A 57,671-nucleotide genomic window follows, 5' to 3' on the forward strand; every position below is an offset into this window, starting at 1 on the left:
CCTTTGACACGAATGTTACAGATGAAGATATTGAAGCAGAATTAAAGACTATGCAAGAGCGTCAGGCTGAGCTTGTTGTGAAAGAAGAAGGCACAGCTGAAAACGGCGATACTGTTGTACTTGATTTTGAAGGCTTTGTTGATGGTGAAGCGTTCGAAGGCGGACAAGCTGAGAACCATACACTTGAGCTTGGATCTGGGTCATTCATTCCTGGCTTTGAAGAGCAGTTAGTTGGAACAGCTGCTGGAGAAGAGAAGGAAGTAGAAGTAACTTTCCCTGAAGAATACCATGCAGCTGAGCTAGCTGGTAAACCTGCTGTATTCAAAGTGAAACTTCATGAAATAAAAACAAAACAACTTCCAGAGCTTGATGATGAGTTTGCAAAAGACGTTGAGGAAGATGTAGAAACTCTTGACGCACTTAAAGAGAAAATCAAGACTCGTCTTGTGGAAAGCAAGAATCAAGAAGCTGAACATCATGTACGTGATACTGTTGTTGAAAAAGCAGCAGAGAATGCTGAAATCGACGTTCCTTCCGCTATGGTAGATACAGAAATTGACCGCATGATGAGTGAATTCGAACAGCGTCTTCAAATGCAGGGCATGAATCTTGACCTTTACTTCCAGTTCTCTGGACAAGATCAAAATGCACTTCGCGAACAAATGAAAGAAGATGCGGAGAAACGTGTTCGTGTAAACTTAACATTAGAGGCAATTGCAAAAGCTGAAAACGTTGAAGCTTCAGATGAAGATGTCAATGCTGAGCTTGAGAAAATGGCTGAAATGTATAATATGTCTATTGAAGACATCAAAAAGGCACTTGGCAGCCTTGAGGGAGTTAAGGGAGATCTTCAATTGAGAAAAGCAATTGATTTTCTTGTAGATAACAGCAAAACTGTTGCATAATATAAGTAGTAACTTAAAACAAGGCGCGATATCTAATCGTGCCTTGTTTTATACCATAAAAACCAATATTATGCCGTATAAAATTTTTTATCAATTTGGATTCTCTGGATTTAAGTGCACGATTTATGGTTAAGCTTAGTGAGTACATATGTTTCAAATGCGGATCATAAAAGTTCTTTAGGCGAAGAGTTATTATTACCAGTCCAATGGCAAAATATGATACAATCCAATACATAACTGTAAGAGTAAGAGTGAAAATAAACCTATTTGTTCATTTGCTTATGATCCGTAGCTTTATATATCGAAGAAGTTTTTTCAAGGGGTGAAGGCATGTTTAAATTTAATGATGAAAAAGGGCAGCTTAAATGTTCCTTTTGCGGTAAAACACAGGACCAGGTTCGTAAGTTAGTTGCAGGCCCAGGTGTCTATATCTGTGATGAATGTATTGAATTATGCACAGAAATTGTTGAAGAAGAACTGGGTACTGAAGAGGAAGTAGAATTTAAGGATGTACCAAAGCCATTGGAAATCCGTGACATTCTTAACGAGTATGTAATTGGGCAAGATCAGGCAAAGAAAAATTTATCTGTTGCCGTCTATAACCATTACAAGCGAATAAACTCAAACAGCAAAATTGACGATGTAGAGTTATCGAAGAGTAATATTGCTATGATCGGGCCAACAGGAAGCGGGAAAACCCTTCTAGCCCAGACTCTTGCAAGAATCCTCAATGTTCCTTTTGCGATTGCTGATGCGACGTCTCTTACTGAAGCTGGCTACGTTGGTGAGGATGTCGAAAACATTCTTCTAAAACTGATCCAGGCAGCAGATTATGATGTGGAAAAGGCTGAAAAAGGAATTATCTATATTGATGAGATTGATAAAATTGCCCGAAAATCAGAAAATCCATCTATTACAAGAGATGTTTCCGGTGAAGGGGTACAGCAGGCACTTCTTAAGATTCTAGAAGGAACTGTTGCAAGCGTTCCACCTCAAGGAGGCCGCAAGCATCCTCATCAGGAATTTATTCAGATCGATACAACCAATATTTTATTTATCTGCGGCGGTGCATTTGATGGTGTCGAATCAATCATTAAGCGTCGTCTGGGGCAAAAGGTTATTGGATTTGGATCAGAAGAAAAGAAAGATGATATCGACCAAAAAGATCTTCTTTCAAGAGTTCTTCCAGAGGATTTGCTTAAGTTCGGACTAATCCCGGAATTTATTGGCCGTCTTCCTGTTATTGCAAGCCTTGCGCCGCTTGATGAGGATGCATTAATTGAAATTCTGACAAAACCAAAAAATGCTCTAGTTAAACAATACCAAAAGATGCTTGAGCTTGACGAAGTAGAGCTTGATTTTGAAGAAGGTGCGTTAGAAGAAATCTCGAAGCGGGCTATTGAACGTAAAACTGGAGCGCGCGGACTTCGTTCTATCATAGAAGGAATCATGCTGGATGTCATGTTTGATCTTCCTTCACGGGACGATATAAAGAAGTGCGTAATCACTAGGGAAACAGTAGTTGACGGTAGTGTTCCCAAGCTCATCCTTGAGGATGGAACAGTATTAGAAGAAAAACGCAAAACATCCGCGTAACATAATAAAGCGAAAGCGCCTTCGAAAGACCAAGGCTTACTCGAGGGGTTAGGCGCTGCTGGATTAAATAACAACATGTAAGGACTTAAAATAAAGGACTTTAATTGGAACCTGCCTTAGTGCGGGTTCTTTTTTCAATGCTGCAGATAATATCGAATTGTTTCTGCTCCTCGTTGGCTCACTGTCTCACGTCGTCTAATCTTATGTTCTAAGACTAAGCTTAATTAAATTGTTGGTTTTAATAAGGTTTTAACTTCCATTTTTGTTCACTTGTAATATTTGGATATGGCCTAAATAATCCTATCTTTAAAGGATTTTTACCGATAATCTTTAGAAGAATATCTTGTTTATTCCAACTAGGTGAGGGAGATACTAGGTTATAGCGAATAAACAATCTATTCAGGAGGTAATCTTATTGAGTTGGACCGGCATAGCCTTATTTATACAGCTTTTCTTTGGAATTGTGATCGGACTGTACTTCTGGAATTTGCTAAGAAATCAGCGAACACAGAAAGTTTCGATAGACCGTGAGTCCAAAAAAGAAATGGAACAATTAAAAAAGCTGCGCTCAATATCTTTAAGTGAGCCGCTAGCCGAAAGAGTCAGACCAACCAGTTTTAAAGATATTGTGGGACAGGAAGACGGGATAAAGGCACTTAAAGCGGCTCTTTGTGGACCTAACCCTCAACATGTTATTATTTACGGGCCTCCTGGAGTTGGTAAAACAGCGGCAGCCAGACTTGTGGTAGAAGAAGCAAAGAAAAATAGTAAATCACCCTTTCGGCAAGCCTCTGTTTTTGTTGAGCTCGATGCCACGACAGCCCGCTTTGATGAAAGAGGAATCGCCGACCCGCTAATAGGTTCAGTACATGACCCAATCTATCAGGGAGCCGGTGCAATGGGCCAAGCTGGGATACCCCAGCCAAAACAAGGGGCTGTTACAAATGCACATGGTGGAGTGTTATTCATTGACGAAATCGGTGAACTTCACCCCATTCAAATGAACAAATTATTAAAGGTTCTTGAAGATAGAAAGGTGTATCTTGAGAGCGCTTATTACAATGAAGAAAATACACAAATACCAACGCACATTCATGATATCTTTAAAAATGGCCTTCCCGCTGATTTCCGCTTAGTAGGGGCAACTACACGAACGCCCAGTGAAATTCCTCCTGCAATCCGCTCAAGATGTATGGAGGTATTTTTCAGGGAACTAAGCCAAGAAGAAATCTCAACTGTAGCTCGGAAGGCTGCTGAAAAAGTAAAGCTATCGATTAGCGAAAAGGCAGTTGAAACATTATCCAACTATGTTAGAAATGGCCGTGAAGCAGTCAATATGATTCAAATAGCGGCAGGTCTTGCTATCTCAGAGGATCGTGATTTTATAAAGGAAGAAGAAATAGAATGGGTTATTCACGCTAGCCAGCTAACACCTCGAATGGAAAAGAAAATAAATGAAAAGTCTGCGATTGGACTAGTTAATGGCCTAGCGGTATATGGTCCTAACACAGGAGCACTGCTAGAGATTGAAGTAACAGTCATTCCTGCTAAGGAAAAAGGTAGTATTAATATCACTGGGATTGTGGAAGAAGAGAATATAGGTAATCAGAGCAAGTCGATAAGACGAAAAAGTATGGCCAGAGGCTCGATTGAGAATGTTATTACTGTCCTCCGTTCAATGGGGGTACCGGCAGATGAATTTGATATTCATGTTAATTTTCCTGGCGGTACACCTATTGATGGTCCTTCTGCAGGAATTGCGATGGCAACCGGAATCTATTCTGCCATTTATAAAATCCCAATGGATAATACCGTGGCCATGACAGGTGAAATAAGTATTCATGGCAATGTAAAACCAATAGGCGGCGTGTATCCAAAGGTTAAGGCAGCAAAGAAGGCTGGAGCCAAAAAGGTTATCATTCCGTACGAAAACATGCAGACAATACTCCATGAAATAGATGGGATCGAGATTATCACGGTTAACCATTTACAAGAGGTGTTTGAAATTGCCCTACTGCGGGAACAGGCTGTAGATAAAATCATTTCAACAGCAGTTGAATTACCAAAAGAAGAGACTATCTAAATCAATAGCTTCGGTTGTGCAATTTAAAACCGAAGCTTTTGATTGTTATTAGCATCACTCTAGCTCCTAACGGAATATAAAAAAATTAATAGCGAACAGGGTAAATAAGGTCTGTATTTAAAAGGACTCCTATAATTAGACACTGCTTCCTAAATACGATAGAATTGAACAACGAAGAGAAATAAAGAACAGGATAAGTTGCATTTTTGGAGGTGCAATATGACTACAGAAAAAGAAAAAACAATTCCACTTTTGCCGCTTAGGGGACTGCTGGTATACCCAACAATGGTGTTACATTTAGACGTTGGGCGGGAAAAATCTATACAAGCTCTTGAGAATGCAATGGTCGATGACCATTTAATCTTTCTTACAACGCAAAAAGACATTTCGATAGATGAACCTACCGAAGAAGACCTATACCAGGTAGGCACATTAACCCGCGTGAAGCAGATGCTGAAGCTTCCAAACGGGACTATCAGAGTTCTGGTAGAGGGCTTGAAACGAGCTGAGATTACAGCTTTTTATGATGACACAGCGTTTTTTTCTGCTGAAATAATATCCCATGAAGATCGGGAAACAAAGGATATTGAAGACGAAGCATTGATGAGAACAATGCTCGAGTACTTTGAACAGTACATAAAAATGTCCAAGAAAATTTCGGCGGAAACGTATTCTTCTGTCGCTGATATTGAAGAGCCAGGCCGAATGGCTGATATCATTGCGTCGCACTTGCCGCTTAAGCTTAAGGAAAAGCAGGAGATCCTGGAAACGAAGGATATTAAAGAACGGATGAACAAAATAGTTGAGATCATCCATAACGAAAAAGAGGTCCTCAGCCTCGAAAAGAAAATCGGTCAGCGTGTAAAACGGTCAATGGAACGAACTCAAAAAGAATATTATTTGAGAGAACAACTTAAGGCCATTCAAAAAGAATTGGGCGATAAAGAAGGAAAGACCGGTGAAGTTGCTGAGCTTGCCGACAAAATTGAGCTAGCTGGGATGCCGGACAACGTTAAGGAAACAGCACTAAAAGAGTTGGATCGATATGAGAAGGTGCCGGCAACTTCAGCGGAGAGTGCAGTCATTAGAAATTATATTGAATGGCTCGTAAATGTGCCCTGGACAAAGGCTACTGATGATGACCTAGACATCCGAAAAGCTGAAAAGGTCTTAAATGACGATCATTATGGCTTGGAAAAAGTTAAGGAGCGGGTGCTTGAATACCTAGCAGTCCAGCAGCTTACAAACTCTTTAAAAGGTCCGATTCTTTGTCTTGCAGGTCCTCCAGGAGTTGGTAAAACAAGTCTTGCCAAATCAATCGCCAAATCCCTTAATCGAAATTTTGTTCGCATTTCCCTTGGGGGTGTCAGGGATGAATCTGAAATCCGCGGTCACAGACGAACGTATGTAGGTGCAATGCCGGGGAGGATTATTCAAGGGATGAAGAAGTCAGGCACTGTTAATCCTGTATTTCTCCTTGATGAAATCGATAAAATGTCTAATGATTTCCGTGGTGATCCATCTTCAGCAATGTTGGAAGTGCTTGATCCAGAGCAAAATCATAATTTCAGCGACCACTATATTGAGGAACCGTATGATTTATCCAATGTTATGTTTGTAGCAACGGCAAATAACTTGGGAACAGTTCCAGGACCTTTATTGGATCGAATGGAAATCATTACAATTGCTGGCTATACTGAGCTGGAGAAGCTGCATATTGCGAAAGATCATCTGCTCCCGAGGCAAATTGAGGGACACGGTCTGTCGAAAGCACAGCTTCAAATCCGTGACGAAGGACTTAGGCAGATTATTCGCTATTATACACGTGAAGCAGGTGTTCGTTCACTTGAGCGGCAGCTGGCAGCCATCTGCAGGAAAACAGCTAAGATTGTTGTAGCGGGTGAAAAAAAGCGTGTTGTGGTTAGTGAAAAAAATGTAGAAGATTTCTTAGGTAAAGCTAAGTTTCGCTATGGACAAGCTGAATTTGAGGATCAGGTTGGTGTTGCAACTGGACTGGCCTATACTACAGTTGGCGGGGATACTCTGCAAATAGAAGTGTCCTTATCACCTGGTAAAGGGAAGCTCGTATTAACAGGAAAACTCGGTGATGTTATGAAGGAGTCGGCTCAGGCAGCATTCAGCTATGTCCGTTCCAAGGCGAAGGACTTGGGCATTGACGAAGATTTCCATGAGAAACATGATATTCATATTCATGTTCCGGAAGGCGCTGTTCCTAAAGATGGCCCATCAGCAGGGATTACCATTGCAACGGCACTCGTTTCAGCTTTATCAGGCCGTCCAATCAGGAAAGAAGTCGGCATGACCGGTGAGATTACTCTTCGTGGAAGGGTTCTGCCTATTGGGGGCTTAAAGGAAAAGAGCTTAAGCGCTCACCGTGCAGGATTAACTAAAATTATTTTACCTAAAGATAACGAAAAAGATATTGATGATATTCCAGAGAGCGTCCGCAACGAGTTAGACTTTGTATTAGTTTCGCATGTTGATGAAGTGCTGAAGCACGCCCTGGCTGAAGGAGGCCATAATGAAAGTCAATAATGCTGAAATTGTAATCAGCGCAGTAAAGCCTGACCAATACCCAGGTGAGGCTTTACCTGAATTTGCGCTTGCAGGCAGGTCAAATGTGGGGAAATCCTCATTTATAAACAAGATGCTAAACCGAAAAAATTTGGCGAGAACATCTTCAAAACCTGGGAAAACCCAAACTCTTAACTTTTATTTAATCAATGAAATTCTTCATTTTGTAGATGTTCCTGGCTATGGATATGCAAAGGTCTCCAAAACAGAAAGGGAAGCCTGGGGGAAGATGCTCGAAACATATTTTACCTCCAGGGAACAATTAAAGGCAGCAATTTTAATTGTTGATCTTCGCCATCCGCCGAGCAAGGATGATGTTCTGATGTATGATTTTCTGAAGCATTATGACCTGCGGGTTATCGTTATTGCCACCAAGGCTGATAAGATATCCAAGTCAAAATGGCAAAAGCATCTTAAAGTTACCAAAGAAACGCTGAATATTGATCCCAATGACCCTGTTATCCTTTTCTCGTCAGAGACTGGGGAAGGAAAAGACAAGGCTTGGTCAACCATTGAAAGTTATATGAAAAAATAAGTAATGAATCTATTGAAGCTTGGTGTTCCCTCACCAAGCTTTTTTTGATTGTGACAAAATGTGTGTTACCATCGATCATTTTTACCTTAATTTCCCAAAACGTAGTCGAATAATAAGGAATCGGGAGCATTTTAAAAGATGTGATGGGAATAAGGTGAATAAGGAAGGTGAGTCGGCAAGACCGTAAAATACGAGAGGAGAGGCTATTTAACCCGCTCTGGCCCATTTTGAGAAAATTCAAAATCAGTGATAAGCTAATTAAGTGTCTGCAAAATAGATATAGGGGGCGTTACACTAGTGAAATATTTATTTAAAGGAATGCTTGTTTTTGTCTTAATGCTTGCGTTGGCAGGCTGCGGGTCAGACGAAGCATCCACTAATTCAGATGAAAATTCAGAAGGAATGAATCTAGCAGAAGAAGGTAAGTTCACCTATGCAGCATCCGGAGAGTTCAAGCCGTTTAGTATTACTGAGGCAGACGGAACTATGTCAGGATTTGATATTGAGGTTGCTGAAGCTGTTGCAGAAGAACTTGGATTAGAACCAGTTCAGCAGAAATTTAAATTTGGCGGAATTGTTGAAGGAGTAAAATCCGGACGCTTTGACGCAGCTGTTGCAAGCCATACAATTAATGAAGACCGATTAAAGGCTGTTAACTTCTCCACTCCATATTACTTCTCGGGACCGCAAATTTTTGTCCGTCCTGACAGCTCAGTGGAAACGCTTGCCGATCTCGAGGGAAAAGAGATTGCTGTTTCAAAAGGATCAACATATTTTAATACAGCAGAAGAAGTTACTGACAATATTCAGCTGTACGATAGTGATGTAACTGCACTTGAAGCATTAAGCAGAGGTAAACACGATGCGGTTATTACAGATTTTGTAACAGGAAAAGAAGCAATTGGATCAGGCATGGAAATAGAAGGCAGAGAATTGCTTGGGCGCAGTGAGCAGGCAATTGCTATCGCCAAAGATAATGAAGAGCTGCTTGAGAAAGTCAATGAGGCTCTCGAAACATTGAGAGAGAACGGTAAACTTACAGAGATCAGCAAGACATACATCGGTGAAGATATAACAGTTGATCCTGAAGGGGAATAACTTTGACTGAGGCGGGTGTGCAGAAGTGTGCATTCGCCTTCCTTATTTAAAAAATAAGAAACCAATAGATAAGAAAGGGGAGAAATTATGGAATGGCTTAATGCTTTTATTGAAACCTATCCAGTGTTCCTTCGAGGAATGCTGCTAACATTCCAGCTGACGGCTGTATCAGTATTTATTGCCATCTTTATAGGCTTGTTTTTTGCATTTTTAAAAATATCAAATATCAAACCGCTTGAATGGCTCGCGGATCTTTATATATTTATAGTAAGAGGAACACCACTCGTCGTTCAAATCTTCGTCTTTTACTTCGGACTAACTTCACTGGATATTTCCCAGTTTTGGTCGGTTGTGTTAGGTCTTGCATTCCACAATGGAGCATATATCGCTGAAATTTTCCGAGGAACGATTCAGTCAATTGATCGCGGACAAATGGAAGCAGGACGTTCACTTGGAATGACAAATAATCTTGCTTATAGAAGAATTATTCTGCCACAGGCAATGAGAAGGGCTATGCCTCCGCTCGGCAACCAATTCATCATCGCTCTTAAGGATTCTTCACTTGCATCCTTTATTGGGATGTATGAACTGTTCAATGTGGCAACCACATATGGTTCCAATAATTTTGATTACATGACATACCTACTGATAGTTGCTGTTTACTATCTAATACTTGTCCTAATCTTTTCAATACTTGTTCGTTACATTGAAAAGCGTATGTCGATAAGTGACTAGGAAGGGGGAGCTTAATATGACGCAGCCAGTTATGGTTAATGTAGAAAAATTAAATAAATCGTTTGGAAGCCTTCATGTATTGAAGGATATAGATATTACGGTCAAAGAAAGTGATGTGGTTTGTCTGATTGGCGCAAGCGGATCGGGGAAAAGCACCTTGCTTCGCTGTTTGAACTTTCTTGAACTAAAAGATAGTGGAACAATTACACTTGAGGGTGAGATCGTTGAAGCAAGCTCTATTGATTTGAATAAAGTCAGAGAGAAAGTGGGGATGGTCTTTCAGCATTTCCACTTGTTTCCGCATAAAACAGTGCTTGAAAATATCATCGAAGCACCTATCCATGTTAAGAAGATCGGAAAAGCACAAGCGCGTAAAGAAGGAAAAGAACTGTTGGCAAAGGTCGGATTAAGCGATAAGGAAGATGTCTATCCGGCGAAATTATCTGGGGGACAAAAGCAACGGGTTGCAATTGCACGCGCCCTAGCTATGAAACCTGATGTTATGCTGTTTGATGAGCCTACATCCGCACTTGATCCTGAGCTAGTTGGCGAGGTCCTGGCGACAATGAAACAATTAGCTGTAGAGGGGATGACAATGATTGTGGTAACGCATGAAATGGGCTTTGCAAAGGAAGTAGCGGATTGGGTCGTTTACATGCATGACGGCAGAATCGTAGAAGTTGGACACCCAGAGCATGTTTTCAATAATCCAAAGGAACAGCGGACAAAAGACTTCCTAGACTCCGTATTATAAAAAAAGCAAAGCCCCAAGGAGGCGCAGCCAGACAACAAGAAAAGCGGAAGCGCCTCGTTCAGCCCCGACCAGCATAAGATGGGACCTGAATGAAGGCGCTTTTTGCCTTCAGTAAGGGCACAGCTTATGACTCGAGGGGCTTGGCGCTGCAGCTAGACAAAGAAAAGCGGAAGCGCCTCGTTCAGCCCCGACCAGCATAAGATGGGACCTGAATGAAGGCGCTTTTTGCCTTCAGTAAGGGCACAGCTTATGACTCGAGGGGCTTGGCGCTGCAGCTAGACAAAGAAAAGCGAAGACTGTTATAGGGGCGGAAGGCACTGGAGCTTTTGCTGAAAAAATCCAAAAGACTTGACAGAACAAGCGAAGGTGCCCCGAGCCTTTGGGGGGTAGCTAAAAAAGAACAAGGCCTGTGTAAACCAGTAAGACAGGGGACAGGGAACCCCCTTGTCTATTTTTTTTTGAAAAACAGCAGATAAACTCCTATGATGACGAGAACAGCGGGCCAGAAGGTCCATGCAGAAGCAACTCTGCTTTCCATTAGGCCAAACCAGCTGGCAAACTGGTCATTAAATAACAATAACACAGCTAAAATTAAAAAAAGGATGCCCTGGAACAGTCCGTTTCCTGTCTTTTGATAGCGAAGCAAAAAGCCTAATGCGATGATCAAGATAAAAGTTCCCATGTGATCGGGCCAAATCTCAAGCCGGTGCACGACATGAAAATGAAGCCCGAAACCTGCAAGCATTACGCCAGGCAGAATAGATTCATAGTCTTTACCCCAATATCCTTGGCCTAAAAATGCAATACCAACGATGATCAGTAGGGTCGGCCAAGTATAAAACTGCTGAAACAGCGTAATATTGGATTGCTGTAAATAAAAATAAATTCCAAAGCCTATTAAAATAATTCCCGGTATCATTTGCTGTCTTTTCATTCTTTCACGCCTTCCCAATAAGGTTCACTTGAAATAATATCTAATATTTGTTACTGTACATAAGGAAGTCTTTGTTTTCTATATATATTAATTTGAGGCGCAGCCTCTACCATATTTTTTATATAAACCGTCTTTAGGGCGGGTTGGTATAATCATTCTTTTTACCGGCCTATAAACGGGTCGTATTACGCTCTTTATGTTATCACAGGTAAGTGATTTATGATTCATTTTCTGTTCACATTTCTAAGGTGACTGTAAACACGTCCGTGTTATAATTACCTTAGCTAATAATGCTATGTCTTGGGGGTGTCAATTAATTATGCATATTATAGTTGTGGGACTTAATTATAAAACAGCCCCTGTAGAAATCCGTGAACGGCTCACGTTTAATGAGACCACTCTTGGGGATGCAATGAAAGAGCTGCAAAAGAAAAAAAGCATCCTTGAAAATATTGTTATATCAACATGTAACCGGACGGAAATATATGCTGTTGTGGATCAGCTTCACACAGGCCGTTATTATATAAAAGAATTTTTGTCAGAGTGGTTTGGAATCGAACAGGCAGAATTTTCTCCCTATTTGTTCATATATGAACAGAATGGTGCTATTGAACATCTCTATAAGGTAGCCAGCGGGCTGAATTCTATGGTGCTGGGAGAAACGCAAATTCTTGGACAAGTTCGTTCAAGCTTCCTGTTGGGACAAGAAGTCAATTCTACTGGAACGGTCTTTAATCAATTATTTAAACAGGCTGTCACACTTGCTAAACGAGCTCATTCAGAAACTGAAATAGGTGCAAACGCTGTTTCAATCAGCTACGCGGCTGTAGAGCTTGCGAAGAAAATTTTTGGTTCTCTTCAAAATAAGCATGTGCTTATCCTTGGTGCTGGAAAAATGGGCGAACTGGCAATTAAAAACCTTCATGCCAATGGTGCAAGCAAAGTTACAGTCATAAACCGAACATTTAAGAGGGCAGAAGATCTTGCCAATAAATTCTCTGGACATGCCAAGACAATGCAGGAACTGCAATGTGCTTTGGTAGAGGCAGACATCCTGATTAGTTCAACAGGGGCTAAAGGAATCGTAATCTCAAAAATCCAAATGGCTCAGGTTGAAAAAATGCGCAAAGGCAAACCATTGTTTATGGTGGATATTGCAGTCCCACGTGATTTAGATCCTGAAATAGCCAGTTTGGAAAATATCTTTTTGTATGACATCGATGATCTTGAAGGGATTGTTCAGGCAAACCTTCAGGAACGCCAAAAGGCGGCTGAGAAAATCATGCTGATGATTGAGGCCGACATCGTTCAATTTAACCAATGGGTTAATACGCTGGGTGTAGTTCCTGTAATAGCTGCTTTGAGATTAAAAGCATCAGATATTCAGGAAGAAACTATGAAGAGTATTGAGCGCAAGATTCCACAACTGTCTGAACGAGATATCAAAGTAATCAATAAACATACAAAGAGCATCATTAACCAGATGCTCAAAGATCCTATTCTTCAGGCGAAGGAATTGGCTGCAAAGCCAGATTCAGACGAGCTGCTAGACTTGTTTGTTAAAATATTTAATATAGAACAGCTTGTTCACGAGCAGCAAGGATTGAAAACAGCTGAATTGAAACAGGCTAAGGTTTCACTGCCAAAGGCTTCTTTTCAGGCGTAAGAGAGGTTCTGGCCATGTTAGACTTTTATATATCCCGTCTTCATGAACTTATATTAATTGTTTATGCCTTAAGTGTGCTCTTATATTTTATTGACTTCCTTAACAGTAACCGGAAGGCTAACCAAATTGCCTTCTGGTTACTTGCATTTGTATGGCTATTGCAAACGGTCGTTCTCCTTAGTTATATGTTTATTACAGGGAGGTTTCCTGTATTAACTTTAATAGAGGGGCTATATTTTTATGCATGGGTTCTGATTACACTTTCTTTGGGGATTAACCGGCTTTTAAAAGTAGATTTTATCGTCTTTTTCACCAATATACTTGGCTTTATGATTATGGCCATTCATACATTTGCTCCTGTCTATTATGAATCTGATGTATTGTCAGAGCAGCTTGTTTCAGAATTGCTGATGATTCATATTACAATGGCGATTCTTTCATACGGCGCTTTTTCACTCTCGTTCGTATTTTCGCTCTTATATTTGTTTCAATATGATTTGCTGAAACGGAAAAAGTGGAATAAAATGCTGTGGAGAATCGCGGATCTTTCTAAACTTGAACACATGTCTTATGTTTTAAATGTTATTGGTGTGCCGATGCTTGTCTTAAGCCTTATTCTTGGAATGCAATGGGCTTGGATAAAGGTCGCTGTAATGCCTTGGTATGATATAAAAGTTCTAGGTTCCTTTTTTGTTCTGGCTGTTTACAGCATTTATCTATATTTGCGCGTTCGCAGGGAGATGTATGGGAAATCACTGGCACTTTGGAATGTTGCAAGCTTTTTAATTGTGTTAATTAATTTCTTCCTTTTTGGCAAATTATCAACATTTCATTTTTGGGAATCGTAAAAATAGGAGGCTGTTATGAGAAAAATTATAATCGGGTCAAGGCGCAGCAAGCTCGCACTTACACAAACGAACTGGGTAATTGAACAATTGAAAAACCTTGGAGCCCCTTTTGATTTTGAAGTAAAGGAAATTGTTACAAAGGGAGATAAGATCCTTGATGTGACTTTGTCAAAGGTTGGCGGCAAAGGTCTATTTGTAAAAGAGATTGAGCAGGCAATGATGGATAAGGAAATTGATATGGCAGTCCACAGTATGAAAGATATGCCTGCTGTTCTTCCGGAGGGACTTGTAATTGGTTCTATCCCTGAGCGTGAGGACCACCGTGATGTTCTTATCTCAAACGGGCATATTGCTCTAAAGGATCTTAAGCCCGGCGCTATTGTAGGAACGAGCAGCCTGCGACGCAGCGCCCAGCTATTAGTACAGCGTCCAGATATTGAGGTTAAATGGATACGCGGAAATATTGATACAAGGCTCGGCAAGCTCGAGACAGGTGAGTATGATGCGATTATTCTTGCTGCTGCAGGCTTAAAACGTATGGGCTGGGCATCGGATATTGTTACAGAGTTCCTTGATCCTGAAATCTGTGTTCCAGCTGTCGGTCAAGGGGCATTATCAATTGAATGCCGCGAAGATGACAAGGAACTTCTAGATTTGCTGCATAAGTTTACTGGTGCTGAAACGGACCGGGCAGTCCGCGCGGAACGGTCATTCTTGCATAAAATGGAGGGCGGCTGTCAGGTCCCGATTGCCGGATATGCCTCTATTGGCGAAGATGCTGAAATTATTTTGACTGTTTTAGTTGGTTCACCTGATGGAAAAGTTATATACAAAGAGCAGGTTAAAGGCTCTAATCCTGAAGAATTAGGGCTGATTGCTGCTGATAAGTTAATTAAGCAAGGAGCAAAGGAACTAATCGATAAAGTTAAGCAGGAGTTAGACAGTGAATGATTGCTTCTCATCCGCTGCAAAATAAACAGGTAATGGTACCGCGTGCCGAAGAACAGGCTGGTGCCTTTTCAAGACTTGTTGAAAGGTATGGAGGGATTCCAGTTGAAATCCCTCTAATTGCCTTTCGCCCTGTACCTCTTACTGAGAAAAGCCTATCTACTATAAAAAACATACATAACTACGATTGGATCGTATTTACAAGCAATGTGACGGTAAATACCTTTCTTTCTCACCAAGAAGTAAATGCCGAGCTTTTTCCGAAAGTCGCGGCGATTGGTGAAAAAACAAGACAAGTATTGCGGGAGCATGGCATCCATGTTGACTTCATGCCATCTGAATATACGGCTGAGGGCTTTGTACAAGAGTTTCTTAAGTTTGTAAAGCCAGGGACAAATGTAATTATTCCTAAAGGCAACCTTGCCAGAGAGCTAATCGCAGCCTCCATTAAGCAGCAAGGAGGCAGAGCTGAAGAATTGGTCATTTACGAGACCTACATGCCGGAGAAGGCTCAAACTAGGCTTACAAGTCTTTTAAAGGAGAACCAGCTGGATATTTTTACCTTCACAAGCCCGTCTACGGTCGATCATTTTATAAACACTGTACGCGAACACAGCCTGGCTGCAGCAATCGAGGGCAAAGTGGTTGCCTGTATAGGTCCGGTTACGAAGCGGAAGGCCGAGAAAGCTGGCCTTACGGTCCATGTCTGTCCTGAGAAATATACAGTGGAAGAAATGCTGAAAGATATTGTAAAGCTTTTAACTAGAAAGTTATAAGAGGAGGACAATTAAATGAATGATATACAGTTTTCCCGTCATCGAAGGCTCCGGAAAAATGCCTCTATGCGAGAACTAGTCAGAGAAAACCATCTTCGCCAGGATGACTTGGTTTATCCCATGTTTATTTTAGAAGGTGAAAATAAACGGAATGAAGTTTCTTCGATGCCAGGTGTTTTCCAAGTAACTTTGGATCTGCTGGGCAAGGAAATGGATGAAATCATTGCATTGGGAATTAAGTCCGTACTTTTGTTTGGAATTCCACATGAAAAAGACGAGTGTGGGACTGAAGCTTTTCATGACCATGGTATTGTTCAAAAGGCTACCCGCTACATCAAAGAGAATCATCCTGATGTAATCGTAATTGCTGATACCTGCCTATGTGAATATACAAGCCATGGCCATTGTGGAGTCGTGGAAAATGGAAGGGTCTTAAATGACGAGTCATTGGAACTTTTAGTAAAAACAGCTGTCAGCCAGGCTGCCGCAGGTGCGGATATAATTGCTCCATCCAATATGATGGATGGCTTTGTTGCTGCAATACGAGCTGGACTTGATGAAGCTGGCTATAAAGAAATTCCGATCATGTCTTATGGAATTAAATATTCTTCAGCCTTTTACGGACCTTTCCGTGAGGCAGCAGATAGCACACCTCAGTTTGGTGACCGAAAAACCTACCAAATGGATCCGGCTAACCGGCTTGAGGCATTGAGAGAAGCAGAATCAGACGTCCAAGAAGGGGCTGACTTTTTGATTGTCAAGCCAGGTCTTCCATACCTTGATATTGTAAGAGATGTAAAGAATAGCTTTAATCTTCCGGTTGTTATCTATAACGTAAGCGGAGAGTATTCAATGGTTAAAGCAGCTTCGCAAAACGGCTGGATTGATGAAAGAAGCATTGTTATGGAAATGCTGACTGGTATGAAACGGGCAGGAGCTGATCTAATCATTACTTATCACGCTAAGGATGCAGCCCGCTGGCTTTCCGAAAAATAATTTCTATCAAACTTACCGAAAAGAGGGATGACCAATGCGCTCTTATGAAAAATCTATAAAAGCTTTTACAGAGGCGAAGAAGCTTATGCCTGGAGGAGTTAATAGTCCTGTCCGTGCTTTTAAATCGGTTGATATGGATCCGATTTTTATGGAAAAAGGAAAAGGCTCTAAAATTTATGATATCGATGGTAATGAATACATTGATTATGTCTTGTCATGGGGTCCCCTGATTCTTGGGCATGCAAATGATCGGGTCGTTGAAGCAATCAAAAAAGTAGCTGAGCTTGGCACAAGCTTTGGTGCGCCTACAGAGATTGAAAACGAACTGGCTAAACTTGTAATTGACAGGGTGCCATCGCTTGAGATGGTACGAATGGTATCTTCAGGTACTGAAGCTACAATGAGTGCGCTTAGGCTTGCAAGAGGATATACCGGAAGAAATAAAATCATGAAATTTGAAGGCTGTTATCATGGGCATGGTGACTCTCTGCTTATCAAGGCTGGATCGGGTGTAGCCACACTTGGCCTTCCTGACAGTCCAGGAGTCCCAGAAGGTATAGCTAAAAACACGATTACCGTTCCTTATAATGATCTAGACAGCGTAAGGTACGCTTTTGAACAATTTGGCGAAGATATTGCTGGTATCATTGTTGAACCAGTTGCCGGCAACATGGGGGTAGTGCCTCCTCAGCCTGGTTTCTTGGAAGGTCTGCGGGAAATTACAGCCCAATATGAATCCGTACTAATCTTTGATGAGGTTATGACAGGATTCCGGGTGGGGTACAATTGTGCTCAAGGTCATTATAATGTTACGCCTGACCTGACATGTCTGGGCAAGGTTATCGGCGGTGGCCTTCCTGTTGGAGCGTACGGCGGTAAAAAAGAAATCATGGAGCAAATTGCACCAAGCGGACCGATTTATCAAGCCGGTACACTGTCCGGGAATCCACTTGCGATGACGGCCGGCTATGAAACGCTTAGCCAGCTAACTCCGGATTCCTACGTGGAATTTGGGAGAAAGGCTGATATCCTTGAAAAAGGCCTTGGAGATGCTGCAAAGAAATTTGATATTCCACATACCATTAACCGAGTTGGATCCATGGTAGGAATCTTCTTTACCGATGAGGAAGTTACCAACTATGAAAAAGCAAAAACATCTGATCTTGAGTTCTTTTCCTCTTTCTATCGTGAAATGGCTCACCAAGGGATCTTTCTTCCTCCATCACAGTTTGAAGGTTTATTCCTATCAACAGTTCACAGTGATGAAGATTTGGCTAAAACGATAGAAGCAACAGAAAATGCATTCTCAAAATTAAAAAGTTAAAAACAAAAGCGTAAGCGTCCGTTAAGCGAAGTATGGACTGGAGCTCACCAAAAATGCTTGGAGACATTAGCTCCAAGCATTTTTTTATACCCGTCTTATGAAAGGATAAGCACCCTGATAGTTGCAGTGGCAATTCCTTATTCTTCTCTGCATGTTTGAAAAATAAGCGGAAAAATTCCTCTTAATTAAGAAGAAGTACGGAAAATCGCTTAAATAGAGGGAGAGATTTCACTTATTTACTCAAAAAACCTGAAAATCGATTATTTTGCTTTACTTAACGAAAAAATCTCCGCTTATTTTTTAGATCACTAGTTACTCAATTCTGGATAAGAATGTATGCTTCATTTATCTACCTCCCTGTATCATAAAAGAGCCCGTTTCTGAAATCGAAGTATGCTTTTTCTTATTCTTTTCTTTCTCCAATAGCTTGACTGTTCAACATAATCTCATAAGTCATAATCATAATTTTAACTTTCGTTTCATAAAGTGGTTAGTGACATGGTGATTTTACGTGTGCAAGGAAACGAAAGGAGGAGTCGCTTTGTCTCAGGGAAATCAATCGTGCCTGCGTTTTTCTTTGGAAGAATCAGTCTGGTTTCAAAAAGGACAGGAAGTCGCTGAACTGGTTTCGATTTCACTTGATCCAAACATCACGGTTCAAGAAAACGATCAGTATGTGGCCATTCGCGGATCATTGGAATTGACTGGAGAATATACACGACAGGTAATTTCAGCAACTGAAGAGCAGGATAGTTACACTTCGGCGAAATTTGTGCATTCTATTATGGAAAGGGAAGACGGAGGAGCAGAGTTCCTGCACCAGTTTCCAGTTGATATTACCATTCCAAACAATCGAATTGCCAGCATCAATGATATTGATATAACAGTGGAATCATTTGATTACCTTCTCCCAGAGCGCGGGTGTCTTAGGCTTACAGCAGATCTGGCTATAACCGGCTTATATGGCGAACAGCAGCATGGGAGCCAATCAGAGGAAGTAGATATTGCGCAATTACAGGAGATTAATGAGCCTGAACTGGTGTATCGGGAGGGCCAGACCGCTGAAGCACTCCCTGAAAGTGTGCAGAAAGAGGACGCAGATGAGATAGCAGAAGACACATCAACTAATTGGTCTGCGTATAACGACCCAGATCATGTCGCTGAAAAGCGGCCAGATCACCAGCTTTATACCCCTTTTGAAGCAGAAGCTAAAAAGGTATCAGAAAATCCTGAACAGGAAACCGTTTTAGCAGAGGCTGAGGAAACCGTCTTAGCAGAGGCTGAGCAAGCCGAATTAGCTGAGCATCAAGAAGAAGCCCCTGTTGGTCCAGAAATTAGTTTCGCTGCCCAAAGAAGCGAAAATATTCCCGCTCCAATTGATTTGAATAACCAGGCATCGCCGGATATAGCTGACCTGCCTGATGCACAAGTGCCAGAAGAATATGATCATAAGGAAGATGTTCAGGTTGAATCAGAAGTGGAGTCATCCTCTTCAGATGAACCAGCCCCTAAGAAAAAGAAGAAAGGCTCTAAAAAGAAGGGGTTATCACTTACAGAGTTTTTTGCTAGAAAAGAAGAACCAGAGGTTGCAAAGCTGCGGGTCTGCATTGTTCAGCAGGGCGACACAGTTGAACAAATTGCAAACCGTTATGAAATCCAGGTTAACCAGCTGCTGAGGGTTAATCAACTAGATATCGACCAGGATGTACATGAAGGTCAAGTGCTTTATGTACCAGGAAAAGCAGCTAGCCTGTATTAACCTGGTTCTATGAATATAGTTTTCTTACTGGGCAGGTTGCTTAACCTGCTCTGCTGTTTTTCTTTGAGTATTTTCAGGAAAGCGAGTGGATGAGAATGCCTGACAGCCGCTTGATCGCTGAAACTGCACGCATTTTAAAACATTATTCAATCAAACCGTATTTTGTTGAAGATTTGGGTAAAGTCAGGAAGATTTATGCTGAATCAGGGACTTATGCCCTAAAAAAGATTCCGCCTCAAGAGGGCACAGGATTTCTTCGCCATATTCAAGCCCTCTATCAAAAAGGATACAACAGGATTGTTCCTGTGTTTCCAGCAGAAGATGGACGCTATGCAATTTTGGAGAATAATCACTTATACTACCTTATGCCCTGGCTGACTAATGAAGAAAAAGAAAATCAGCCTGAACGGCAAAAACAGCTGTTTAGAGAGCTGGCAAGGCTCCATACCTTATCTGCAAAAGATATTGAGCTGACTGAAGCTGAGCGCCTTGAGCATTATGAAGAAACTTTGCAAAAGTGGGGAAAAGAAGAGGAGTTTTTAGACGGTTTTATGGATGCATGTGAGAGCAAGTTTTATATGTCTCCCTTTGAACTAATGTTTTGTTTATATTATCATGAAGCGAAACAAGCAGCCTCCTTTTCTAAGCAAAAGCTTGAAAATTGGTATACCCTTACAAAAGAACAAAAAAAATCACGTATGGTAATTACTCACGGTAAGGTATCTACAGAACATTTCGTTTTCAATGAAAAAGGCACTGGACACTTTCTTAACTTTGAAAAGGCTGGCCCAGGATCAGCCATCCATGATTTATTGCCATTCGTTTCCCGCACTCTAAAAACATTTCCCAAAAAGTCGGACGAATGTGTCGATTGGATACAGACTTATTTTCAATACTTCCCGCTTAAAGAAGAAGAGCGGCTATTATTCTTAAGTTACCTTGCGTATCCGACAGGCCTTGTACAAACAGCAGAAACTTATTTTAAAAGCAGCAATCCTAAAAATGAACGAAGGCTTGTCCAAAGGCTGCAAAGAAATTACTGGCTTATAAAAAACACGGAATATGTTGTTATGAAATTAGAAGAGGCGGAAAGACAAAAACAGCAGGCAGCACAAGAAGGAGCCCAGAATTAACAATTCTGAGGCTCCTTAAATAAATTCGAATTTTATAGCTAAGGCAATCAAAATAAAAATGGTCAATAGCAAAACGTCAAAGGTGGTCGGTATTAGAATGGTTCGAATGCCTTGAAATACACAAAAGGGCACAACAAATTGTGCACAAATGGCTCTTGTTGTTCTAAGCCAGCGCGGGAGCGTATATGGATTATAGCCTCTTCTCATTGTCTCCATCCCTTCCCCTTTTTCAGAACCTCTAATTCTATACTATGTTGAATGTACTTTAATAGTTCATAAAAATTGGAACCGCCTGCCGGAAGTATGTATAATATATTTATAATCAGGAAATGAATATTGACGTCAATCCCCTTTTTTCGGTAATATAACAATATAAAAAGTGAATCATTTAAAAAGCAACGATAGGGAAGAGTACATGGTAAAACTGCTTAAAGAGAGGAAAGCCAGCAGCTGAGAGGTTTTCTATGCAAGTTCCTTGGAAGGTCACCCTTTAGCTTCTCCTGTTAACGGGTTAACCTAAGTAGCAGGAGACGGGAAAACCGTTATCAATCGAAGTGCCAGCAGGGCTATTGTTTATTCTTGCTGGAAAAAAGGTGGTACCGCGAAATAACTCCATTCGTCCTTTTATGAGGCGAATGGAGTTTTTTACTGTGTATAATTAAAACCGGTCTAACCGATAACATGAAATTCCCTATGTGGAGTTGACTGTTAGAATGGAGGAAGTCAAATGGAAGAAAATAACCTAACTATGCCGACGAAATACGATTCTTCTGCAATTGAGAATGGACGCTATGAATGGTGGCTGAAGGGGAAATATTTTGAAGCGAAAAATGACCAGGAAAAACAGCCATATACAATAGTGATTCCCCCGCCTAACGTAACCGGAAGGCTGCATTTAGGCCATGCTTGGGATACTACATTACAAGATATTTTGACTAGAATGAAACGGATGCAAGGCTATGATGTTTTGTGGCTGCCAGGAATGGACCATGCAGGTATTGCAACTCAGGCAAAGGTGGAGGAGAAACTCCGCAATGAGGGCAAAAGCCGCTATGATCTTGGCCGTGAAAAATTTATAGAAGAGACATGGAAGTGGAAAGGGGAATACGCCGGACATATCAGAACACAATGGGGCAAGCTTGGACTGGGCTTGGATTACAGCCGCGAACGTTTTACGCTTGATGAAGGGCTTTCCAAGGCAGTGCGGGAAGTATTTGTTTCTCTCTACCGGAAAGATTTAATCTACAGGGGAGAATATATCATTAACTGGGATCCATCGACGAAAACGGCTTTATCTGATATTGAGGTCATTTATAAAGATGTCCAGGGGGCATTTTACCATATGAACTATCCGCTTGCAGATGGGTCTGGGCACATTGAAGTTGCGACAACCCGGCCAGAAACTATGCTTGGCGATACGGCTGTGGCAGTTCATCCCGAAGATGACCGCTATAAACATTTAATCGGCCAGAAGGTTCTGCTGCCAATTGTCGGCCGCGAAATCCCAATTGTAGGCGATGAGTATGTAGACATGGAATTTGGCTCTGGTGCTGTTAAAATTACTCCTGCGCATGATCCAAATGACTTTGAAATTGGAAATCGCCATAATCTTGAAAGAGTCCTTGTAATGAACGAGGATGGCAGCATGAATGGCAACGCGGATAAATACCAGGGGATGGACAGGTTTGAGTGCCGGAAACAAATCGTAAAAGACCTTCAGGAAGATGGAGTACTCTTTAAGATTGAGGAGCATATGCATTCGGTTGGACATTCTGAACGAAGCGGAGCCGTTGTTGAACCCTATCTGTCGACTCAGTGGTTTGTTAAAATGCAGCCACTTGCTGATGAAGCTATTGCCCTGCAGCAAAAAGAGGATAAGGTGAACTTTGTACCGGACCGTTTTGAAAAAACCTATCTTCGCTGGATGGAAAATATTCGTGACTGGTGCATCTCGAGACAATTATGGTGGGGACATCGGATTCCAGCTTGGTACCATAAAGAAACTGGGGAGGTGTATGTCGACCAAGAGCCTCCAGCAGACATTGAAAACTGGCACCAGGATAATGATGTGCTCGATACTTGGTTCAGTTCTGCGTTATGGCCTTTTTCAACAATGGGATGGCCAGACAAGGAGGCTGCTGACTTTAAAAGGCATTACCCGACTGATTGTCTTGTAACTGGTTATGATATTATTTTCTTCTGGGTTTCGAGGATGATTTTCCAAGGACTTGAGTTTACGGGAGAGCGGCCGTTTAAGGACGTGCTTATCCACGGTCTTGTCCGTGATTCGGAAGGACGGAAAATGAGTAAGTCCCTGGGCAATGGGGTTGATCCAATGGATGTCATTGATCAATATGGAGCAGATTCACTCCGATTCTTCCTGTCTACGGGAAGCTCGCCAGGACAAGACCTGCGCTTTAGTATTGAAAAGGTCGAATCAACCTGGAATTTCGCTAATAAAATCTGGAATGCTTCTCGATTTGCTTTGATGAATATGAACGGTCTAAAATATGAAGAAATTGACTTGACCGGTGAAAAAAGTGTGGCTGATAAATGGATTTTAACGAGACTAAATGAAACGATTGAAACGGTGACAAGGCTGTCAGATCGTTATGAATTTGGTGAGGTTGGCCGAGTTCTCTATAACTTCATTTGGGATGATTTTTGTGACTGGTACATTGAAATGGCAAAGATACCGCTGTATGGTGAGGACGAAGCAGCCAAGCAGACGACTCGGTCGATTCTGGCTTATGTACTGGACCAAACACTCCGACTTCTCCATCCGTTCATGCCATTTATTACAGAAGAAATTTGGCAGAACCTGCCTCATCAAGGTGATTCGCTCACCATTGCCAGCTGGCCGGAAGTCAATGAGGAATTGACAGATACGAAAGCAGCTAGTGAAATGAAGCTGCTTGTGGAGATTATCCGCGCTGTTAGAAATATCCGTGCAGAAGTAAATACGCCTATGAGCAAGAAAATTAATATGTTTCTTAAGGTTAAAGAAGAAGAAACGGCAGCCATTCTTGAGAAAAACCGTTCTTATCTTGTTCGCTTCTGTAATCCGGAACAGCTGGAAATCGGCACCGATATAGCGGCCCCTGACAAAGCGATGTCTGCTGTTGTAACTGGGCTGGAAATCATCCTTCCGCTCGAGGGCCTGATCAATATCGATGAGGAAATAGCCCGCCTTGAAAAAGAACGCGAAAAGCTTAATAAGGAAGTAGAGCGTGTCCAGAAAAAGCTTAGCAACGAAGGTTTTATTAAAAAAGCGCCTGAACAAGTTATTGAAGAAGAACGCGCGAAAGAAAAAGATTACATGGAAAAACGTTCTGCTATTGAAGGCAGAATTCAAGAATTAAAGGGATAGTTCCTTTTGGAAGGCGAACCGAAACCTGGTTCGTCTTCCTTCATTTCATAACAAAGGAGATAGAACATGTTTTCTAATTACGATGAAGCGCTTAGCTGGATTCATTCCCGCTTAAGGCTAGGTATGAAGCCGGGCCTCATGCGCATGGAATGGATGATGGAGAAGCTTGGCAATCCGGAACGGGTCATTAAAACCGTTCATATCGGGGGGACTAATGGCAAAGGGTCAACAGTTACGTATTTAAGGTCCATCCTTCAAGAGGGGGGCTTTATGGTGGGTACCTTTACTTCCCCATACATTGAGCATTTTAATGAAAGAATAAGTATTAATGGAGTTCCTGTCAGTGACGAAGATCTTGTTAAGTGTGCAAATAAAATTAAACCGCTCGCTGACCAATTGGACAATACCGAACTTGGCGGACCTACAGAGTTCGAAATTATTACAGCGATCGCATTATACTACTTCGCAAAAATAAAACCGGTTGATTTGGTTATTTTTGAAGTGGGATTAGGCGGGAGGTTTGACTCTACGAATGTAATTTACCCGCTTGTTTCTGTTATCACCAATATTGGTCTGGATCATGTAAAAATACTCGGTGAAACACATGAGGAAATCGCTTTTGAAAAGGCGGGGATTATAAAAAACGGGGTGCCTGCAGTCACGGCCGTAGAACAGCCTGGGGCGTTCGAAGTTATTAAAACAAAAGCCGCAGAAAAAAAATCCTCTTTATATAGACTAGGAGATCACTTCAGTGTTGATGAAAGAGTTTCTTTAGTTAAGGGGGAGCGCTTTTCGGTTTCAACCTTATTTGGCCATTACAAAAATTTAGAGATAAGTATGATTGGCAAGCACCAGGTCGATAATGCTGCAGTGGCGTTAATGGCTGCAGAGCTTCTCAAGCGATATTACAGTTTCCCTCTTGAAGAATCTCATATCAGAACAGGCTTTCTAAAGGCTTATTGGCCTGGACGGTTTGAAATTATTTCAGAAAAACCTTTAGTCATTCTTGATGGAGCCCATAATGAAGAGGGGATAGATGCATTTGTATCCGAGTTAGGTAACCGTTACTCAGATAAAAGAATTACCATACTATTTGCAGCGTTAAATGACAAAAAACTTGATCGAATGATCAGCAAACTAGATCAGGCTGCCGACACAATCGTGTTTACTTCCTTTGATTTTCCGAGGGCTTCTTCTGCAGACGAACTCTATCAAAAAAGTTCATCCTCTGGAAAACAGGCAATAGAAAATTGGCAGACGTACCTGACAACTAAGGTACAAGCCCTTGAAAATGATGAAATACTAGCAATTACGGGATCGCTATACTTTTTATCTGAGGTCAAACCAGTGTTAAAGGAGTATCTCTAATAACTTCCTAACAAGGCAAGAAAATGGTGTGAAAATTTGTTAAACTGGCTGTATCTAAATTAAGTTATAGCAGTAAGGAATGGCAGCATAATGGCATTTTAAACCAGTTAATTTTAACTTTGTCATCAAAGGATTTTGTAAGGGAAACCATCACCTCACTGATTACCTTTCCAGTCGGTCTTATTCTGTATATTTTATATCCTGTTCTTGCTTTGCCGGCCATTTTATTTGTTGGACTTCCATTTTTCAGTCTATTAATTATTCTAAAACTTGTATAATTCTAGCGAAAAGGTCAATTTGTCACTTCATCAGGCTGCTGGGATCGACCATCAGCTCGCCGAGCGGCTAAAGTAAAATGAAGTAGTGGACCTGTTTACTAATAAGCTAATGAAAATGATCCCGATAGACTATGCCGTTATTTTAGAAGTTCGTGATGACCATAAACTCCATCTGCTCGGCTATAAATCACGCGGGGAAAGGTTTATGCCCGGTGCGAGGGCGCTTCAAAGGAATGAAGGGATTAGCTGGATGGTATGGCATACAATGAAACCGGTTATCTTTCACTCGAGAAAACAATGGGGCCATATTACCAAAGGGGGATACTTGCCCAATTGTCCGAAGCAACGAGGTGGTTGGTGTCCTTATCTTGGCCTCTAATCAGAGAAAGGTTCGATCATACTTTGGTAATGATTGTAGAACTCCTCTGTTCTCAAATTGCTATCGGAAATGCGAAAAACTATGAAAAAAACAAAGGAGCATAGTGAAAAATGTGTTTTGACCAAATGAAATTCTATGTGAACTGGCTGCAAGGCTTTCTCTGCTGGTTGGAAAAAATGGTACTGTTGCTCGTTATGGTGGAGAAGAATTTGCTATTTTCCTGCCGGATATGGGCAAGCAGCATGCGCTTGAATTGGCGGAGACGATCAGGCTGACAGTAGCAAACCGGCCGTTTTCTTGCATGGAAATCTAGCTGATGACCGAAAGAAGCTTATGGTCAGGATAACTGCTTCCCTTGGAGTGGCAGAAGCAACCCAGGACGCAAATGATCCTCTCTCCCTAATCAGCATGCGGACAGGGCTTTGTATGTTGGTGCGAAAAGAGCTGGGCGTAATCGGGTAGCTGAATACATCACATAGCTTATTATTTTCGAGCAGCCAAAGCCTGCTCTTTTTTTATACTTTAAACTTGGCGGGCCCAATAGGAAGATTCTATATTCCGAGCTTTGCTGACGAGTTTCTTGAATATTTTCTCAATCCGCTGTCGGATTCTGCCAAATACCATTATAATAGGATAAAAGACTTATAGGATTTCAGCGAGAGAAAGGAGGAGGATTTTTTGGTAAAAAACCAAAATGGCTTTCAACTGCTGGAAGTATTGCTTGCCATTGCATTATTGTCGATTATTTTGCTGTCATTTTCTGGGTTTTTCCAACAATCACAGTTATTTACCTCAAAAAATGAAGCTTCAGGTTCGGCTGTCCAGCTTAGCCAGGAAATATTGCAAAATGTAAAATCCTCTTCTTTGCAGGCAGACTTAACCATTCAGGATTGGAATGCTTTATATGGAACGAATTTTTCCGATGGCGAAGAATTTCATCTAGAGGTAAATGGACAGCGGTTTTACCCAGTTGTAAAAATAAACCAGTCAAGCCAGGTTGCTCTTTTCACTGTTAAAGTGGAGATTTGGGCAGATTCAAGGGACGGTAAGATAAAAACGTTTGAGACTTTTGGTTATAAGGAGAGGAACGGATGAAAAACCATGGTTTTTCTCTTATCGAAGTTTTGGCCGCTCTAGCCCTTACTAGTATGGCACTGGGGTTAGTGTTTTCTATTTGGCACTCAGGAGTAAAGCAGGGAAACGGCAACAAATCAGAGGTGCTTTTACAGCAGGAGGCCCAGATCATCGCTGAAACACTGCGAAACGCTCATTTGATGTCTTCTTCATATAAACTAAATGTTGATGAGGATAAGGTTGTTCTTGACAATAAAGTGCTTTCCGGCCGTTTTAATTATCAAGCCGAGATTACTCACCAGGAAACGCTATACGGGAACTCCGAAGAAATCCTTGTTAATACTCGAAAACCTGTATCGATTAAGCTTGTAATAAGCAGCGGAGACAAGAGTTATACACTAAGGACTACACTGGCAAGGGGGACTTAAAGTGGTAAATAATGAGAAAGGCTCAGCTTTGCTTATGGTTCTGCTAACGATGACGATATTTACGATAGTAGGAGTAAGCCTGATAACAATGAATTTGAACAGCTCTGCTCAGGTACAGAGGACTGGAAATTCAATTCAGGCAACTAACCTTGCTGAAATGGGTTCGGAGCACCTAAAAAAAGAAGCTATCAGAATTATTGAGCAAGAAAAACAAGCAAGCCTTCAAGAAACGAAAACAGCACTTGAAGCCAACTTGCCGGCTAATATTAAGTTCCCGGCTGTAGTGGGTCTGGCTAATCCCTATTATGAAATTAAAAATGTTAACGTAACCACAGAAGTTGTCGAACATGAAAGAATTCATATATGGAGAACAACAATGGAAGAAAGAGTTAAGGTAACGTTTACGAGCTACGGTTTCAGTGAAGACGGGAAGGAGTCAATCATTGACGGAGAAATGACTGCATTTAGACTGAACGAATTAAATAAGTTTCCGTCATTGCTAGATCTTGTTGTGAGCATTGTTAAAGCTCCTTTTCAAATTTTAAAAGGAACATACTCCTATAACGATATAGCTTACTTTGAAAATGGGCTTGAGGTGGAATCGAACAGTATCATTACTTTTTATAAGGATCTTTATCTTCGAGGAGCTGCAACAATTAATAGCAACGCTGATTTGCTTGTAAAAGGAAATGCTCACCTTGAAGTAGCCAGTGTTAAAACAAATGACCCTAAAATAGGAAACCTTGGGTTAGTCTGCGTGGAGGGAACTGTATATCTATATGGTGATAATCCGCCGGATGTGGTAAAGGATTTCCCAAGCTGTCAGGAAATTTCAAACCGCACTCCTCCTGTAAATGGGATATACGCCAAAGCTGCTGTTTATATTGGTTCCAATCAGCAAAAGCCAGAGTGGAAAGCAGATAACGTTACCTTCAACACTCAATATAAGTAAGTAGGTGCTGACTGGTTTCTGAGGGTATCTATACTGGCATTTCCTATTCCGTCAAATTTTGCTAGTTTCCTTTCTTGATAACCTTTTAAATTAGAATCGTTTATTATACAATATGAGAAAGTCGATAATTGTCTTTAAAACACGTAATTTGCGGGCTTAGGCACGCATATTTGACAAAAGGGGTGAAAATTTGGAAACTTTTGTGTTTGCACTTGCTTCGCTTCTTCTTCTAGTCCCAATTATATATTTTATTCCAATAGGTTTAACATCCCGCGGCAAAGGGCTGCTGGTTATTGTTTCTTTCCTGATAGCGATGCTTAGCCTATTCCTTCAGGGTACTGTTCAGTTATGGCAGACGCTCCTCGTTTTGTTATTGCTGGCAGTCTCAATTGGTTACATAATGGACAAACGTTTTGGCGGTGTCCTATATGCTGCGGCGGCATTGGAGGGTGGAAACGAAGCTCTTATGGACGCAGAAAGGGATAAAGAGCTAATACATACTGAAAACATGGATTCCAGGAATATCAGGGAACCGGTCTCCGTCGATAGTTCCCCATTCGCTGAATTAGATGAGGCTATACCGGAAATTTTAGTAGAGAAAGCGGGACAGAAAAACAAAGAGGAACCACGCTTGCCAGATACAGACGTAATTGATGAATTAGGGGCTCCTCTGAATGGAAATGCGACTCAAATAGAATTGGCAGCAGAGAAAAACGATTCAGAATCTGCACATAACCTCAGTGAAATCGAAGCTCTTCTGGAGCAGGAGGACGAATTAATTATTAACGAAGCAGATCAAGTGCCTGACCTGGTCCTGTCTGATCTGGAAGTGCTCGAACTGGAGGCTAACCAGGCTGAAACTAGTGAGGAAGCCATGCTTGACGAAGAAACTGTGGTTCACTCAGATTTGGAGGCACTAATCTTATCTGAGGATGACCAACCAGACATGCAGCAACAGGAAGAGCTGGCTGTCAAGGAAGGTAATATTCATAAGCTGGAAGACGAGCTAGTGGAAGCCCCAAGCATGGAAGAAGAAGTTTTGGTTCCTGAGAGTGAGTTGCTTCAAGAGGGCCATTCAGAATCACTTGAAGAAGTCCTCCTTGAAAAGGAAGAAGAGCTTTCTGCTGAGGAAGAGACTCTTATGGATGATCTAAGCTTAGATGACGACGGAGATGTTCTTGAGGATGACCTTATTCTGGAAGATGGAGAAGATTTAATTGAAGGGGAGCTCCATTCAGGATCACTAGCAAATCTGGAAGAGCTGATCCATGAAGATGATCTTTTAATTGAAGAAGAGCTGGAGCAGGACATAGAGGGAAGTACCCACATAGAGAAGTCTACAGTTGAAGAAGCTGAAATTGAGGCTTCTGAAACAGAGGAGAAGCAGCGCAAAAAATCAGTGTTGCAGCATCAGTTGCTTCAAACGATGGCCGCTGAGCTGCACATCGTACGGGACAGGATGAAGCCGGAAGAGTATGAAGGTTTAATAAAAGAGCATATGAAGCCTGGCCTGGCACCGCAGGATTACTATACGTTTGCAAGCCTGTTAATGAACCATTATGTAAGGACCAAGCAAACCGGACTGCTGGAAGAACTTTTAACAGATCTTAAGCTGCAGTTCTCAGAGTTTCCGATCCTACTGATGGAGATTGAGTTTTTATTGGAGAGGGTTAGTAAAAAACCCCAATAATTTACCTTAACTAAAGTAAGAGCGTTTTCAGATACAATAGATTCTTTACTAATCGATTAGGTGTGGTGGAAAATATGAAAAAAAGTACTCAAATCACCGGTTTGCCAATTATCAGCATCTCAGACGGCAGCCAAGTAGGAACAGTTAAATCGCTAGTTATCAATCCGGATAAAGGCTCAGTTGACTTTTTGACTATTGAGCATGAAGACTGGCAGGTCAGCGTTAAAGCGATCCCATTTAAAAAAGTCGTAGGAATAGGCGAATATGCTGTGACAGTTGAAAGTGACAGCTCTGTAATTGATTTAAATGAAATCCCGATTGCAAACCAGCTTGTTAACAAGAAAATTAAAATAACCAATACAAAGGTTATGACTAGAAAAGGTGAATTGCTCGGAGAAGTACTGGAATTTTTTATCGACCAGGATACAGGTAATATCCTTGGAATGCAGTTAAGCATTGGTGAAAAGCAGGTTGCCCTTCGTTCTGGTGCAGTTGTTACGTTTGGCAAGGATATTGTAATCGTCCAAGAAGATGCCTCTGCTGGCTTCTTAGATAGTGCTGAGGAACTGGAAAAGAGTGAGGAAGAACTTGCTGAAACAGATTTCGATGAAGTTCAAGCTTCACCTTCGGAAGCGGCTGTTCTTGAGGATGCAGAAGTGACAGCCTTGAAAACTAAACAAGTCGAAATATTACTCGGGAAGACAGTAACGAAAGATATCCTCGACAAAGATGGAAATATTATCATTAGTGAAGGAACAGTACTCAGTGCACGTGAAATTGAAAAGGCACAGGATGCAGGACCAGGCATAGTTGTTGAATTATCATTAAATGTAGAAGCATAAGAAAAGGAGGCCGATAATTGTGAGGAGTCAGCCAGGCACAAAATTATTACTTGTTCTGATTGTTTGTTCTGCCTACATCTTCACCTTCTCACACCTCGGAGCCCAGGCATTCGGATCGGTTCTCTCTAACAGCGGTGAATTTTCAGAGGATACAGGGATTGGACCACTCGAAGCTGGTGGCCTTTCGAAGCGGGAAGCGCAAACTCTGCTGCAGGAGCAGTTTGTGAAGTGGAAAACTGAAACACAATTTCTGTTTCAGTATAAAGAAAAAACGATCCCCTTTGATTTAGCTGAATTTGACGTCCAGATTACGGAGTCAGTAGCTGCAGCAGTTGATGGTCAACAAAACCCGCTTATAGTTAAGCTAAAAGAGGAGGCTGTTGAGGCGGCATTGCTAGGTCTCTCGGCAGATGTCTCAGAGGTTGCTGAGTTAGATCTATTCACTCTATCTCTTAAGCAAGCAGCCGGAAGCCTTAATACAGGGCAAATCACTTTTAAGGTGCAAGACTTTATTCCAGAAAATGTGCAAGAAACAGCAGAAATAATTGCTGCCTCTGAGGTGAACGTTCAAGAAGGAGGTTCAGGCCTGGCTGAGTTTACGCAAAAGCTGCCATCACTTGAGGTTCCACAACTTTCACAAACTTCTCTGATTAAGGCTATCAGTGACAGAGGTCTAGAAGGATTAACTGATTATGAAGTGAGCATTGCTGCTACTGCTTTGTATACAGCAATTTCACAAACTAATTTTGAAGTGGTTGAAAGGCATATAAGCCGAAAAATACCCGAATATGCTGAGCCAGGGTTTGAAGCAAGGGCAGATCTTTCAGGGAACAGGGATTTTATTTTTGCCAATCCCAATGAAATTAGTTATAGTGCTGAATTCAAATGGGATGCTCCAAAATTCACAGTCGAGATAAAAGGAACACCGCTCTTATATAAATACACTTTATCTGTTACCGATAAACAAGAATTCAACCCGAAAATTATTAGACAGTACAATCCTTTGCTGTTGCCGGACCAAAAAACGGTTGAAACGGCAGGGGATAAAGGTCTCTTGATTTTGAAAGCAAGGGAGATTTATGACGAAGCAGGACAGCTTGTGAGCAGTGAACCAGCTTCAGAAGACTTTTATCCTCCCACTCACAGGGTTGAGGTGTCTGGATTTAAGCCTGTTGAACAGGTAGCTCCTCCTGCCGCGGTTGGTTCCGAGTCAGTCAATGTCACCCAGCCTGGGCAAAATACAGAAGGCTCGAAACCGCAAGCCCCGGATAACGGAATTGCTCCAAAGATTCCCGAGAGCGGATCATCAAGTTCGAATAGCAGCGGCAATAACACACCGCCCGTACCAGGGCGCACAAATGAAGATGACGAATTTTGGGGGAGATCAGATGATGTTCCCCAAAAATAAAATGACATTTAAAGCGGTGATATAAATGCCACAAGAACGAAAAAGGCTTGGTGATTTACTGGTTGAAGCCGGTCTCATAACAGCAGATCAGCTTCAGTCTGCCTTGGCAGAAAAATCTCCAGGGCAAAGGCTTGGTGACGTGCTGCTGCAGAAGGGCTATATAACGGAGCAACAGCTGATTGAAGTGCTTGAATTCCAGCTGGGGATTCCCCATTTAAGTCTGTTTCGGTACCCATTTGACACAAAGCTTTTTTCACTAGTACCCAAAGAAACGGCTAAGAGAAATTTAGTGATCCCTTTAAAAATTGAAGGAGAAAAGCTCTTTGTCGCTATGGCGGACCCAATGGATTTCTTTGCCGTGGATGACCTCAGGCTGTCAACAGGTTTTCAGATAGAAACCATTATTGCTACAAAAGATGACATTATTAAGGCTATCAATAAATATTACGATGTGGACGATGGCTTTGAGGAACTAGCTGGCAGCGATGCATCAGCTAAAGCTGATCAGGAAGAGAGAATAACCAATACAGACTCACCAGTGGTCAGGCTTGTAAATCAGCTTCTTTCCAATGCGGTTGCACTGAAGGCGAGTGATATACATATTGATCCGCAGGAAACAAAAGTAGTTGTCAGGTACCGGGTTGATGGGGTCTTGCGTGTCGAGCGAGTCCTGCCCAAGCATATGCAGAATGTTCTCACTGCCAGAATTAAAATCATGGCCAATCTTGATATTACCGAAAGTAGAATCCCACAGGATGGTAGGATCAAGGCCAATTTGGATCTTCACCCTGTTGATCTGAGGATATCTACTCTCCCCACTGTGTTTGGTGAGAAGGTAGTTATGCGGATTCTAGATCTTGGCAGCTCGCTCAATGATATTAACCAGTTGGGCTTTAACAAACTGAATTTGAACCGGTTTACCTCTATGATCAATAGACCGAATGGAATCGTGTTAATAACTGGGCCAACTGGATCGGGGAAATCATCTACATTGTACGCGGCTCTAAATAAAATTAACAGCGAAGAAGTCAATATTATCACTATCGAAGACCCGGTTGAATTCCAAATAGAAGGCATCAGCCAGATTCAGGTAAACCAAAATGTTGGAATGACCTTTGCTGCTGGGCTTCGCTCGATCTTGCGCCAGGATCCTAATATCATTATGGTTGGAGAAATCCGTGACCGAGAGACAGTTGAGGTGGCAATTCGTGCTTCTCTTACAGGGCATCTTGTCCTTAGTACTCTCCATACAAATGATTCAATCAGTTCGGTAACCAGATTAATAGATATGGGCGTAGAGCCCTTTATGGTAGCTTCCTCGATCAGCGGAATCGTTGCGCAGCGCCTCGTCAGAAAGGTATGCCGTGATTGCTCTGAAAAGCAGGCACCGACCAAGCGGGAAATCGATATTTTTGCTAAAAGAGGCATGAAAATTGAGATGGTTTGGCGCGGAAGGGGCTGTTCATCCTGTAACATGACAGGCTACAGAGGCCGGATTGCTATTCACGAAGTGCTAACGATCAATGAGGACATGCGCCGTGTCATCATGAATGAAGAGTCGATTACTAGATTAAGAGAGATCGCGGTCCAAAATAAAACAGTTTTTTTAATAGACGATGGCTTGTTAAAAGTTAAGCAAGGACTGACGACAACTGAAGAAGTTCTGAGAATTGCGATTTCGGAATAGGGGGTGCCATTTTGAAGGATAAAATTGAACAGCTGCTCAGGGCAGGATATGAACTAAAAGCTTCGGATATTCATGTAACTGTTGGGGTGCCCCCGGTCATGCGGATCAATGGAGAGTTGAGAAAATACGGTAAGGAACCTGTGAAGCCCGAGGAAACAGAAGGGATGGCCAGGTCGATAATCCCAGAAAATCTCTGGGGAAAGTTCAAAGAAAATGGTGAGCTTGATTTTTCCTACGGCCTGCCCGGCATCTCTAGATTCCGAATTAACATTTACCACCAGCGTTCCTGTATGGCAATGGCTATCCGAATCGTTCCGACAAAAATCCCCACCCTAGATGAACTTGAGCTCCCTGACGTGCTAAAAAAGGTCGCAGGAAAACCGCAGGGACTAGTGCTCGTTACCGGACCAACAGGAAGCGGCAAATCAACCACTCTTGCAGCAATCATCCATTATATAAATCAAACGATGAGAAAACATATTATTACCCTTGAAGATCCAATCGAGTATTTGCATAAACATGGAAACTCGATCATTGACCAGCGGGAAGTTGGATTTGACACGCTAAACTTTGCAAACGGGCTTAGAGCAGCTCTCCGTCAGGATCCCGATGTCATTCTCGTCGGAGAAATGAGAGATCTAGAAACAATTCAAACAGCCATAACGGCTGCAGAAACAGGGCATCTTGTCTTTGGCACGCTCCATACAGGAAGTGCACCTGCAACAATTAACCGGATTATTGATGTCTTCCCACCTGCCCAGCAGCCGCAAATCCGGCTTCAGCTTGCAACAGTACTGGAGGCGACCATCTCTCAGCGCCTCTTTCAAACCTTTGATCGTAAAGGAAGAAAGGCAGCAATAGAGATCATGATTAATAATGCTGCTGTGGCCAATTTGATCCGGAATGAGAAGATTCACCAGATCATGAACATTATGCAAACTTCTAAAGCGTACGGAATGGTCACCCTGGAAATGAGCATCAAGGAGCTGTTAGTCAGCGGGTTGATTACGCAAGAAGCAGCTGATCCATATCTACAGGAGAAACTGAGCTAATGGCGCGTTTTAAGTACTCCGGAAGAGACCGGCGCGGAAAAACATCAGGCAAAATCGTTGCAGGGTCCAAGCGGGAAGCCATGGAAAAGCTCAGGGCGGACGGCATTAGAACAACTGAAATTGTTGAAATCCAAGAATCGGTTTATACAAAGGAAATTACCTTAGGGAACCCTGTGAAATTTCAGCATCTTGTTATTTACTTGAGGCAGTTTGCGACACTCATTAAAGCAGGAGTTACGATCGTCGACTCCACGAAAATTCTTGCTGCACAAACCGAGAGTAAGCCGTTACGCAAAGCACTGCTTGATATTGAGCATGAACTCCGCGATGGAAACCCGCTTTCCGATGCAGCAGAAAAACATCCGAAAATCTTCAGCCCGATGTTTATTAATATGATCAGAGCAGGTGAAGCATCAGGAAACATGGACGAGACTCTTGAACGGCTCGCTGACCACTTTGAAAAGCAGCATAATACAAGGCAGAAAATCATCTCAGCTCTCAGCTATCCGGCCGTAATTGGAGTAATTGCGATTGGTGTTGTTATTTTCTTGCTCGTTTCTGTCGTTCCAACCTTTGTTCAGATGTTTGAAGATTTTGGCGGCGAGCTGCCGGCTATTACCCAGTTTGTTTTAAACTCCAGTCAATTCATGCAATCTTTCTGGTGGCTTATAATCCTTTTAGGGATTGGGCTTATGCTGGCGATAACGGCAGTTAAGAAAAATAAAAAAGCGAACTATTACCTTGATGTGTTTATCCTCAAGGTGCCTATCTTTGGCAAGCTATTGCAAAAAGCAGCCCTGGCAAGAATGACTAGGACGCTTAGTTCGCTGGTGGCTAGCTCGGTCCCGATCCTTAACGCATTGACGATTGTTGGCAAAGTTGTTGAAAACGATGTGATCTCGAAAGTAATTCTGGAGTCCCGCTCTTCCCTGGAAAAAGGCCAGTCAATGACGGACCCAATGAAGGGCCACTGGGCTTTTCCACCGCTTGTCGTGCAAATGATTTCGATCGGTGAAGAGACGGGATCGCTCGACAGTATGCTCGGCAAAGTGGCCGACTTCTATGAAAAAGAGGTCGAAAATGGGACCGATCAGATCAAAGCATTAATTGAACCGCTAATGATTGTTTTTTTAGCAGGAGTTGTTGGGGTCATTGTCACCTCAATCATGGTACCAATGTTTGAAATCTTTAACCATGTTGGCTAAGAAAATTTTGACAATTAAATGTAAATAACTACAGAAAATAACAAAATCTAGTGTTTTCTTTACTAGACTTCTTGTATACTAGCATTAAGTTGTTGCTAATAGTCCTAGGAAAATACTACTAAATAACCAAAAGGAGAGAAAACAAATGAAAGCATTAAAGAAGCGTTTGAAGGACCAGCGAGGATTGACACTTATCGAACTTTTGGCCGTTATCGTTATTTTAGGGATTATTGCTGCGATCGCAGTACCGAGTATTGGCGGGATTATTAACAAGTCTAAAGAAGATGCAAAGGTAGCAGAGGCAATTCAAATTATTAATGCAGCTAAATTAGCTCATTCCTCAAACAGCAGTACGGAGACTTGGAAACACGTGAAAGATACTGCAACACCACCAACGTTTGGTGGGTTAACGGATTATCTTTCTAACGTAGAAGATACCGACTACACGGTCAAATACCTAAAGGCTACAAAAACATATACAATCACCAGTCATGTTGCTTCTGAAGCAATTGGGAAAACAGCAGACTCAGAAGTTACTGAAAAACAATTATTAGATCATTCAAAATAAGGTATGTTCGTATTATTATTCATATACGGCCTGCTCCTCGGCTCCTTCTTTAATGTAGTGGGCTTGAGGGTGCCGGAAAATAAATCGATTGTTGCGCCGCGGTCTGCGTGCCCGCATTGCCGGCACCAGTTAACGGCAGCCGAACTGATACCAGTCTTTTCTTATTTATTTCAAAGGGGGAAGTGCCGCCAGTGTCTGGCGCGCATTTCACCTGTATATCCTTTTATTGAATTGCTGACAGGGCTTTTGTTTGCCGGGGCATACCTGCTTGTTGGCTGGAGCGGCGAACTAGTGATTGCACTTCTTCTTATCTCTTTATTTATGATTATCACAGTCTCCGACTTGGCCTATATGCTTATCCCTGATAAGGTGCTGGTTTGGTTTGCGGGGCTTTTTTTTATCGCCAGGCTGTTCGATCCGCTCATGCCTTGGTGGGACGGGGTGCTTGGGGCAGCAGTTGGATTTTTTCTGCTTCTTCTGATCAGCGTGGTCAGCAAAGGCGGAATGGGTGGCGGAGATATAAAGCTGTTTGCACTGATTGGCTTTGCCGTAGGTACGAAGACGTTGCTGTTATCCTTCTTTTTTTCAACATTGTTTGGGGCATTGTTTGGAATTGCGGGTCTTTTGCTTGGGCTGTTGAAGCGCAAACAGCCGATTCCATTTGGTCCATTTATAGCAATGGGTACGCTGACTGCGTACTTTTATGGAGAGATGATTTTTACTTGGTACATAAACCTATTAGTTTTTTAATTTAGCACTGGGGAGGCGGAAGAATGGCATTTACTCTTTTTCCAAGAAGAAATAAAGTGGTGAATCTGGTGTTTAATGACCATTCGATTCGTTATGTTGAAGTGAAGCAAACGAATCCGCCACAGCCGCAGCGCTGGGGTGAACGGTTGTTGCCTTCAGGCATTATAGCAGAAGGCCGGATTGCCGATGCTGAAACGTTGGGAAATATTTTGGAAGAGTGTCTTGATGAATGGAAGATTCAGAAAAGGGAAGTTCGCTTCCTTGTACCTGATTCATTCGTTATCATTCGAAAGGTCTCCATTCCAGCTGATGTAAAAGATGATGAAGTGGACGGCTATCTTTATCTAGAGCTCGGCTCCACGATCCATCTGCCGTTTGAGGAACCGGTGTTTGATGTTCTGGTTTTGTCTGAAAAAGACAATAAGAAACAGGTGCTGGTGTTTGCAGCGCCTGAAAAGCTTGTCACTGATTACTCCGAATTGCTTTCGGACCATAAACTGAAGCCAATTGCAGCTGATATCTCTCCGCTTGCTCTTCACAGACTATATGTCAAACAGGATCGATCGAGAATGGGAGAGCGTCTGCTGACGATTCAGTTTGACTTGCAAATGGTAACTTTGTGTGTGTTTGAAAAAGATATTCCGATCTTTATGAGGCATATTCCCGTTGAAATAGATGGGAATTGGGATATTAAGCTGGGAAAATCAGGAGTCCATGAATTGGATTATATTGGCGACCGTGAAGAGCTTAATTATCAGTTTGAAGATATTTATAAAGACATAAACAAGTTTATAGATTTTGACCGTTACTCCTTGAATCAGGCCGAGCAGGGCTTAAACCGAATTCTCTTAAATGGTGACCATCCAATGTTAGGGGATATTTTACCTGAGCTCAAAAACCGCTTTAACCTTCCAGTAGATACCTTACATATTAGGCAGGCTGATTCAGGCAAAGATGAATTCAAAAGAAGCCATTACCTTGCTTTAGGCTTGGGATTAAAGGAGGGGAAATAATGCTCGTAGACATAAACCTCCTTCCAAAACGAGATTCAAAGCACTCATCAAGTCTGTTATTAGCAGCTTTTATTTCTATAGTATTTTTAAGTGTTGCTGGGGTTTTGTATTGGCAGGGCTCATTATATGAAAGGCAGCTAGCTGATGCTGACAAACAAATTGAGGCTGCTCAAAAAATCCTGGCTGCTGAACAGGAAAGGTTTTCAGCGTTTGAAACGTCCCATTCTGCTGTTGAACTAGAAGAGGCTGTCGAGTGGGCGAGCTCTTATCCAATCCCCACTGTGCCTTTATTGCGGCACTTGACTTCCTTGCTGCCAGACAGAGGCTTTATTGAGCATTTTCAGTATACCGCCGGTGGAACAGTCAGGCTGAGAGTACAATTTGATGCCTCCAGAGAAGGAGCCTTCTACTTATCGACTCTGCTAGATTCAGCGATGGTAGATGATGCCAAACTGCTTTTTCTGAAAACACAAGATTTTAATGACGGAACTGACCAGTCTAATGAAGGTAAGAAAGAAATGAAAAATGCAAACTTCATTCCGCGCTATATTGCGGAGTATGAGCTTTTGATTAATCAGGCTGCAATCGTTCAAAAAAATGCAGAAGATGATGCATTGACACAGGGGAGTGATGCATCATGAACCTTGATTTATCTAAAAAAGAATGGCTGTTGCTTAGCCTTGCAGGTTTTATTCTAATAATAGGAAGTTTAGTTGCTTATTACGGCTATATTCAGCCTTTAAAGGATAGTGTTAAGCTAAAGGAGAATCAGCTTGAAACCGAAGAGCGTCTTCTGGCTGCCGTTCAAGGCAGATTGCAATCAGCTAATAGGAATACATTTCACAGTACGACTGAGCTCCAGCAAAAGCTTCCAGTCAAGCCTTTAGTGGAACAGTTAATTCTGGACTTTGAAAAGGCTGAAGTCATCTCAGAGAGTTTTATTGTATCTATTGAATTTTCTGAGTCTGAAGCAGGTTTATTAAGCGAACCAGCCGCCAGCCCCGAAAGTCAGGCTGAGTCTTCCGGAGAAACATCAGTAACACCAGAAGCATCACCAGAGGCGATTACAGATGTTAATGCGGAGCCTGCTGTGCAGGCTGAAGTTCCGGTTACAGCTCCTACCGGCCTTCAAAAAGTAGTGGCTAATTTGACAGTTGAATCAGCTGATTACTATGATTTGGAGAAATTCATTGCCACATTAGAAGGTTTGAAGAGAGTGACAACTGTTGAAATGATTGATTTTACTGGGCCAAAGGAAATCGTTTCACTTGCCGATCCTACAGGCCCATTGTCGTATAAGGTCATTGTCGCGGCTTACTATATGCCTGAATTAGCGGATTTACAGAATCAGCTTCCTAAGCTGGATGTACCCGAACCTGGCAATAAACGAAATCCTTTCAATTCTTTTGGCAACGTGACAGAAACACTCCACTCAAATCTGACCAGGCAGCCATAATGGTTCATTCTTAATTTTGCGGCTGGCTGATTGGAACGAAGGGCGTATCTTCTCGGCCTGGGCGTACCGACGCGGAAAGATAGCGGCTGGAGTAGATGTTTCCGTACAAGTAAGAGAGTTTAATAATTGGCTCTGTTAAAGAACATTGGTGATTTTTATCAGTGTTGATTGGAGTTATGGCGATCGACTCCGGCGGGAGCAGCGGTACAGGGGAGACCCCACAGGTGCTTCAGCGCCGAGGAGGCTTCCCGACCGCCCCGCGGAAAGCGAGCGTCTAGAACGTAAATCAACAGCCAAGATAACAGAGTCTAATAATTAAAAAATTTGACGAAAGCATTCAATAACAAGACGACAAAAGTCTTGTTATTTTTTTTTGCCTCTATGTTAGGATAGGGACAACCTATTGAGACAGGAGAGGGAGGGGCTAACTTGGAGAGGAAAAATAAGACGATTACGATCAAAATTAATGGTGCGAACCATCCTTTTAAAGATGAAGTGACAGAAGATGAAAAATCAGATTTCAGTAAGAATTCGCAGGAAATAGCTGAAACAGAGTCGGCCGTTTCCCAAGAACAGGCTGAAGATGAGTTTGAATGGATCTTACCCGAACCAATCCAGCACAAGGAAATAACAGAATACACCATCCATAAAGGCACGGCAAAAAAAAGCAAGAAAAAAGATGTGCGTTTTTATTTGAAAAAATTCAAAACTAGTGTCGTTTCTACGATCCTGCTCATTGTTTTATTTGCCGTGCTATTAGGCACGGGTTTTGGCATGGTTGTGTTAAAGTTTGTTAATGTTACCCCTGATGCAGTTCCGGTCTCTGGCGCGGCTGGAAATACTCCTCCGAAAGCGGCTGGCGAGGGAACGGAAGCGCCTTTAAGCCTGATTAATACCTTTGTGGTTCAGGGGGGAGTTTATACTACTGAGGAACTCGCCAAAGAGGCTCGTGATGCAACTGCCTCTAAGGGAGTTCCGGCCAAGCTTTTCAAGATTGAAGAGAAAACAGCATTATTTTTGGGGACGGCTGATACCCTTGAAAACGCTAAGCTTTTAGCCGCCAGCATCGCTAATAAAGGGGTTGAGGTTTTTCCGAAACCAATAGGGATTGGGGCTGGTACTCTCAAAGGGCTTCAGGCGGCTGAGGCGGAAGCCCTAAAGAAAATGCCTGGGCTTTTTGCAGATTTAACAGCAGCAAGCTCACAATTAGCTTCTTCAGGAAGCATGGCAAATGGGCTTGCTGGTAAGATCGAGAAGCAGGTTGCCGAACTAAAGGCTGTTGAGAAGAGCGGGATGACCAATAGTCAGGTTCAAACCATGACAACACATCTTCATAGTACATCTGAAGCAATTGTCTCTTTTGAAAAGACTAAGGACAAGAAGCAGTTAGACAAGATGCAAGCAGAACTGGTATCATTTCTAGCTGTATATCATAACCAGTAATCCAAAATTCGAGTTTATTTTCAGAAGATGATAAGAAACAATAATATTTTCTGGGAAATAGGTTATCGTAAGAGAGCTTGTCTATGAATGGACAGGCTCTCTTTACCGTTTTGGAAGATTATTAAAAATTATGTTGAAATCTGTCTTTTTAAAATTGTTAACACTCATTAAGTCTGTTACGATAAGCTTGTATCTCCCTAACTGATACAAGTTAAAAAGGAAAGGTGATTCTATGCAACGCCTCATACTGGCCTCTTCTTCTCCACGACGAAAAGAACTTCTAGAAACTATCCACTTAAATTTTGAAATTTCCAGCAGTAATGCAGATGAAAGCTTCGATGCCGGCTTAACTCCTGAACAAGCTGTAACTGAGCTGGCTCTTCGAAAAGCTAAATCGGTGGCAAAAGGCTTTCCAGGATGCTACATCATTGGCTCCGATACGGTGGTTGTCGATGAGGAAACCATTCTCGGAAAACCGGATGGAGAGCAGGAAGCCAGAAGGATGCTTAAAACACTCTCAGGCAAACTTCATTCCGTTTATACGGGTGTTGCCATTTTAACTCCTGATAAAGAAGTAACATTTTATGAGAAAACTGATGTGACATTCTGGGAGTTGACCGATGAAGAGATTGACTTTTATGTTAAAAGCGGGGAACCTATTGATAAGGCAGGAGGCTACGGCATACAAGGTCTTGGCAGTATGCTGGTTAGGGAAATTTCTGGTGACTATTTCACGGTCGTCGGCCTTCCTGTATCCCGAACAGTGCGTGAGTTAAAACGTGCTGGCTATGTTCTCCCTTACTGAAAATTAGCCTTTTCCTCTTAAAGGCTCCCATTGTCTGATATGATAGGGGAGGATTATTTGAAAACTGAATCCATAATGATACGTGATTACCCGCAAAATGAGCGTCCTCGTGAAAGATTTATACAAAATGGTCCGCAAAGCCTTTCCAACCATGAACTGCTTGCCATCGTACTTGGTACTGGAACAAAAGAAGAGTCGGTCCTGCAGCTGGCCAACAGACTTTTGTCCAAGTTTGAAGGGCTCAGGTTTTTAAAAGATGCCACACTGGAAGAATTAACGGCAATTAAGGGTATAGGTACTGCAAAGGCAATTCATGTACTGGCTGCAGCTGAAATTGGCAGAAGAATTGCCACCCATATTCAGGATGATCGTTATGTCATCCGATCGCCAGAAGACGGTGCCAAGTATTTAATGAATGATATGAGGTTTCTTTCACAGGAACACTTTGTCTGTCTATATTTAAATACCAAAAACCAGGTTGTGCATAAACAGACGATATTTATCGGGAGCCTAAATGCCTCGATCGTTCATCCTCGTGAGGTTTTTAAAGAGGCTGTACGCAGGTCGTCCGCTTCTATTATTTGTCTTCATAACCACCCATCAGGCGACCCATCCCCGAGCAGAGAAGATATTGAGGTTACAAAACGGCTTGCTGAATGCGGGAAGATAATCGGCATAGAGCTGCTTGACCACCTGATTATTGGGGAAAATAAATTTGTTAGCCTGAAGGAAAAAGGGTATGTGTGATACTAGGATTTTACAAGGCGTTGGGTTATAATATAAGTTATGATTTTTATGGCCTGACAGCTGACTGCAAAATCAGCTAAAGACAATAATCGTGAAGAATTAGGTCGATTTTTTAAAAGATAAAATTACCTTGATCATTTTGTATTTTGTTTTAGAAAGGGAGATACAAGCATGTTTGGAATTGGGACAAGAGACCTCGGCATAGACCTAGGCACTGCAAATACCCTCGTTTATGTAAAGGGAAAAGGAATTGTGTTAAGAGAGCCATCTGTAGTGGCTTTACAGACAGATACAAAACAAATCGTCGCAGTCGGCAACGATGCGAAAAATATGATTGGAAGAACTCCAGGAAATGTAGTCGCGCTTAGGCCGATGAAGGATGGAGTAATTGCCGATTATGAAACAACGGCAACCATGATGAAGTATTATATTCAGCAAGCAACTAAAAACAAAGGGATTTTCGCCCGTAAACCTTATGTAATGGTTTGTGTGCCATCCGGAATTACGGCCGTAGAGGAACGGGCAGTCATTGATGCAACTCGCCAGGCTGGAGCCAGAGATGCATTTACGATCGAAGAGCCGTTCGCTGCTGCTATTGGAGCTAACCTGCCAGTCTGGGAACCAACAGGAAGCATGGTAGTCGATATCGGGGGCGGAACGACTGAGGTTGCCATTATATCACTTGGCGGCATTGTTACATCCCAATCGATTCGAATCGCGGGCGATGAAATGGATGAAGCAATGATCAACTATATCCGTAAAACTTACAACCTCATGATTGGGGAACGGACTGCAGAAGCTATTAAGATGGAAGTAGGCTCTGCGGGAGATCCAGAGGGAATTGACAACATGGAAATCCGCGGCCGTGATCTGCTTACTGGGCTTCCAAAAACGATTGAAATTACAGCAGAGGAAATTTCTAAAGCACTGCATGACACGGTATATGCAATTGTTGATGCTGTTAAGCTTACGTTGGAAAAAACTCCTCCAGAACTTGCCTCAGATATTATGGACAGAGGGATTGTACTGACAGGCGGAGGCGCTTTATTGCGTAATTTAGACCGGGTAATTAGTGAAGAGACAAAAATGCCTGTCTTGATTGCTGAAGATCCGCTTGATTGTGTGGCAATCGGAACTGGAAAAGCCTTGGACCACATTGACTTATTTAAAAATAGAGCGAAAGAATCGCGATAATGCTGAAATTAGAGGTGTAGATCATGCCACAGTTTTTTCTTAATAAACGCCTGATTATTTTGCTTGTCAGCATTATTATCCTCGTGGCACTGATTGGTTTTTCATTAAGAGACCGGGATCAGCTTACCTGGCCGGAGCAGTTTGTTAAAGACACATCCGGCTGGGTCCAGTCTCTGGTATCAAGGCCGGCTCATTATGTTGCCGGTTTCTTTGAAAACCTTCAAGACTTGCAAAATACATATCAAGAAAATGAAGTATTAAAGAAACGTCTGGATAACCTCGCACGGCTTGAAGCTGAGGTGCATGCTTTGAACAAGGACAATGAAGAACTTCGTGAAACTCTTGATGTTCAGGGATCACTAAGATCCTATGAACCAACACAGGCGATTGTGATTGCGCGAAACCCTGACCGCTGGCATGAGCTTCTTGTCATCAACAAGGGACAGGCAAATGGAATAGAGTCGGATATGGCCGTTATTACTTCGAAAGGCCTGATTGGCAAGGTGAAAAACACGACGCCGTTTACAGCTACAGTCCAGCTTTTAAGTTCACTTGACCCGAAGAATAGGGTCTCAGCTGTTATCCAGGGAGAGAAAAATCTATTTGGAACCATTTCCGGATATGACGAGGAAGAGGGCTTGCTGCTATTGAAAGGCATCCCTTTTGATGCGGAAGTCAAAGAAGAGCAGGTCGTTGAGACATCTGGGCTTGGCGGGGTATTTCCAGAAGGCTTGCAGATTGGGAAGGTAGAACGGGTTGTTCCTGATGAATTTGGGCTAAATCAGACGGCCTATGTTAAGCCAGAAGCCAATTTTTATGATATCAAGCATGTTATGGTTGTAGAAAGGGGTATGACCCAGCCGCCGGAAGGAGAATTAACTGAAGGTGCAGAGGAGGAGGAGCTGTGAGCAGGTTCCTTCTGCCCATTTTATTTGCTTTCTTATTTATAGCAGAGAGTCTATTCGTTCAGCTGTTCCCTGCTGATCTGTTCAACAATGGCTCTATTTTTGTACCCCATTTTTTGTGGGCGGCCATTTTTTTCCTGGCCATATACGGCAGCACTAAATCTGGTATTTTATATGGATTTGTATTCGGACTTCTATTCGATATCGTCTATACTGAAATCATTGGAATTTATATGTTTATGTTTCCGGTTTTGACTTACTTGTTTTCAAGGGTGATGAAAGCTCTTCAAACTAATATTGTAATCGTTTCATTAGTGTCTCTGCTTGGCATTGCTGTTCTCGAAATTGGAGTCTACGAAATTCTTTATTTAATTCATAGAACCAATATGGAGTTTTCTGCGTTTGCCACGCTTCGTTTATATCCTACACTTCTTTTAAATCTTGTTTTTATCATTATTGCTGCTTATCCATTAAGGCGCAGATTTGAAAGATACGCTGATGAGCTGCGAAATGATTAAGGCATCGACTGAATTTTATAGAAAAAAGGAGTTCAGACAGCTGCTGTCGAATTTCTTTTATACTCGGGGTGAACATCCAGTATGAAAAAAACACAAAATGTGACGATAAAAGGTACAAAAGATGGACTAACACTCCATCTAGATGATTTATGTTCGTTTGAAGAGTTAAAGAACGAACTGACTAAGAAGCTTTCAGCTAATTCAAGAGACCAGGAAGACCGTCTAATATCCGTCAGGGTTAAGGTGGGGAACCGATATTTAAGTACAAAGCAGGAAGAAGAACTTAAAAGCTTGATTCGACAAAAGAAAAATCTTGTTGTCGAAGAAGTAGAATCAAATGTTATAACAAAAAAAGATGCCGATCGATTAAAGCTAGAGAGTGAGATATCCACCATAGCCAAAGTGATTCGTTCTGGCCAGGTACTAGAAGTTCCGGGTGATTTGCTGCTGATTGGCGATGTAAATCCAGGTGGAACGGTTAAAGCCGGAGGGAACATTTTTGTGATGGGAGCATTAAGGGGAATTGCGCATGCAGGTGTTTCAGGAAACGATCAGGTGATCATTGCTGCATCTGTAATGAAACCTTCACAGCTAAGGATTTCGGACTGCATTAACAGGGCTCCTGATCAGGCTGCAGAGGACGAAAGCCGCTCAATGGAATGCGCCTACATATCGGAAGATCAGCAGATTGTTGTTGATAGATTACAAGTTTTAATGCGTCTCAGACCTAATTTAACAAGATTCGAAGGGGGAAGCTAAATGGGAGAGGCAATTGTTATTACATCCGGAAAAGGCGGAGTTGGTAAAACAACCACGTCTGCGAATCTCGGAACAGCTCTAGCCTTACAGGGGAAAAAAGTTTGTTTAGTGGACACAGATATCGGCCTTCGAAATTTAGATGTAGTTATGGGGCTGGAAAACCGGATTATTTATGATTTGGTCGATGTGATTAATGGAAGATGTAAAATTCACCAAGCCCTAGTTAAAGATAAGCGGTTTGAAGATTTGCTATATTTACTTCCTGCTGCACAGACCACAGATAAAAATGCTGTTCAGCCGTCCCAAATGAAAAAGCTAATTAATGAATTAAAACAGGATTATGATTATATCGTGATTGATTGTCCTGCAGGGATTGAGCAAGGCTATAAAAACGCAGTTGCTGGTGCAGACAAAGCCATCGTAGTCACAACTCCGGAAATATCAGCTGTTCGTGATGCTGATCGTATTATTGGATTACTTGAAAAAGAAGAGGGGATTGAACCTCCAAAACTGATCATTAACCGAATCCGCAATCATATGATGAAAAACGGGGATATGCTTGATGTAGACGAAATCACTACTCACTTATCTATTGACCTTATTGGTATTGTTGCAGATGATGATGAAGTAATAAAAGCTTCTAATCATGGTGAGCCTATAGCACTTAATCCGACCAGCAAAGCATCCATTGCTTATCGAAATATAGCTAGAAGGATTCTAGGTGAGTCGATTCCGCTCCAGCCTCTTGAAGAAGAAAATAAAGGTGTTTTTACTAAAATAAAACGATTTTTCGGTGTTCGCTAATCTCCATTTATACAGGAACGTAATCTTTCAGGCCGGGACCTTGCTCCTGGTTTTTTTTATTTAGAATTCAAATTGTATATACTCGAGTGCGTTGCATGCGATTTTTTTATGAAATGTCTTTCCTTTCCCAGAAAAAGATGCTTTCAGTTTTCTGAACTCATAGTCATACTCCCTTAGGACAACTCATAAACTTGTACAAATAGGCTATGGGGATTGGTGGGAAAAAGGATGAGTTCGAGAGCGGATGAATTACGGAAAAGAATTGCCAAGCGAAAAAAAGATCGTGAGAAAGCAGATACAGATCTTCAGCGCCGCTTTTTCCTGGCTGAAGATGAAGAACGGTACGGATACGATAAGTTTCCTTCTTTAAATGGGAATTCAGGAGAAGGGAATCACCCTTTATTTCGAAAAGAAGTATTTATTTTTAAAATATTAATATCAGCTTGTCTTGTTTTAATCATAGCCATCTTGTTCCGAGAACCAAACACAAAGCTAGATCCTGCAAAAAATCTTGTTAAAAGCGCATTGGAAAAAGATTTTCAATTTGCTTCTGTCTCAAGCTGGTATGAGGATCAATTTGGAAAGCCGCTGGCATTGCTTCCAGGTAAAAAGACTGTAGAGGAAGAGGATTTAAATGGACAGCAGTATGCCCTCCCTGCGTCAGGAAGCAGAATCTTAAAAGACTTTGATGCCAACGGACAGAGTATAACAATTGAAACGGGTAAAGACGCCGAAGTTGAAGCAATGAACGAAGGTCTTGTGATAAAAGTTGGGGTAGAGGAAGGTTTCGGAAAAACGGTCGTTATCCAGCATGCTGATAAAAGTGAATCATGGTATGGAAACTTGGACGAGATTAATGTGAACCTTTATGAATTCATTAAAAAAGGAACAAAGGTTGGTAAATCATCGGAAAATGAGGACCAAACAAAGGGTTCCTTCTTATTTGCTATTAAAAAAGGGGACAATTTTATTGATCCCATTCAGGTGATACGATTTGAATAAAGCCTTATTTCTATTGGGGAAAATCCGGGTTCACCCACTTTTATGGCTTGTAATCGCACTAGCTGTCATGACAGCCCATTTTATTGAATTATCAATGATGCTGCTGATCATTTTTATTCACGAGCTGGGGCACGCAACAGCCGCTTCGTTTTTTTCATGGAGAATCAAAAGTATCTCTATGCTGCCGTTCGGCGGGGTGGCTGAACTGGATGAGCATGGTAATCGGCCGCTTAAGGAAGAGGCAATTGTCGTTTTAGCCGGTCCGGCTCAGCATATCTGGCTGATTGGACTGTCTTTTCTTTTTTTAAAGCTCGGCTTGGTTCCTGAACACTATTATCTGCTGTTCGTCCAGTATAACCTGATGGTCCTTTTCTTTAATTTATTGCCAATCTGGCCGCTTGATGGAGGGAAACTTGTTTTCCTGTTTCTTTCAATGAAGTCTTCCTTTACTGATGCACACAGACAGATGGTTATTGGTTCGATAATTGCTTTATGCTGTTTTGTTACAGTTCTTATCTTTACGGTACCATTAACTTTAAACATATGGATTGTAGTAAGCTTTTTAGTTTTCTCGATTTTCCGGGAATGGAAGCACCGCCGGTTTGTTTTTTTGAGGTTTTTGCTTGAAAGGCACTACGGTAAAGAAGCGGAATTCCGTACCCTAAAGACGATAAAGGTCTCTGAAAAAGATCTGCTTATCACGGTTTTGGAGAAGTTTCAGCGCGGGTGTAAACACCCGATTATTGTTGAAGTAAATGGGGAAGAGACGGCCCTTGATGAAAATGAGATTCTCCATGCCTTTTTTGCAGAAAAGCAGTTAACAGCAAAAATTGGCGATTTGCTTTACAGCTATTGAATGCGATAATCTAGGATGGAATAGCTGAAAAGTGGGGATTGGATGAACAGATTAATTATAGATGCGGCAGCGAGCGAGAAGCGCTTTGCTCTGCTTGAAAATAACAAACTCATAAAACTATCTATTATACAGCCCGGACAGGAGTCACAGGTCGGGAATGTTTTTGCAGGTACGGTTGAAAAGGTACTGCCTGGAATGAATGCTGTCTTTGTAAATTTGGGCGGAGAAAAAAATGGATTGCTACACCGGGATAAATTAGCTGCGTATGCTGCTTCTTCTGAGCCATTGGAAGTGAAGCGAAACAAAAGCGTAGGCTCATTCGTTCATCAGGGAGAAAAACTCTTAGTTAAAATCGAGAAGGATGCAGCTGGATCAAAAGGACCTAGGCTAACAGGTCTTTTTGAGTTTCAGGGGAAAAACATCATCTATATGCCGACGGGCAATACGGTTGCCGTATCTAAGAAAATACAGCCTGATCTTATGCGCAGCAGCTTGAGGGAGCTGGGTTACTCTCTCAAAACAGCTAATGAAGGGCTCATTTTTCGTACAGAAAGTGAGGAAAGCAGCGAAATAACAATTAAAGAAGAACTTGAAAAGCTGAGAAGTGATTATCAAGTTTTGTTGAAAAAGGGAGCTGCTCTTAAAAAGCCGGGAATCATTGAAGTAAAAGATCCGTTTTTCGAAGAAGTATCAGCTGAACTGTCCAAGCTTACAGAGTGCGAGGTGCTTGTAAATGACCTTAAGTTTAAGCAAAGACTGGAAAAGTCTTTCCAAACTGGAGAAAATCAGGCGGGGATTACACTTCATACCTCATTGGAAAATATTTTTGCTGCGTTTCAGCTTGAAGCTGAAGTTGATAAGGCGCTAACCCGTGTTATTTGGCTGGAAAGCGGCGCCTTTCTTATAATAGATGAAACAGAAGCCTTAACTATTATTGATGTTAATACGGGGAAGTTTTCAGGAAGCACGAACCTGGAAGACACGGCAGTTAAAACAAACCGTGAGGCAGCAAACGAAATTGCCCGCCAGCTGAAGTTAAGGGATGTTGGAGGCATTATTTTAGTTGATTTTATAGATATGAAGGAAAACGCCTCTCGGCAAAAAGTGCTTGCCCAAATGGAGGCGGCTCTTAGACTGGATGAACGCAAAACAAAGGTAATTGGGTTTACCCCGCTAGGAATTCTGCAAATAACACGAGCAAAAACAAAACCCTCTCTTTCAGAAGCAATGATGGAAAGCTGCCAAGTATGCAAGGGGAACGGAAAAGTTTTAACCTCTGGCACGGTTGCCGGCAAACTCGAGCGCGAGCTGATGGAGCATTCGCGTGCTGATCATGAAGCCGTCTTGGTTGCAGCTACAACAGGGGTGGCTGAGGTATTTACTGGTGCTGCAGAAAGGAAAAAAAGGCTAGAATCGGCCTTAGGCTTTAAATTGATTTTTTCAGTTCTTGATTCTCCAAGACCTGCTTATGAAATTCGTCTGTTTGGAAGCGAAAAAGAGTTAGCTGTAAAAGCTATCACATAATAATTAAACAACAAAGCTTGCGAAAGCACGATAAGAAAAGATTATGTTGACACTTACTAGTCAAATATGATAATATTTTCATGTTATTGATTGTAGCACCCGTGCTACAACCGCACAGAACAGGTACTAAGATTTGCTTTAAGCAAACGCCTGGGAATGGCGAGTCTGAGTTTATAAGGAGGTGCAGTGGAATGTACGCAATTATCGAAACAGGCGGCAAGCAAATTCGTGTTGAAGAAGGCCAAGCTATCTTCATCGAAAAGCTTAACGCAGGAGAAGGCGAAACAGTTACTTTTGAAAAAGTTCTTTTCGTTGGCGGTGAAGATGTAAAAGTAGGAAGCCCACTAGTTGAAGGTGCTACTGTTACAGCAAAAGTTGAAAAACAAGGCCGTCAAAAGAAAATTATCGTTTTCAAGTACAAAGCTAAAAAGAACCAGCGTAAAAAGCAAGGTCATCGTCAGCCATTTACAAAAGTTGTGATTGAAAAGATCAACGCGTAAGGCAGGTTTAAGATGATCGGTGCAACGATTAATCGTACAAAATCCGGACAGATTCAATCCTTTACAATAAGCGGCCATGCAGGATTTGCCGATCGCGGCAGCGATATTGTCTGCGCGGGAGTGTCAGCCGTTTCCTTTGGAGCGGTAAACTCTGTTATAACCTTAACAGGAGTAAATCCTCAGATCGAACAGGGAGCCGATGGCTTTCTCCACTGCGTTATACCAGATGGTCTTTCTGAAAGTGCGCAAGAGAAAGTACAGCTGCTGCTTGAAGCGATGGTCGTTTCATTGCAGACGATTGAACAAGACTACGGAAAACATATAAAAATAACTTTTAAACAGTAGGAGGTGGAACAAATGTTAAGATTGGATCTTCAGTTTTTCGCTTCTAAAAAAGGAGTAGGTTCTACAAAGAACGGCCGTGACTCTATCTCTAAGCGCCTTGGCGCTAAGCGTGCGGACGGACAGTTCGTTTCCGGTGGTTCCATCCTTTACCGCCAGCGCGGAACTAAAATTTACCCTGGTGTAAACGTTGGCCGTGGCGGTGACGATACTCTATTTGCAAAAGTTGACGGCGTTGTTAAGTTTGAACGTTTAGGCCGCGACCGCAAGCAAGTTAGTGTATACCCAGCAGCACAAGAAGCATAAAAATATAAACAAATAAAACTCTAACCGGTGAGGTTAGAGTTTTATTTTTTACATAAACCTTGCTGTGCAGAAACGGCTATAGCTGAGTTTGGCCGTATAAAGTGCCAAATTTTGCATTAATTGCTTACTCATTCCTGCTTTTTTGATATACTTACAGCAACCCGTTTAATGACTAGGAGTATTTTTATGAGAAAACAGTGGGACACCATTGAGGTGTTAAGACATGCAAGGCATGATTGGCTTAATAAACTTCAATTAATTAAAGGCAATTTGGACCTTAACAAAATGGACCGCGTAAAAGAAATTATCAATGAAATTGTGCTGGAGACTCAGCAGGAGGCAAAGCTTTCTAATTTAAACCTTCCTCAGTTTTCCTCGTTGCTGCTAACCTCTAACTGGGACAGCTACCACTTCACTTTAGAATTCGAAGTGATGGATTCCCCAAACACACATAATGAAGGTGATCAGAAGCTTGCTCGATGGACTCGGGGACTTTTTGAGGAATTACATACTTCCATTGAAGCTTTTCAGGAGAATCATTTATTTGTTACGGTTGAACCTCAGGATAAAGGAATCCGTTTCTTTTTTGATTTTAGCGGAATAATAATAGATAAAGAACGGGTAGAAAGCTTCCTTAAGGAGTCACACGTTGAGAACATGTCCGTTAATATTGAAGTTCTTGATGGAAATGAGCTGGCCCTGGAAGTTTTTATGCACGCCTGCTAGGGAAGAATGATAACATCCCTGGAATATAACAAACTGTAGACAGGTGGATTGATTTAAATGTTTGTCGATCAAGTAAAAATATTTGTAAAAGGCGGCGATGGAGGCGATGGTATGGTTGCTTTCCGCCGTGAAAAGTATATACCTAAAGGCGGGCCTGCAGGTGGTGACGGAGGAAAGGGCGGCGACGTCGTTTTTGAAGTCGAAGAAGGATTAAGAACCTTAATGGACTTCAGGTATAAACGCAATTTTAAAGCTCCCCGCGGAGAGCATGGCATGTCGAAAAACCAGCATGGTAAGAATTCCAAGCCGATGATCGTAAAAGTTCCTCCAGGTACAATTGTGATGGATGAAGAAACAAATGAGGTTATAGGCGACTTGGTGGAACATGGCCAGCAGGTCATTATTGCTAAAGGCGGAAGAGGCGGCAGAGGAAATTCACGGTTCGCAACACCAGCGAACCCAGCTCCAGAGCTATCCGAAAATGGAGAACCTGGCCAGGAGAAAAACGTTATTCTAGAATTGAAGCTTCTTGCAGATGTTGGTTTGGTTGGCTTTCCAAGTGTAGGAAAATCCACACTTTTATCTGTTGTTTCTTCGGCAAAGCCTAAAATTGCTGAATACCACTTTACAACAATCGTTCCGAATCTTGGAATGGTGGAGACGGGAGATGGAAGGACTTTTGTCCTTGCCGATTTGCCCGGATTAATTGAAGGTGCACATTCTGGTGTGGGACTCGGCCATCAATTCCTTAGACATATTGAAAGAACCCGCGTCATTGTCCATGTGATTGATATGGCAGCCACTGAAGGCCGTGATCCATACGATGATTATTTGACAATAAACAGAGAGCTGAAGGAGTATAATCTGCGCCTTACAGAAAGGCCGCAAATTATTGTTGCCAATAAAATGGACATGCCAGAAGCGGCTGATAATCTAAAAAAGTTTAAAGAACAGCTTGACGACGATTATCCAGTATATCCGATCTCGGCTGTTACTCGTGAGGGATTAAAGGATCTGCTATTTACAGTTGCCGATACTCTTGAAAAGACTCCCGAATTTCCGATGTTTGAAGAAGAGGAAGAAGAATCTGATGTTAACCGGGTTCTTTATAAACATGAGGGCCAACAGGAGGAATTTGTCATAACAAGAAACCCTGACGGAGCATTTGTTGTAGCCGGCAGCAAGCTTGAAAAACTGTTTAAAATGACTGACTTCTCCAGGGAAGAGTCTGTCCGAAGATTTTCCAGGCAGCTTAGGGGCATGGGTGTAGATGATGCTTTAAGAGCGAGAGGGGCCAAGGATGGCGACATCGTGAAGCTGCTTGAGTACGAATTTGAGTTTGTGGATTAACCTTCGCAATTGACGGGGTGGAGAAATGAAGCAAAATAAATTTGATAGAAAATTTTATCTTGTCAGGGAAGATGTACTGCCAGAAGCAATGAAAAAAACTCTAGAGGCCAAGGAAATGATTGAACGGGGAAGAGCGGAGTCTGTTTGGGAAGCCGTTAACAAGGTTGATCTAAGCCGCAGTGCCTTTTATAAATATAGAGATACAGTGTTCGCATTTCATACAGTCGTCAAGGAAAGAATTATTACCTTATTTTTTCACCTTGAAGATCGATCAGGTACGCTTTCCGAGCTGCTTGGGGTAGTTGCCTCAACTGGATGCAATGTTTTGACCATTCACCAGACAATCCCTTTACAGGGAAGGGCTAATGTTACGATGTCTTTAAACGTGACAGAAATGGTGGTTGAAATGGATGAAATGCTGAATAAGCTTCGCAGGCTTGAATTTGTTGACAAGGTAGAAGTGCTGGGTTCAGGTGCATAAGACAGGTAACTGTTTTTAAAACCTGTTCTCAGCCAGTTTTATTTTAAGGATTTTGTGCAGGGGACCTCTCTGCACTTTTATTAGGGGAAAAATAGACAGAATAGAAAGTTATAAGGGAGGATACAAACATTGAAAGCAGGTTTTCTTGGCCCCCGGGCAACCTTTACAGACCTGGCTGTCCGTGAAATGTTTGATGAATCGGAATCATTACCGTTTCTAACAATTCCGGAAAGTATGGATGCAGCAATGTCAGGAGAAGTGGATGTGGCGGTCGTTCCGCTCGAAAATGCACTGGAAGGATCAGTCAATATTACACTGGACTATTTAATTCATGAAGCAGATTTGAAAATTATAGGAGAGATGACAGCTCCTATTAAACAGCATCTTATGGTTCATCCAGATAATCAAAATCGCTGGCATGAGGCAGAATTAATTTGCAGCCACTCACATGCCCTGGCTCAATGCCACAAGTTTTTACATAGTCAGTTTCCGAGAACTAAATTTGAAAATAAAACTTCAACCGCAGCGGCAGCTCTGTTTTTGAAGGAGAACCCCCAAATGAATGCAGCTGCGGTTGGGAATAGCTTATCCGCTGAGGAGTACGGCCTTGTTATCGTCAAACCTGATATACATGATTACAGCCATAACCATACACGCTTTGTGATTCTTTCAAAAAGGCCTCATGAGATAAACGAGAAAACAAAAGACACATTTCAAGGATATAAAACGACTTTAATGATTACTTTGCCGTCAGATCAAGCCGGTGCTCTTCACCAGGTCCTTTCTGCACTGGCATGGCGGAATCTTAATTTGTCTAAGATCGAATCCAGGCCAATGAAAACCGGTTTGGGGAATTACTTTTTCATTGTTGATATCGAAATGAAAATGGATGATGTTCTAATTCCAGGAGCCATTTCAGAGATGGAGGCATTGGGATGCTCAGTCAATTGTCTTGGCAGCTATCCGTCCTTTAAGCTTCGCGGCAATTAAGATTGAAAAATGAGAATCCCTAACTGAAAAAGCAGGGTCAGACTGTAACAATCTCAATGGAATTGAGGTTGTTACAGTCTTTTTTTGCATTTAAACTCAGGACACTGGTCTCCGTTCCAACTTTGCTTTCCACGGGCGTTCCCGCCTTCCTGGTTTAGCACTGTGAGGTCTGCACTGTCCCCTGACCCACCCGCACGACATTGATTTGGCATACAGGAATTAGACCGCTCACGCAGGAATTGCGTAATCCATTTCGAGATGTTTTCGTGCATTACACTATGGTAAACAGGTTCAGAATGCTCTCAATCAGAACCCTTTTTAGGAAGTTGCTTGCCTGACAGTCTGCCATTAGCAATTAACTCAAGTACCTGACTTCGCCATGCTTGCCTTTTTCTTAATGAATTTTTCTGTAATGCACGTTTGCGTAGCACTTTCTTCATGGTATACATATCCTAGAAACCAGCGGTAAGAGATTTGTTTCCACTTCCGCAGCAGCCTTTTTCTCCATAAAAAATGGGTTCCGTTTTATATATCTAGTAGGTAGTTAGCTTCTTTCATGGCTTTTGAAGCCTCATTAAGAGCCCTTTGGGTAGGTGCTGTAATAGAGTGAAGGTGAAATCCATCAGTTAAATCAGCTAAATAGGCTGCGTTTGTTAGTCTGACTTTTTTCATGAAAAGCTGGACCTCTCTCCGATTGGAAACCATAATGGACGCAGTTATATCTCCATAGACTGGATGTTCAACTTTTACGTCTTTAACTGTCACCCCATGGTCGACAAGAAGGTTTAGCTCATCTTCAGTTTTGTTGGTTGAGTGATAGCAGGCAATTATCTGCTCAAACATGTGAGCACGGGACGGAGAAGGCAGGTACAAGTAGCCTTGGCTAGTAGCTAAAATCGGTTCATTTTTTGCTTTTAGCAACGTAATATCCCCAACAATCACCTGGCGGCTGACATTTGCCAATGCAGCTAACTCTCCTCCTGTAATTGGTTCTTTTCTATTAAATAATATTTGTAAAATAAGATTTCTTCTGTCTTCACCTAAAATCTTTTTTTGTTCCTTCATATACCCTCACCTCAGTGCTGAATTGTACCATAAAAGCTGTTTTAAGGCATAGGCAGCATACTGAGAACAAGTACTGCGCTTAAGCTTAGCCTCTCGAAAGACTCATGTGGGGAAGTTATAAATTAATTCCTTCTCATCATATTCTTTTCATAAATCGCATAAGTTTTTGTGAAGAACGTTAGCAATTTGCCCATCCCGACATACAATATATGGACTTATGCATAGGAGGGAAATCAGAGTGAAAATCCATATCGTACAGAAAGGGGATACTCTTTGGAAGATCGCCAAAAAGTACGGCGTGAACTTTGAAGAGCTGAAGAAATTAAACTCACAGCTCAGCAACCCTGATATGATTATGCCCGGCATGAAAATAAAAGTCCCGACTACTGGGGGAACGATAAAGAAAGAATCCCCACAAACAGGGCCTGGAGCCCAGGCGAAAATCAATATGGGTACAAAAAAGGAAATGCCCGTTAAGGAGCATCCGAAAGAACAGCCAAAGCCAACGCCAGAAATGAAGGTACCAAAAGAGGTTCCGAAGGCCGAAGTTCCTAAGGAAGTCCCTAAAAAGCCATATAAGCCCAAAATGCCGCAGCCAGTAATCCCAGAAATCGATATCAATAATTATTATACGCTTAACATGGCCAACATGTCGGTTCAGCAACCGCCAAAGCAGCAGCCCTTGCAGCCGAAACCCCAGCCAAAATCACAGCCAAAACATGTTATGCCAGAGGAAAAACAGCTACCTCAGACACCGCAGCTAAAACAGCCAAAAACAAAACCTCTGGAACAGCCGAAAATGCAACCGCAGCTTCCGCTTAAACCAGACAATCTATTCCCGGACATAAAGCCGGATATTAAATTAGATAACAATCAATTTACCGAAGAAGAATCATCACCATTAGTACCTATACACCAAGGAGGTCACCATCAGTCAATGATACCTTACCCGCAAAATAATTATCCCGTCTATCCTGGCATGCAAGGCACAGGTTACCCTAATCAGCAAATGATGAATCAGCCTAATTTTCAAAATCACAGCCAGATGCCCCAACACCCAATGCCAGGCTACCAAGGAATGAGTCCTGAAGTAGATAACGCTTATTTTGATCAGCCAGGCATGGAATCAAGCGGCTTTACACCGAATAT

Annotated in this window: 57 protein-coding genes and 2 other annotated features (2 of these 59 only partly in view); of the genes, 53 read left to right on the forward strand and 4 right to left on the reverse strand. The window is 42.0% G+C overall.

The window, feature by feature from the left end; translation table 11 throughout:
* From tig to HRJ06_RS04890, 8 genes are all read left to right on the forward strand, one after another.
* Window positions 1-905, forward strand: partial view of a trigger factor gene (gene tig, locus HRJ06_RS04855; RefSeq protein ID WP_174729762.1) — the 3' portion only. It extends 382 nt beyond the left edge of the window; 905 of the gene's 1,287 nt are visible here — the last part of the coding sequence; its start codon lies off the left edge, out of view; it ends in the stop codon at window positions 903-905.
* A 330-nt stretch (window positions 906-1,235) separates the two neighbouring features.
* The gene (gene clpX, locus HRJ06_RS04860; protein WP_174729765.1) at window positions 1,236-2,501 is read left to right on the forward strand and encodes an ATP-dependent protease ATP-binding subunit ClpX; all 1,266 of its coding nucleotides are present in this window, start codon (window positions 1,236-1,238) and stop codon (window positions 2,499-2,501) included.
* 415 nt (window positions 2,502-2,916) lie between these two features.
* Window positions 2,917-4,584 carry an ATP-dependent protease LonB gene (lonB, locus tag HRJ06_RS04865; RefSeq protein ID WP_174729768.1) on the forward strand — a complete coding sequence of 556 codons (1,668 nt, stop codon included), beginning with the start codon at window positions 2,917-2,919 and terminating at the stop codon, window positions 4,582-4,584.
* A gap of 219 nt (window positions 4,585-4,803) precedes the next feature.
* The gene (lon, locus tag HRJ06_RS04870; RefSeq protein WP_174729771.1) at window positions 4,804-7,140 is read left to right on the forward strand and encodes an endopeptidase La; all 2,337 of its coding nucleotides are present in this window, start codon (window positions 4,804-4,806) and stop codon (window positions 7,138-7,140) included.
* On the forward strand, window positions 7,127-7,714 hold the full coding sequence (yihA, locus tag HRJ06_RS04875) for a ribosome biogenesis GTP-binding protein YihA/YsxC (RefSeq protein WP_174729774.1): 588 nt from the start codon (window positions 7,127-7,129) through the stop codon (window positions 7,712-7,714). The genes lon and yihA overlap by 14 nt, the downstream gene beginning before the upstream one ends.
* A 318-nt stretch (window positions 7,715-8,032) precedes the next feature.
* Window positions 8,033-8,812, forward strand: coding sequence for a transporter substrate-binding domain-containing protein (locus tag HRJ06_RS04880; RefSeq protein WP_174730235.1), 780 nt, complete (start codon window positions 8,033-8,035; stop codon window positions 8,810-8,812).
* 87 nt (window positions 8,813-8,899) lie between these two features.
* Window positions 8,900-9,547: an amino acid ABC transporter permease gene (locus HRJ06_RS04885; protein ID WP_174729777.1), complete on the forward strand. Its 648-nt coding sequence runs from the start codon at window positions 8,900-8,902 to the stop codon at window positions 9,545-9,547.
* Window positions 9,548-9,563: 16 nt separating this feature from the next.
* Complete coding sequence (locus tag HRJ06_RS04890; protein ID WP_277874653.1) at window positions 9,564-10,301, forward strand: amino acid ABC transporter ATP-binding protein; 738 nt, start codon at window positions 9,564-9,566, stop codon at window positions 10,299-10,301.
* 448 nt (window positions 10,302-10,749) lie between these two features.
* Here the strand turns inward: HRJ06_RS04890 and HRJ06_RS04895 are convergent, their stop codons facing one another.
* Entirely contained in the window at window positions 10,750-11,235 is a 486-nt protein-coding gene (locus tag HRJ06_RS04895) for a LiaI-LiaF-like domain-containing protein (protein WP_174729780.1), read from the reverse strand.
* Window positions 11,236-11,554: 319 nt separating this feature from the next.
* Between HRJ06_RS04895 and hemA the strand changes: the two genes are divergently transcribed.
* The 8 genes from hemA to ysxE all read left to right on the forward strand — a co-directional run bounded on the left by hemA (window position 11,555) and on the right by ysxE (window position 20,685).
* Entirely contained in the window at window positions 11,555-12,901 is a 1,347-nt protein-coding gene (gene hemA, locus HRJ06_RS04900; RefSeq protein WP_174729782.1) for a glutamyl-tRNA reductase, read from the forward strand.
* Between the two features lie 14 nt (window positions 12,902-12,915).
* Window positions 12,916-13,749, forward strand: coding sequence for a cytochrome C assembly family protein (locus HRJ06_RS04905; RefSeq protein WP_174729785.1), 834 nt, complete (start codon window positions 12,916-12,918; stop codon window positions 13,747-13,749).
* A 15-nt stretch (window positions 13,750-13,764) separates the two neighbouring features.
* Window positions 13,765-14,700 carry a hydroxymethylbilane synthase gene (gene hemC / locus HRJ06_RS04910; protein ID WP_174729788.1) on the forward strand — a complete coding sequence of 312 codons (936 nt, stop codon included), beginning with the start codon at window positions 13,765-13,767 and terminating at the stop codon, window positions 14,698-14,700.
* Window positions 14,697-15,473 (forward strand): uroporphyrinogen-III synthase, encoded by a 777-nt coding sequence (locus tag HRJ06_RS04915; protein WP_174729791.1) that lies wholly within the window; start codon window positions 14,697-14,699, stop codon window positions 15,471-15,473. The genes hemC and HRJ06_RS04915 overlap by 4 nt, the downstream gene beginning before the upstream one ends.
* Before the next feature lie 15 nt (window positions 15,474-15,488).
* Window positions 15,489-16,469 (forward strand): porphobilinogen synthase, encoded by a 981-nt coding sequence (gene hemB / locus HRJ06_RS04920; protein ID WP_174729794.1) that lies wholly within the window; start codon window positions 15,489-15,491, stop codon window positions 16,467-16,469.
* 34 nt (window positions 16,470-16,503) lie between these two features.
* The gene (gene hemL, locus HRJ06_RS04925; RefSeq protein WP_174729797.1) at window positions 16,504-17,793 is read left to right on the forward strand and encodes a glutamate-1-semialdehyde 2,1-aminomutase; all 1,290 of its coding nucleotides are present in this window, start codon (window positions 16,504-16,506) and stop codon (window positions 17,791-17,793) included.
* A gap of 541 nt (window positions 17,794-18,334) precedes the next feature.
* Window positions 18,335-19,552, forward strand: coding sequence for a stage VI sporulation protein D (spoVID, locus tag HRJ06_RS04930; protein ID WP_174729800.1), 1,218 nt, complete (start codon window positions 18,335-18,337; stop codon window positions 19,550-19,552).
* 89 nt (window positions 19,553-19,641) lie between these two features.
* Window positions 19,642-20,685, forward strand: a complete 1,044-nt coding sequence (gene ysxE / locus HRJ06_RS04935) for a spore coat protein YsxE (RefSeq protein WP_338421053.1) — start codon at window positions 19,642-19,644, stop codon at window positions 20,683-20,685.
* A 15-nt stretch (window positions 20,686-20,700) separates the two neighbouring features.
* On the opposite strand, the gene HRJ06_RS23170 is transcribed toward ysxE, so the two are convergent.
* The gene (locus HRJ06_RS23170; protein ID WP_242035140.1) at window positions 20,701-20,892 is read right to left on the reverse strand and encodes a hypothetical protein; all 192 of its coding nucleotides are present in this window, start codon (window positions 20,890-20,892) and stop codon (window positions 20,701-20,703) included.
* A 182-nt stretch (window positions 20,893-21,074) separates the two neighbouring features.
* Window positions 21,075-21,312 (forward strand) — a binding site (T-box leader).
* A 100-nt stretch (window positions 21,313-21,412) separates the two neighbouring features.
* On the opposite strand from HRJ06_RS23170, the gene HRJ06_RS04940 reads away from it, so the two are divergent.
* The 36 genes from HRJ06_RS04940 to pheA all read left to right on the forward strand — a co-directional run bounded on the left by HRJ06_RS04940 (window position 21,413) and on the right by pheA (window position 55,457).
* The gene (locus HRJ06_RS04940; RefSeq protein ID WP_174729803.1) at window positions 21,413-24,055 is read left to right on the forward strand and encodes a valine--tRNA ligase; all 2,643 of its coding nucleotides are present in this window, start codon (window positions 21,413-21,415) and stop codon (window positions 24,053-24,055) included.
* 66 nt (window positions 24,056-24,121) lie between these two features.
* The gene (locus HRJ06_RS04945; RefSeq protein ID WP_174729807.1) at window positions 24,122-25,423 is read left to right on the forward strand and encodes a bifunctional folylpolyglutamate synthase/dihydrofolate synthase; all 1,302 of its coding nucleotides are present in this window, start codon (window positions 24,122-24,124) and stop codon (window positions 25,421-25,423) included.
* Between the two features lie 393 nt (window positions 25,424-25,816).
* Window positions 25,817-26,080, forward strand: a complete 264-nt coding sequence (locus HRJ06_RS04950) for a hypothetical protein (RefSeq protein WP_174729810.1) — start codon at window positions 25,817-25,819, stop codon at window positions 26,078-26,080.
* Between the two features lie 163 nt (window positions 26,081-26,243).
* Window positions 26,244-26,393, forward strand: a complete 150-nt coding sequence (locus HRJ06_RS04955; protein ID WP_242035141.1) for a diguanylate cyclase domain-containing protein — start codon at window positions 26,244-26,246, stop codon at window positions 26,391-26,393.
* 365 nt (window positions 26,394-26,758) lie between these two features.
* Window positions 26,759-27,175: a type IV pilus modification PilV family protein gene (locus tag HRJ06_RS04960; protein WP_174729813.1), complete on the forward strand. Its 417-nt coding sequence runs from the start codon at window positions 26,759-26,761 to the stop codon at window positions 27,173-27,175.
* Window positions 27,172-27,582 carry a PilW family protein gene (locus HRJ06_RS04965; RefSeq protein ID WP_174729816.1) on the forward strand — a complete coding sequence of 137 codons (411 nt, stop codon included), beginning with the start codon at window positions 27,172-27,174 and terminating at the stop codon, window positions 27,580-27,582. Before HRJ06_RS04960 ends, HRJ06_RS04965 begins: the two co-directional genes overlap by 4 nt.
* 1 nt (window position 27,583) lies before the next feature.
* Complete coding sequence (locus HRJ06_RS04970; RefSeq protein WP_174729819.1) at window positions 27,584-28,534, forward strand: pilus assembly PilX N-terminal domain-containing protein; 951 nt, start codon at window positions 27,584-27,586, stop codon at window positions 28,532-28,534.
* A 190-nt stretch (window positions 28,535-28,724) separates the two neighbouring features.
* Window positions 28,725-30,224: a hypothetical protein gene (locus HRJ06_RS04975; RefSeq protein ID WP_174729822.1), complete on the forward strand. Its 1,500-nt coding sequence runs from the start codon at window positions 28,725-28,727 to the stop codon at window positions 30,222-30,224.
* 74 nt (window positions 30,225-30,298) lie between these two features.
* Complete coding sequence (locus HRJ06_RS04980; protein ID WP_174729825.1) at window positions 30,299-31,066, forward strand: PRC-barrel domain-containing protein; 768 nt, start codon at window positions 30,299-30,301, stop codon at window positions 31,064-31,066.
* A gap of 19 nt (window positions 31,067-31,085) precedes the next feature.
* The gene (locus HRJ06_RS23175) at window positions 31,086-32,474 is read left to right on the forward strand and encodes a VanW family protein (RefSeq protein ID WP_174729828.1); all 1,389 of its coding nucleotides are present in this window, start codon (window positions 31,086-31,088) and stop codon (window positions 32,472-32,474) included.
* A gap of 25 nt (window positions 32,475-32,499) precedes the next feature.
* The gene (locus tag HRJ06_RS04990; RefSeq protein ID WP_174729831.1) at window positions 32,500-34,161 is read left to right on the forward strand and encodes a GspE/PulE family protein; all 1,662 of its coding nucleotides are present in this window, start codon (window positions 32,500-32,502) and stop codon (window positions 34,159-34,161) included.
* An 11-nt stretch (window positions 34,162-34,172) separates the two neighbouring features.
* Window positions 34,173-35,213: a type IV pilus twitching motility protein PilT gene (locus tag HRJ06_RS04995; protein WP_174729833.1), complete on the forward strand. Its 1,041-nt coding sequence runs from the start codon at window positions 34,173-34,175 to the stop codon at window positions 35,211-35,213.
* Window positions 35,213-36,418, forward strand: coding sequence for a type II secretion system F family protein (locus HRJ06_RS05000; protein WP_174729835.1), 1,206 nt, complete (start codon window positions 35,213-35,215; stop codon window positions 36,416-36,418). The genes HRJ06_RS04995 and HRJ06_RS05000 overlap by 1 nt, the downstream gene beginning before the upstream one ends.
* Before the next feature lie 145 nt (window positions 36,419-36,563).
* Window positions 36,564-36,986 carry a type II secretion system protein gene (locus HRJ06_RS05005; protein ID WP_174729837.1) on the forward strand — a complete coding sequence of 141 codons (423 nt, stop codon included), beginning with the start codon at window positions 36,564-36,566 and terminating at the stop codon, window positions 36,984-36,986.
* 3 nt (window positions 36,987-36,989) lie between these two features.
* The gene (locus HRJ06_RS05010; RefSeq protein ID WP_174729839.1) at window positions 36,990-37,736 is read left to right on the forward strand and encodes a prepilin peptidase; all 747 of its coding nucleotides are present in this window, start codon (window positions 36,990-36,992) and stop codon (window positions 37,734-37,736) included.
* Window positions 37,737-37,759: 23 nt separating this feature from the next.
* Entirely contained in the window at window positions 37,760-38,749 is a 990-nt protein-coding gene (gene pilM, locus HRJ06_RS05015) for a type IV pilus biogenesis protein PilM (protein WP_174729841.1), read from the forward strand.
* The gene (locus tag HRJ06_RS05020; protein WP_174729843.1) at window positions 38,749-39,390 is read left to right on the forward strand and encodes a hypothetical protein; all 642 of its coding nucleotides are present in this window, start codon (window positions 38,749-38,751) and stop codon (window positions 39,388-39,390) included. The genes pilM and HRJ06_RS05020 overlap by 1 nt, the downstream gene beginning before the upstream one ends.
* A complete protein-coding gene (locus tag HRJ06_RS05025; RefSeq protein WP_174729845.1) occupies window positions 39,387-40,205 on the forward strand; it encodes a hypothetical protein in 819 nt (272 codons plus the stop codon). Before HRJ06_RS05020 ends, HRJ06_RS05025 begins: the two co-directional genes overlap by 4 nt.
* 429 nt (window positions 40,206-40,634) lie before the next feature.
* Window positions 40,635-41,648, forward strand: a complete 1,014-nt coding sequence (locus tag HRJ06_RS05030; RefSeq protein WP_174729847.1) for a hypothetical protein — start codon at window positions 40,635-40,637, stop codon at window positions 41,646-41,648.
* A 232-nt stretch (window positions 41,649-41,880) separates the two neighbouring features.
* Entirely contained in the window at window positions 41,881-42,453 is a 573-nt protein-coding gene (locus HRJ06_RS05035) for a Maf family protein (protein ID WP_174729849.1), read from the forward strand.
* A 75-nt stretch (window positions 42,454-42,528) separates the two neighbouring features.
* Window positions 42,529-43,200, forward strand: a complete 672-nt coding sequence (gene radC, locus HRJ06_RS05040; protein WP_174730248.1) for a RadC family protein — start codon at window positions 42,529-42,531, stop codon at window positions 43,198-43,200.
* 171 nt (window positions 43,201-43,371) lie between these two features.
* Window positions 43,372-44,394, forward strand: coding sequence for a rod shape-determining protein (locus HRJ06_RS05045; RefSeq protein ID WP_174729851.1), 1,023 nt, complete (start codon window positions 43,372-43,374; stop codon window positions 44,392-44,394).
* A gap of 23 nt (window positions 44,395-44,417) precedes the next feature.
* The gene (gene mreC / locus HRJ06_RS05050) at window positions 44,418-45,302 is read left to right on the forward strand and encodes a rod shape-determining protein MreC (protein ID WP_174729853.1); all 885 of its coding nucleotides are present in this window, start codon (window positions 44,418-44,420) and stop codon (window positions 45,300-45,302) included.
* Entirely contained in the window at window positions 45,299-45,817 is a 519-nt protein-coding gene (gene mreD, locus HRJ06_RS05055) for a rod shape-determining protein MreD (protein ID WP_174729856.1), read from the forward strand. The genes mreC and mreD overlap by 4 nt, the downstream gene beginning before the upstream one ends.
* 81 nt (window positions 45,818-45,898) lie before the next feature.
* Entirely contained in the window at window positions 45,899-46,576 is a 678-nt protein-coding gene (gene minC / locus HRJ06_RS05060) for a septum site-determining protein MinC (protein ID WP_174729858.1), read from the forward strand.
* Window positions 46,577-47,380, forward strand: a complete 804-nt coding sequence (gene minD, locus HRJ06_RS05065) for a septum site-determining protein MinD (protein ID WP_174729861.1) — start codon at window positions 46,577-46,579, stop codon at window positions 47,378-47,380.
* A 228-nt stretch (window positions 47,381-47,608) separates the two neighbouring features.
* The gene (locus HRJ06_RS05070; protein WP_174729864.1) at window positions 47,609-48,382 is read left to right on the forward strand and encodes a M23 family metallopeptidase; all 774 of its coding nucleotides are present in this window, start codon (window positions 47,609-47,611) and stop codon (window positions 48,380-48,382) included.
* Window positions 48,375-49,238 carry a M50 family metallopeptidase gene (locus HRJ06_RS05075; protein ID WP_174729867.1) on the forward strand — a complete coding sequence of 288 codons (864 nt, stop codon included), beginning with the start codon at window positions 48,375-48,377 and terminating at the stop codon, window positions 49,236-49,238. The genes HRJ06_RS05070 and HRJ06_RS05075 overlap by 8 nt, the downstream gene beginning before the upstream one ends.
* A 42-nt stretch (window positions 49,239-49,280) precedes the next feature.
* Window positions 49,281-50,762, forward strand: coding sequence for an Rne/Rng family ribonuclease (locus HRJ06_RS05080; protein ID WP_174729870.1), 1,482 nt, complete (start codon window positions 49,281-49,283; stop codon window positions 50,760-50,762).
* 98 nt (window positions 50,763-50,860) lie between these two features.
* Window positions 50,861-50,939: a sequence feature (ribosomal protein L21 leader region), on the forward strand.
* A 14-nt stretch (window positions 50,940-50,953) separates the two neighbouring features.
* The gene (rplU, locus tag HRJ06_RS05085; protein ID WP_174729873.1) at window positions 50,954-51,262 is read left to right on the forward strand and encodes a 50S ribosomal protein L21; all 309 of its coding nucleotides are present in this window, start codon (window positions 50,954-50,956) and stop codon (window positions 51,260-51,262) included.
* 12 nt (window positions 51,263-51,274) lie between these two features.
* A complete protein-coding gene (locus HRJ06_RS05090) occupies window positions 51,275-51,607 on the forward strand; it encodes a ribosomal-processing cysteine protease Prp (RefSeq protein ID WP_174729876.1) in 333 nt (110 codons plus the stop codon).
* Window positions 51,608-51,619: 12 nt separating this feature from the next.
* Complete coding sequence (gene rpmA, locus HRJ06_RS05095; protein ID WP_174729879.1) at window positions 51,620-51,910, forward strand: 50S ribosomal protein L27; 291 nt, start codon at window positions 51,620-51,622, stop codon at window positions 51,908-51,910.
* A gap of 186 nt (window positions 51,911-52,096) precedes the next feature.
* Window positions 52,097-52,636: a Spo0B C-terminal domain-containing protein gene (locus tag HRJ06_RS05100; protein WP_174729882.1), complete on the forward strand. Its 540-nt coding sequence runs from the start codon at window positions 52,097-52,099 to the stop codon at window positions 52,634-52,636.
* 57 nt (window positions 52,637-52,693) lie between these two features.
* Window positions 52,694-53,986 carry a GTPase ObgE gene (gene obgE / locus HRJ06_RS05105; RefSeq protein ID WP_174729885.1) on the forward strand — a complete coding sequence of 431 codons (1,293 nt, stop codon included), beginning with the start codon at window positions 52,694-52,696 and terminating at the stop codon, window positions 53,984-53,986.
* 25 nt (window positions 53,987-54,011) lie between these two features.
* Window positions 54,012-54,467: an ACT domain-containing protein gene (locus HRJ06_RS05110; RefSeq protein ID WP_174729888.1), complete on the forward strand. Its 456-nt coding sequence runs from the start codon at window positions 54,012-54,014 to the stop codon at window positions 54,465-54,467.
* A 129-nt stretch (window positions 54,468-54,596) separates the two neighbouring features.
* Window positions 54,597-55,457: a prephenate dehydratase gene (pheA, locus tag HRJ06_RS05115; RefSeq protein WP_174729891.1), complete on the forward strand. Its 861-nt coding sequence runs from the start codon at window positions 54,597-54,599 to the stop codon at window positions 55,455-55,457.
* A gap of 302 nt (window positions 55,458-55,759) precedes the next feature.
* On the opposite strand, the gene HRJ06_RS05120 is transcribed toward pheA, so the two are convergent.
* Complete coding sequence (locus tag HRJ06_RS05120) at window positions 55,760-55,897, reverse strand: hypothetical protein (RefSeq protein WP_174729894.1); 138 nt, start codon at window positions 55,895-55,897, stop codon at window positions 55,760-55,762.
* An 85-nt stretch (window positions 55,898-55,982) separates the two neighbouring features.
* Window positions 55,983-56,522, reverse strand: a complete 540-nt coding sequence (locus tag HRJ06_RS05125) for a transcription repressor NadR (RefSeq protein WP_174729897.1) — start codon at window positions 56,520-56,522, stop codon at window positions 55,983-55,985.
* 238 nt (window positions 56,523-56,760) lie between these two features.
* Between HRJ06_RS05125 and safA the strand changes: the two genes are divergently transcribed.
* Window positions 56,761-57,671 carry the beginning of a SafA/ExsA family spore coat assembly protein gene (gene safA, locus HRJ06_RS05130; protein ID WP_174729900.1) on the forward strand. 949 nt of this gene lie beyond the right edge of the window, so the window shows 911 of its 1,860 coding nt (coding positions 1-911); the start codon lies at window positions 56,761-56,763; the stop codon falls past the right edge of the window.

The organism is Mesobacillus harenae, from assembly GCF_013343715.1.
GTDB classification, from domain to species: Bacteria; Bacillota; Bacilli; order Bacillales; family Cytobacillaceae; genus Mesobacillus_A; species Mesobacillus_A harenae.

Excerpts from the sequence above, each read along its gene's own strand:
- minD (WP_174729861.1), top strand. The coding sequence starts at position 46,577 with ATGGGAGAGGCAATTGTTATTACATCCGGAAAAGGCGGAGTTGGTAAA.
- HRJ06_RS05100 (WP_174729882.1), top strand. The coding sequence starts at position 52,097 with ATGAGAAAACAGTGGGACACCATTGAGGTGTTAAGACATGCAAGGCAT.
- HRJ06_RS05080 (WP_174729870.1), top strand. The coding sequence starts at position 49,281 with ATGAACAGATTAATTATAGATGCGGCAGCGAGCGAGAAGCGCTTTGCT.
- HRJ06_RS05025 (WP_174729845.1), top strand. The coding sequence starts at position 39,387 with ATGAACCTTGATTTATCTAAAAAAGAATGGCTGTTGCTTAGCCTTGCA.
- pilM (WP_174729841.1), top strand. The coding sequence starts at position 37,760 with ATGGCATTTACTCTTTTTCCAAGAAGAAATAAAGTGGTGAATCTGGTG.
- HRJ06_RS05010 (WP_174729839.1), top strand. The coding sequence starts at position 36,990 with ATGTTCGTATTATTATTCATATACGGCCTGCTCCTCGGCTCCTTCTTT.
- HRJ06_RS05045 (WP_174729851.1), top strand. The coding sequence starts at position 43,372 with ATGTTTGGAATTGGGACAAGAGACCTCGGCATAGACCTAGGCACTGCA.
- hemL (WP_174729797.1), top strand. The coding sequence starts at position 16,504 with ATGCGCTCTTATGAAAAATCTATAAAAGCTTTTACAGAGGCGAAGAAG.
- HRJ06_RS05125 (WP_174729897.1), bottom strand. The coding sequence starts at position 56,522 with ATGAAGGAACAAAAAAAGATTTTAGGTGAAGACAGAAGAAATCTTATT.
- rplU (WP_174729873.1), top strand. The coding sequence starts at position 50,954 with ATGTACGCAATTATCGAAACAGGCGGCAAGCAAATTCGTGTTGAAGAA.
- HRJ06_RS05000 (WP_174729835.1), top strand. The coding sequence starts at position 35,213 with ATGGCGCGTTTTAAGTACTCCGGAAGAGACCGGCGCGGAAAAACATCA.
- hemC (WP_174729788.1), top strand. The coding sequence starts at position 13,765 with ATGAGAAAAATTATAATCGGGTCAAGGCGCAGCAAGCTCGCACTTACA.
- obgE (WP_174729885.1), top strand. The coding sequence starts at position 52,694 with ATGTTTGTCGATCAAGTAAAAATATTTGTAAAAGGCGGCGATGGAGGC.
- HRJ06_RS05020 (WP_174729843.1), top strand. The coding sequence starts at position 38,749 with ATGCTCGTAGACATAAACCTCCTTCCAAAACGAGATTCAAAGCACTCA.
- radC (WP_174730248.1), top strand. The coding sequence starts at position 42,529 with ATGATACGTGATTACCCGCAAAATGAGCGTCCTCGTGAAAGATTTATA.
- mreC (WP_174729853.1), top strand. The coding sequence starts at position 44,418 with ATGCCACAGTTTTTTCTTAATAAACGCCTGATTATTTTGCTTGTCAGC.
- minC (WP_174729858.1), top strand. The coding sequence starts at position 45,899 with ATGAAAAAAACACAAAATGTGACGATAAAAGGTACAAAAGATGGACTA.
- HRJ06_RS04940 (WP_174729803.1), top strand. The coding sequence starts at position 21,413 with ATGGAAGAAAATAACCTAACTATGCCGACGAAATACGATTCTTCTGCA.
- HRJ06_RS04895 (WP_174729780.1), bottom strand. The coding sequence starts at position 11,235 with ATGAAAAGACAGCAAATGATACCGGGAATTATTTTAATAGGCTTTGGA.
- yihA (WP_174729774.1), top strand. The coding sequence starts at position 7,127 with ATGAAAGTCAATAATGCTGAAATTGTAATCAGCGCAGTAAAGCCTGAC.
- HRJ06_RS04965 (WP_174729816.1), top strand. The coding sequence starts at position 27,172 with ATGAAAAACCATGGTTTTTCTCTTATCGAAGTTTTGGCCGCTCTAGCC.
- HRJ06_RS05035 (WP_174729849.1), top strand. The coding sequence starts at position 41,881 with ATGCAACGCCTCATACTGGCCTCTTCTTCTCCACGACGAAAAGAACTT.
- HRJ06_RS05070 (WP_174729864.1), top strand. The coding sequence starts at position 47,609 with ATGAGTTCGAGAGCGGATGAATTACGGAAAAGAATTGCCAAGCGAAAA.
- HRJ06_RS04880 (WP_174730235.1), top strand. The coding sequence starts at position 8,033 with ATGCTTGTTTTTGTCTTAATGCTTGCGTTGGCAGGCTGCGGGTCAGAC.
- HRJ06_RS23170 (WP_242035140.1), bottom strand. The coding sequence starts at position 20,892 with ATGAGAAGAGGCTATAATCCATATACGCTCCCGCGCTGGCTTAGAACA.
- ysxE (WP_338421053.1), top strand. The coding sequence starts at position 19,642 with ATGAGAATGCCTGACAGCCGCTTGATCGCTGAAACTGCACGCATTTTA.
- HRJ06_RS04890 (WP_277874653.1), top strand. The coding sequence starts at position 9,564 with ATGACGCAGCCAGTTATGGTTAATGTAGAAAAATTAAATAAATCGTTT.
- HRJ06_RS05120 (WP_174729894.1), bottom strand. The coding sequence starts at position 55,897 with ATGAAGAAAGTGCTACGCAAACGTGCATTACAGAAAAATTCATTAAGA.
- hemB (WP_174729794.1), top strand. The coding sequence starts at position 15,489 with ATGAATGATATACAGTTTTCCCGTCATCGAAGGCTCCGGAAAAATGCC.
- HRJ06_RS04980 (WP_174729825.1), top strand. The coding sequence starts at position 30,299 with ATGAAAAAAAGTACTCAAATCACCGGTTTGCCAATTATCAGCATCTCA.
- HRJ06_RS05110 (WP_174729888.1), top strand. The coding sequence starts at position 54,012 with ATGAAGCAAAATAAATTTGATAGAAAATTTTATCTTGTCAGGGAAGAT.
- HRJ06_RS04905 (WP_174729785.1), top strand. The coding sequence starts at position 12,916 with ATGTTAGACTTTTATATATCCCGTCTTCATGAACTTATATTAATTGTT.
- rpmA (WP_174729879.1), top strand. The coding sequence starts at position 51,620 with ATGTTAAGATTGGATCTTCAGTTTTTCGCTTCTAAAAAAGGAGTAGGT.
- HRJ06_RS04915 (WP_174729791.1), top strand. The coding sequence starts at position 14,697 with ATGATTGCTTCTCATCCGCTGCAAAATAAACAGGTAATGGTACCGCGT.
- HRJ06_RS04885 (WP_174729777.1), top strand. The coding sequence starts at position 8,900 with ATGGAATGGCTTAATGCTTTTATTGAAACCTATCCAGTGTTCCTTCGA.
- hemA (WP_174729782.1), top strand. The coding sequence starts at position 11,555 with ATGCATATTATAGTTGTGGGACTTAATTATAAAACAGCCCCTGTAGAA.
- HRJ06_RS04945 (WP_174729807.1), top strand. The coding sequence starts at position 24,122 with ATGTTTTCTAATTACGATGAAGCGCTTAGCTGGATTCATTCCCGCTTA.
- HRJ06_RS04990 (WP_174729831.1), top strand. The coding sequence starts at position 32,500 with ATGCCACAAGAACGAAAAAGGCTTGGTGATTTACTGGTTGAAGCCGGT.
- HRJ06_RS04950 (WP_174729810.1), top strand. The coding sequence starts at position 25,817 with ATGATCCCGATAGACTATGCCGTTATTTTAGAAGTTCGTGATGACCAT.
- clpX (WP_174729765.1), top strand. The coding sequence starts at position 1,236 with ATGTTTAAATTTAATGATGAAAAAGGGCAGCTTAAATGTTCCTTTTGC.
- lon (WP_174729771.1), top strand. The coding sequence starts at position 4,804 with ATGACTACAGAAAAAGAAAAAACAATTCCACTTTTGCCGCTTAGGGGA.
- HRJ06_RS05090 (WP_174729876.1), top strand. The coding sequence starts at position 51,275 with ATGATCGGTGCAACGATTAATCGTACAAAATCCGGACAGATTCAATCC.
- HRJ06_RS05005 (WP_174729837.1), top strand. The coding sequence starts at position 36,564 with ATGAAAGCATTAAAGAAGCGTTTGAAGGACCAGCGAGGATTGACACTT.